This is a genomic window from Vibrio sp. J1-1 (assembly GCF_021728395.1).
Taxonomy (GTDB): domain Bacteria; phylum Pseudomonadota; class Gammaproteobacteria; order Enterobacterales; family Vibrionaceae; genus Vibrio.
In genome coordinates this window covers 288,358-346,028 of the sequence record NZ_JAKKCM010000002.1, presented here as the reverse complement: position 1 = coordinate 346,028, position 57,671 = coordinate 288,358, and the positions used below count along the sequence as shown (strand labels likewise).

The following is a 57,671-nucleotide window of genomic DNA, read 5'->3' as shown; positions in this document are numbered from 1 at the left end:
ACTCAATCGAGCTGAGAATTTACGCAGAAGACGCAGACAATGACTTTATGCCATCAACTGGACTCATTGATTATTTGCAAGAGCCCATGTCAGACAGCAACGTCCGCTTAGCATGTGTGCGCGTTGATAGTGGTGTTACACAAGGCGATACCATCAGCGAGTACTACGATCCGATGATCAGTAAACTGATCGTCTGGGGTCAAACGCGCGATATTGCACTAAAACAGCTTAAACAGGCTTTAACGCAGTATCACGTGCGTGGTGTCACAACTAACATTGGTTATTTACACAGCATTATTTCGCAGCCTGCCTTTGCTGATATTGAGCTTGATACTGGATTCCTGGTCAAACATCAGCAAGGCATTAACGAGCAGCAAAACGTGTCTGATTCGATCTGGCTAACGTTGGCCGCCATTGCGCGCTGGAACAATCTCACCTCGACGTCTGGTGATTCAGCATTACCATCGCCTACCAAGCAAGGTTTTAGGCTGTCGGTTGAGAACGTGTATCGATTTAACTTCACGGATGCAACGGCTAACCATCAAGTACGCTTACACCATTCTGCTAAGGAGTCCGGTTTCCAGCATCCTGATCAATTTACGATTCAATGTGGTGATCAAGTACATCAGGTCTGCCTGCTTAAAAAAGATGGACAGTTCATCGTTGATATTGATGAGGTGCGTTACATCTTTAATGCACTCAACGACGAGCAGAAAACGACGCTGTTTTATCTTGGTCAGCAACGTACATTTGCGCACCAACCAAGCTTTGAATCACCAAAAGGCAAAGAGGATGAGCTTAGCCCAACCGCGCCACTTAACGGCATAATCTCCGCTGTCATGGTTAATAAAGGCGACGAAGTGGCGGCTGGCGATCCATTGTTAGTTCTCGAAGCGATGAAGATGGAGTACACCATCACCGCTCCGGTAGCTGCCACCGTTGATGAAGTTTTTTATCAGCATGGAGACCAAGTACAGCATGGTTCGATACTGCTGCATTTAGCTTTGGCATCAGAGAATGTCTGTGTCGATAAGGAGCGCGAGTATGCTACCAGCGAAGGTTAATATCGTCGAAGTTGGCGCTCGCGACGGCCTGCAAAATGAAACGGCAGTGACGTTGGTGGATAAAATCCGCTTGATCAATCAATTGAGTACCAGTGGCTTAAAACACATCGAAGCAGGTTCTTTCGTCTCGCCGAAATGGGTACCACAAATGGCCGATTCTGAGCAGGTATTCGCGGGGATAACTCAGCAACCAGGCGTGATTTACAGTGCGCTCACACCAAACTTAGCAGGCTTAGAACGAGCACTGGAAAGTGGCGTAAAGCAAATTGCGGTATTTGGTTCTGCTTCTGAAGCGTTCAGCCAGAAGAACATCAACTGTAGCATTGCGGAAAGCCTCACGCGGTTTGAACCTGTGATCGCACTGGCAAAGCAACATAACATACCTGTGCGAGGGTATTTATCCTGCACCATGGTTTGCCCCTATGAGGGAGAAATCAAACCAGAGCAAACCACCGCGGTAGCGAATACGCTGTTTGATATGGGATGTTATGAAATTTCACTCGGTGATACAGTCGGTAAAGCAACCCCGAATCGCGTTATTGCAATGCTTGATTCGCTGTTAACGAAACTACCAAAAGATGCCCTAGCGGTTCATTTTCATGATACTTATGGCCAAGCGCTGGCAAATATTTACCAAGCCTTGCTGATGGGAATCAACACCGTAGATAGCGCAGTTGCAGGTCTGGGAGGCTGCCCTTACGCAAAAGGAGCGAGTGGCAATGTCGCAACAGAGGACGTGCTTTATCTGTGTGATCAACTTGGTATTGAAACGGGCGTCGATCTCAACGCTGTCAATCAAGCGGGTTGGCAAATTTGCCGCGCATTAGGCAAACCACCAGCCTCAAAAGTGGCACTTGCACTTGGCGATCCTAGAAGCCTTTAACCGAGATGCCTTAAAGTGACTATGCAGTAACTCAGAGTAATCTGGCGCTGGAAACCAGCCAACCTGAGTTACTGCATCATAGCCAGTCTAATCACAAATCTACCAATCACCCGACCCAACAACTCCAAAGCGGCTGGCATCAAATCCCCGGAGTATTAGTTGCTCCAGCATTTGGAGCAAGACCAACCTCTCTATCGTGATCTTAACGATCAGTACTTACGTGCTTTGATTGAGCAGTTTTAACACTGATAACAACAAAGATTGTTGAGCCAGCCCACCTCGCCATGCCGCATCATGAATATTTTTCATGTGCCACATTAAGTAAAAGCGTTTTAATTCATATCGCACCAAAGGTATAAAAAACACTCTATCTATAACTCATAATAATATTGAATTTGAATCTCTACTCGATTTTTTGTCACTAACAACAGAAATAACGTCAGAAAAATAAATTTAGAAAGTACAGAGATAGCTAGGAATAAGTTCAGGTTTACCTTAGGTATAGGATGTCAGCTCAAAATGAATAAAGAATTTACATTTACGATTAATAGCATTTGCTTTGATGAAAATTATCAGCCTTCTGATAACACACGTATCACGACAAACTTTGCCAACTTGGCAAGAGGTGAGAGTCGCCAAGAGAACTTACGCAACACCTTAAAGATGATTAACAATCGATTTAACGCCTTAGCGAGCTGGGATAATCCTGCTGGCGATCGTTATTCAGTCGAACTGGAAATTATTTCTGTTGATATAGATATAGAAGGCAGTGGTCAAACCTTCCCTTCAATTGAAATATTGAAAACGAATTTTGTTGATCATAAAACTAACGAACGCATTGAAGGCATTGTAGGCAATAACTTTTCTTCTTATGTGCGAGACTATGATTTTAGCGTATTACTTTTAGATCATAACAAGAACCAAACTCAGTTTAGCATTCCAGATAACTTTGGCGATTTACATGGCAAGATATTCAAGAGCTTCGTAGATTCAAATGTTTACAAGAATAACTTTAAAAAAACACCGGTAATCTGCCTGAGCGTTTCGGACAATAAGACCTATCACAGAACTGAAAACCACCACCCTGTGTTAGGTTTTGAGTACCAGCCAAACGAATCGTCTTTAACTGAGCAATACTTCAAAAAAATGGGATTGCAGGTTCGCTACTTCATGCCGCCAAACAGTGTCGCGCCTTTGGCCTTTTATTTCTTTGGTGATTTGCTTAACGATTACACCAATCTTGAGCTCATTAGTACGATTAGCACGATGGAAACCTTCCAGAAAATATATCGCCCTGAGATTTATAATGCTAACTCGACAGCGGGAAAACGCTATCAACCCAATTTAAAAAACCTCGATCATTCATTGACTCAGATTGTTTATGACCGAGAAGAGCGCAGTCAATTAGCGATTGAACAGGGCAAGTTTACTGAGGAAAACTTCATCAAGCCATATAAAACGATTCTTGAGAATTGGTCAGCTAATTACGCTTTATAATCAACCAAACATACGACAGCCTTTATTATGAAAAAATTATTACCTACTTCAACGTCAGGCAGTTTACCTAAACCTTCTTGGCTTGCTCAACCTGAAACACTTTGGTCACCTTGGAAATTGCAAGGTGAGGAACTCACTGCCGGCAAACAGGATGCGTTACGTATTTCATTGCAAGAACAACAGTTCACCGATATTGACATTGTTAGCGATGGTGAACAAACGCGTCAGCATTTTGTGACAACGTTTATTGAGCATCTAAGCGGCGTTGATTTTGAGAATCGCAAAACAGTGAAAATTCGTGATCGCTACGATGCAAGCGTTCCAACCGTAGTGGGGCCTGTTTCTCGCCAAAAGCCTGTTTTTGTCGAAGATGCTAAGTTCTTGCGTCAACAGACCGACAAACCTATCAAATGGGCACTTCCTGGTCCCATGACTATGATAGATACGTTGTACGATGATCATTATAAAAGTCGTGAAAAACTGGCTTGGGAATTTGCCAAAATACTCAACCAAGAAGCCAAAGAGCTAGAAGCTGCGGGTGTAGACATCATCCAATTTGATGAGCCGGCGTTTAATGTGTTCTTTGACGAGGTCAACGACTGGGGCATCGCAGCATTAGAAAGAGCCATTGAAGGCCTGAAATGTGAAACGGTTGTGCACATTTGCTACGGTTACGGCATCAAAGCCAATACCGACTGGAAAAAAACGTTGGGTTCTGAGTGGCGACAATACGAAGAAGTCTTTCCAAAGCTGCAAAAATCTAATATCGATATCATCTCATTAGAATGTCACAACTCTCGAGTTCCTATGGAGTTACTCGGACTTCTTCGCGGTAAAAAAGTGATGGTGGGGGCAATTGATGTCGCGACCGATACGATTGAGACACCAGAGGAAGTCGCCAATACGCTGCGCAAAGCACTTGAGTTTGTGGATGCCGATAAACTCTACCCTTGTACCAACTGTGGTATGGCGCCGTTGTCTCGACAAGTAGCAAGAGGCAAGCTAAATGCCTTAAGTGCCGGAGCAGACATTGTTCGAAGAGAGCTCTTGGCCTAACACACCTCAAGCTAAAGCGAGGGTTACCTTGTTCGAACTAAATGGATTCTGAACCCATAGTCAAACTGGTAACCCTTTACAAAGCGTGATTGTCCATCTTTTGCCTTTATACAGTAGGTATAGGCAAGCAGGTAGACATCTGAATAATCTATGATGGTGGCCTAAACGAACGGGCTCTTATCAGCGAAAAATCGTTTGATACTCTCCCGTGTTTTTATTGATCACATGCTGCTCTCTCACTTGCTCGGTGCCCTTTTCATTAATGTCATCGACCCAGTAGCCATCGTAACTATTAACACAAGTAATTGATTCACCACTGTTCCACGAGTCGTATACTGACACGTCATCAACTCTCATACCGTGACCTTTAAGGATATCAGCGTATTTTGCCCCAAAATCCAAACAGAACTGTATGCGTTTATCTACGACGGCTTGACGTTTAGCAGCTTGTTCTTGTTCTCTTTTCTCGCGCTCTAAGTTTTGGCGTCTTTGCTGTTCTAGTGCGACTTGCTTGGTCAGGATATCCAACGTTGCTGTCTTGTTGTTGCCACTAAACTTTCGGTGTAGATAAATCTCTGAACTCTCGTCATAGGCAATGGCGTAACCCGTATCCGTGACACCGGCGACACTACAAGTTAAAACACCACTCTGAAAGTCTTCAGCAACAACTGGCAATTGGTTTAAAACGAGCGATGACACTGACATTGATGGTTGGAACTCTTTATCTTGAGTGACGACTAGCCTACCGAGCTCTTCACACTTTTCTACGTGCATATCCGATAAAACTGGATTACTAGTAGATGTCGTAACACACCCTGCTAGGCTAATTAACACAGCCAAGGAGATAATTTTTTTCATATACAGTCTTTTACTCAGCGCTACTCGCACAAATATTGAAGCTCGAAGGTATTACATCAGTCTTTACTGAGGATGTATAGTTTGCTTTTCCGTTTCACACACGGTTTTTAATCAAGTCAGTCAAAGCAATCCACTCCCTGAGACAAAGAACTAACATGCACTTAGGTCAGTAACATAGCTATCTTTGCCGATGTAATTTTACCTTCTTTCATAATCGTCGGCCTCATCTTATCAACATAGTTGCTACTTAGGGAGTATTGAACGCTATTTTTTAGCTCTAACAACCCGTTAACTTACAAAAAAAGCAATATCCTACAAAATGACAAAAAGCCATGGTGGTTGACCATGGCTTTTCGCTAGATAGGAGTTAGGCTGCAGTATTATCCCCACACACCCTCTGTTGGCTCGACTACGCTTTCGCAATAATTGAGTGCTGGTGTTCTGTCTTCAGATAACAACAGCGGCCCATCAATATCTACCCATCGAGCTTGTTGAGCGAGAAGCAGCGCCGGAGCCATAGCAAGAGAAGTACCAATCATGCAGCCGACCATCACTTCGAAGCCCATATCCTGCGCATCTTTAAGCAGAGCTAGTGCTTCTGTCATGCCACCCGTTTTATCCAGTTTAATATTCACTGCCTGATAACGTCCTTTCAGAGCAGCTAACGAGGAACGATCAATACAAGATTCATCCGCCGTAATCGGCAATAGCGGAGTGATCGTTTCCAGTAAGTGCTCTTCTTCGAACGACAACGGCTGCTCAACCATTTCGACGCCGAGATCCGCTAATACAGGTAAATACTCGCACAGCTGTGCAAAACTCCAACCGGTGTTGGCATCAATCACCAAACGCGTATTGGGAGCCGCCTCTCGTACCGCACGAACACGTTCTAAGTCACCGTCACGACCGAGTTTTAGCTTCAGAATTGGGCGATGTTTTTGCGCCGCCGCGGCTTTCCCCATGTTCTCAGCACTATCGAGTGATAGAGTGAATACCGTTGTGACTGGTTGAGGTGCGTCACTAAAGCCTGCCATTTGCCAAGCTGGTTGCTGTTTTAGCTTGGCTTCCAATTCAAATAGAGCACAGTCAACTGCATTGCGCGGCGCGGCAGATGGCAACAACTCGCCAAGCTCTTCACGGCTGATACCTGATTCCACAGCTTGAATAACACACTCAACATCCGCCAATACATCGTAAGGGTAATCTGGCTCGAAGACGTTCATCCGTTCGCACTCTCCACGCCCTACCAATCCATCTTGTTCAATCTCAACCACGACCACTTCACCATGCAGCATGGGATCCATGCGTGAAATGACAAATGGCTCATGCAGTGGCCACCTTTCAACGCGCACGCTCATTTTACGCATAGCAAACCTCTTCGATGCCATCGACAATTTTCGCCACGCCAGTACGGACTGGGTCGACAACAGGTACACCAAACTGTTTCTCAATACGTGCGATTTCAGCTAATGCCTCTTCTTCGCTCAAATTCACCGTGTTCAGTGCGATACCGCCCAGACGAATATTCGGGTTTGTCACGCGTCCCATCGTAAGGTTAATGTCGATGACGGTTTGTAGATCAGGCACGCTGAACCCTTCCATTTCATCCATTTGCGTGCGTCCAGCTTCGTGACAAACGATGATCACATCGGCTTGAGCGCCATGCAGCAGACCCAGGCTTACACCCGCATAAGCTGGATGAAGAAGTGAGCCCTGCCCTTCGATAATGTCCCAATGTTCCGGTTCGTTATCTGGAGAGAGTGTTTCCACCATGCCAGAAATGAAATCAGAAACCACGGCATCCACAGGCACACCACTCCCTTCAATGAGAATACCGGTTTGGCCAGTGGCGCGGAACGTTGCCGGAATGCCACGTTTTGCCATCTCATGATGAATCGCCAGAGTAGTAAACATTTTACCCACACAACAGTCGGTACCAACGCTTAGAAGACGTTTACCACTACGAGGAAGCCCCGTACCACAAACCATCGGTCCTTGCGGCACTCGAACATCCAGCAGTTTTTGACCCGTGCGTTCAGCCGCTGCAACCAGTTCAGGGATGTCGTTTAGGCGCATGTGCAAACCACTTGCGACGTCCATTCCCGACTCCATCGCTTCAATTAAGATGTCAATCCAAGCCAGTGGCAACGTGCCACCTACGGGTGCAAGACCAAGAATAAAGGTTTTCGCGCCGCACGCAGCCGCTTCGCGCGGTGACATTTCTGCGATACCAAGATCTGCCTTCGCACCCGGAAGTCGGTATTGTGCCAAACATTTCTCTGGTCGCCAGTGAGCCACACCTTTGGCTACTTTCGCCATCAGAAGATCATTTGCATCGCCCAGAAACACCAAATAAGGCGTTTTCAATTCAATCTTGTTCATTGTGTTGATCCTTTTTTAAAGTCAAACGAGCCCACAAGAGTCTTTGCTCCTGTTGCCATCAGGTTGTGGTAGGGTTGATAAATCAGGTCGTAGCGACAGTCGCTGGTTGAGTGCCCGGCGTTCGCTGGATCTGATGACGATAGAGATAGCGTTCCGCCTGGCGCCAGGCCAGTACAAATAACGTTGCGATAACCAAATACATCGCCGCCGCCAAAAAGTACGTCGAAATATCGAAAGTCTGAGAAAATGCGCGTCGGGTTTGTCCCATCAAATCCATCACGGTAATCACACTTGCAACCGCGCCTCCTTTGAGCATTAAAATGCATTCGTTACCCAAAGCAGGAAAAGCAATGCGATACGCAAGTGGCATAACAATGCGTCGGTACAACAGGCTATTGTTCATCCCCATAGATTTGGCCGCTTCTATCTCACCTGCGTCTACAGACTGAATTGCACCGCGTAATATCTCGGTCTGATAGGCCAGCGAGTTAAGGGTAAACACCAACAGTGCGCAGTTAACTGGATCGCGGAAGAAACCCCACATCCCCATTTCCATTAACAAAGGACGAAACTGACCAGAGCCGTAATAAAGCAGAAACAGTTGAGCAATCAGTGGCGTTCCGCGAAAGAAAGAGATAAATAATTGTGCTGGCCAGCGATAAATACGCGCTGACTGAATACGCAACAGTGACAGAGGCAACGCCAACAGTGCCGCTATCGAAACCGAAATAAAGGTGATTTTAAGAGTCATCCATGCCCCATCGAGCAACATCGGAGCCACCTTAGCGATAAAATCTGTCATAGCTTTCTCCTTAGCGACTCACTCGAATGCCACGCTTTGAGTGTTGCTCCATTGCTGCCAATAATCTTTCGCAACATAAGCACACAGCCCAATAGGCAAGACAAACGGTCAGATAGAACAAAAATGGTTTTTTAGTTGCACCTACAGCGATATTTGCCGCACGCATCAAATCGTCTAGTGCAATGACTGACACTAAAGCGGTGTCTTTGAGTAAGTTAATCCAAAGATTACCTAGCCCAGGTAAAGCTAAGCGCAGCAACTGTGGGCGCTCAATTAGCCAGAAAATTTGTAATCTGGACAGCGCGAGCGCGTATCCGGCCTCACGCAGACCTTTATCCATCGCCTTCCATGCGCCACGTAAGACCTCGGCTGCGTAGCCGCTGAAGACTAGACCAAGGGCGATCACGCCTGCACCAAATGGATTAAGCTCAAAAAAGCCGTTACTCGGGTCAATCCATTTCAGCGTTTTGTTAATCAGCAGACCAACGCCATGATAGATGATAAACAGTGTGAGCAACTCAGGGAGCCCGCGCAGCACCGTGGTATAAATGTTGGCAAACCAACGGTGGCTTTTGCTCGTGCTTATCGATAGTGCCGCCACGCCTGTTCCCAGAAATAACCCAACAGGTAAGGCACACAGCGCTAACCCAAGGGTTACCGCCAAACCTTTAAGCAGCTCGTCTCCCCAGCCAGTGTCACCCAGACTCAGATACATCAGATAATCCATTGCGTCGCTCTCTTTATGATTGACTACTCAGTGGCGACATTAGCCGCCACAATTGATCTGACTTATTTCAGAGTCAGTAAGCTAATCGAGAAGAACTCGTCGTTAATTTTCTGGTAAGTACCATTTTTGATGATGTTCACTAACGCCTGATCTAAACGTTGACGAAGCTCCTGATCCTCTTTGCGAAACGCAATACCTACGCCATCACCAACGTATTGACGATCCGTGATCAGGTTGCCGACTTTCTCACAACACGCGCCATCTTCTGAGTTAAGCCAATCAGTCATTGGCATGATGTCACCTGCCTGAGCGTCAATACGGCCACTGACCAGGTCAAGGTTCACCGCATCCTGCGTAGGGTATAAGCGCACTTCAGAATCTGGGTATTTCGCTAACAGATACTCAGCCTGTGTCGTAGAGCCTTGTGCACCAATGATCATGCCTTTCATCGCCTCTGGAGATACATCTTTAATACCAGACTGTTTATCGACAACAAACGTCATCGCAGATGCCTGATACGGTGCGCTGAATGCCACTTGTTCTTTGCGCTCATCGGTAATGAACATGGAAGCCAGAATCATGTCGTATTTGCCCGCCAAAAGCGCCGGTATAATGCCGTCCCAATCCTGAGCGACAAACTCACATTCGACTTTCATCTCGGTACAGAGTGCTTTACCGATTTCGATATCGAATCCAGCTAGCTGGCCATCTGCGGTGTAGTAGTTAAACGGAGGATATGCGCCCTCTGTACCAATTTTGATTGTTTCTGCGTTAACGCCCGCTGAAGCAGCGACGGCCACGGAGGTAGCAAGCAAAGCACCTAAAAACTTCCCTTTTGACATCATGGATTCCCTTCTACTTTTGTTATCGTTTCATTCCAGATTCTCGCTTGCTAAGAAGACATTTCCCTTCTAATTCAGCAAACGGTCACAAAGACAGTATTGAGTATGTGAAAAAAGTGGTTAAAAGCCATAATGATGAATTAGTATGATATACATAGCCTGTGGCTATGGGGTATTCATTCAAGTAACCATTCAAGGAAAGAAACACATGCTCAACCCTAAAGACCGCCTTCTGCGCAATCTCGACTGGAATTTACTGTATACGTTTTTAACCATTGTTAACGAAGGTGGTATCAGTGCTGCTGCGCGCAAGCTGTCGCTCAGCCAACCCAGCGTAAGTAACGCATTAAAGCGACTCGAAGAGCATGTAGATAAGCGACTTATCCTACGAAAAAAAGGCGTATTTTCTCTTACTTTGCATGGGATGCGGGTTTACGAATATGCATCATCAGTGAGCCGTATCATCGGCAACATGGCGGATCAATTTGTTGACCAAGCCGATAATATTCAAGGCGAACTGACGATCGAGATTGCCAGTCACCTGCAATGCCCGGCATTCGATGCCACACTGATGAAATATCATACTCTGTATCCTAACGTCATCTTTAACGTCAACACCCATCCAAGCGCTGACATTGTTAGCCACGTCGCTGACGGTTTATTGCACATCGGATTAAGTAACAAGAAAATCGCCAAAACAGGTATTCGCTGTGATTTTCTCGGCTACGAACAGATGGGCTTTTATTGCGGACGCGCGCACCCTTGCTTTGGACACGAAGACTTAACCCTAGATGAAATTAAAGGCTTACCCTACATCTCTTTTGAAAGTGACCAGCCCGGAGAAGGACTAGACGCTATTGCTCACTTTCGTGAACAACAGCAGTTTTGGGGTAAGTTAGTTGCCGTTTCGTCCAATGTAGAGGAAGTTCGCCGCATGATCATGGCGGGTATTGGCTTCGGCGCACTCACAGTTGAAAGTGCCAAACCGTACGTTGCTCAAGGGCTACTGTGGCCTCTCCCTCCTTATGAATCACTACCCGTGACTGAGATGTATCTGGTAACACCAGAAACGGTCTCACTAAGCGATATTGAAGTGCAGTTTGTTAAACTACTCAAGCAACAAACTCAGGAGTTAGTGCGCGATACACTCAATGCGATTCAGAGTGCTCATCACCAACCTCAGGGAGATTAAGTCGTACTTCCACACAGGACAAAGATTCGAGAATTAGAGCTGCCCAGCCAACGCAAGTGTCATCTCTTTTGCAGAGATTTCTTGGCACCCTTGCGTATTTTGACCGCACCATAACGGAGTGAAGTCATCAATTCCCATGGTCTCAGCTTGTTTTCGTAGTACCGTCATTTCAATCGAAGCAAATGGGAACTCAGGCACAGACGCACTCATGTAACCCAGCTCTCTCATCGCGCGATTCACAATGCCACGCGCTGGTTTACCAGAAAAGATATTCGTTAATGCCGTATGTTGTGATTTCGCTTCTTTCAAAGCTTGTCTATGGAGTGCCGATGTTTGAGCTTCTTGACATAATAAATAAGCCGTTCCGACTTGCACTGCTGTTGCTCCTAGTTGCAAACAAGAACGTACTGAGCGGCTGTCAGCGATACCGCCCGCGGCTATCACGGGGATATTAACTCGATTTACAATTTGAGGAAGAAGCGCCACCAACCCCATTTGAGTCGAGATATCTTTGGACAAGAACATTCCTCGGTGACCACCAGCTTCTATTCCTTGCGCAATAATGCCATCCACTCCGTGAGACTCTAACCAAAGAGCTTCCTCCACAGTCGTCGCAGACGAAACGATCTTTGTCCCCCAGCGTTTGACTCGCTGCAACAAATCATTATCGGGTAGTCCAAAGTGAAAACTAATGAATTCTGGTGAAAATGGTTCAATTGCATCGGCTATTTCATGGCTGAATGGCACTCTGTTCGCCCCACCAGATGAAACGTCCATACCTAATACGAGTTCATCAAAGTACGGCTTCAACGTATTTTGCCAAATGGCTTGGCGCTGTTTATTGAAAGGAAAGGCCTCATGGCAGAAGAAGTTCAGGTTAAATGGCTTATTGGTTGCCGCTTTTATCAACTTAATTTCACCGACAATTTGCTCAGTACTCAACATGCCGCAAGGTAAGGATCCTAGCCCGCCAGCTTCACTCACAGCAATTGCCAGATTACTCCCTTGAACACCAGCCATGGGGGACTGAATAATGCAAAGTTCGGTACCTAATAATTCCTTGTAGCTTCTGTTCATTGTTTCCCTACTTCCCATCGTATAACACCGTTTCGTTTACTCTCCGCATGATAGACGTCCAAACTCACCAATTGCAATCTATTGCATAGCCAAGCAATCAACGAATTGTTACTCCATTCAATATTTGAGATGTTAAACACTATACGACGTTCCAAACCGTTGATTATGCGCGTTGGATTTAGTGAAAGGTCCTAACGACTGCCGTTGTCTTGTGCGATTTTAATTTCACCATCAATATGCACATCACGTTGAGGAAACGCGATTTCAATACCTTTCTGTTCAAAGGCCTCATAAATTTCAAAACGAATTGTACTTGAAACCGCTCTGATCCCTCTTTCAACCGTTGAGTGGATCCAAAAATACGACTCGAAGATCAATGCGTTGTCACCAAAGTCCTGAAAAAATATCTCAGGCGCTGGCGTACCAAGTACTTCCACTTGCTTAGACGTCACTTCTTTCATTAGCGACGCGACCAGTTTTACGTCGCTACCGTAAGCAACACCCACAACTACGGTGCCTCTTACCAACCGGTCGCAAAGCGTCCAGTTAATAACAACGTTTTCAATCAACTGACTGTTTGGTATTAACATGTGGACGCCATCAGTACGTCTGATCCGCGTTGAACGGGTATTAATTTGCTCGACCGTACCTTTTGCACCCTCTACTTCCAAAAAATCACCAATCCTGATGGGCTTTTCACCAATCAAAATCCAGCCGCTAATAAAGTTATTAATGATGTTTTGAGCACCAAAACCGAAGCCAATCGCGACAGCACCAGATAAGAATGCGAATGCGGTTATAGGCACATTAATCAACGAAAGTGTGGTGAGAAAAATAATCCCGAGAGCAATGACAAACAGTATCCGTTTTACAAGATGAATAATGTTGGGATCTTTACCTGCTGACGCCATTCGGGACGTGACCGCTTTAATTAATATTTTGGATAGCCACAAACTCACTAGTATCCAGGTAGGCACCATCAATATTGCCCACAAAGTGATGGGTTGCTCGTTAAAGGTAAATAATGTTGTTTCTAGATAGGAAATGAATTTGTCGAACATAAGCGCTCACTTTTATCTTATTGTTTTTGATGAATACAACACGTGTTAATTAAATTGTAATCCACTTAACGATGAGTGTGGTTTTTATGAATCTCCTCCTAATCGAACTATAACCTGTGAGTTCGAGAAGTACCGAAGTTTTCTAATGCTGACCTTATTTCTCACAAATATTGTTATGGCTATCAATAGTCGACTACTTTTACTGATGTAAAACTTATTTTGGACGTTATTTGTAGAGCTCGGTGAGACGACCTACAGAACTAAAAGTGACAGAGAAGTTCTTGGGTGTTAACCGATAAAGGAACGCATCATGAGTGAGAACGAGAAAAACAAACCGCAAGGGATATATAAGTATTATGAAAAGAACCCTGAATCTGCGGATGAGAAAGTCTTTGGACGAATCAGCCATCCTGACAGGCGAGGCTTTTTAAAAGGCGCAGGCTTAGCAACGATGGCGGCCGTGCTTGGAGGAGCGATTCCCTTCCATCGTAATATGCCCGCAGGGATTATCCCAGCGGCGTTTGCTGAAGGGCTCGATGACGTAATGATTGAAGGTAAAGATGGTTTGACTGTACTTAACGACAGACCAATGAATGCCGAAACGCCACCTCACCTTCTCAACGACGACATTACCCCTACTCGTCGGCATTTTATACGAAATAACGGTATTCCCCCATCAGAAGTCAATACTGACGCTTGGAGCTTAACCATAGATGGTTTGGTGGATAAACCCATGACGCTTACGATTGCCGATCTGAAGAAAAACTTCGATGTGATTGAGCAACAATTGGTGGTGGAATGTGGCGGTAATGGCCGGGCATTCTTTGATCCTAAAGCGTCAGGTAATCAATGGACTTATGGTGCGGTTGCCTGTTCAAGCTGGACGGGAGTGAGGCTAGCCGATGTTCTCAAAGCTGCCGGAGTCAAAGACGGTGCGGTTTATACGGCTCATTACGGTGCAGATAAACACCTTTCTGGTCAGGAAGGTAAATTGCCAATTTCTCGCGGCGTACCTATTGCAAAAGCCATGGGTGCTGAAAACCTTATCGCTTTCGAACAAAACGGTGAACCACTTCATCCAATGAATGGTGCGCCTCTACGTTTGGTTGTTCCGGGTTGGCCTGGTTCATGCTCGCAAAAGTGGCTGACACGAATTCAAATCCGCGATCAAGTGCATGACGGTCCGAAAATGACGGGAACATCCTATCGCGTACCGAACCGACCAGTGGCTCCCGGCGAAGAAGTCGCAAAAGAGGATTTTGAAATTATTGAACGGATGCCTGTTAAATCTCTCATCACTTCGCCACAAACCAACTCACAAGTTGATGGAAACGAAGTTGCGGTGCGGGGACATGCGTGGTCTGGCGATCGCAAAGTGACAAAAGTACAGCTTTCCATTGATTTTGGAGCAACGTGGATGGATGCCGATCTCGCCGACCCAGCAAACGAAGGTGCGTGGCAGACCTTTAACGCTAAAGTGAAATTTCCTCAACCTGGCTACTACGAAGTTTGGGCAAAAGCAACAGATGATCAAAACGTTAGCCAACCTTTTGCCATCGCTTGGAATCCAAAAGGATACCTAAACAACACCTTCCATCGCGTTGCTTTGGTCGTTAAGGGGTAGTCGCCGTGAAGAGTCATAGCACTAGAGAGCGGGTCTTCCCGCTCTCTCTATTACTAATAAGCCTTGTTAGTGGACTTGCCGCTGCAAACACTGAGTTAATTGCTGCTGGCGAAGAACAAGCAATGGTATGTAAAGCCTGTCACCAGTTCAAACCCAATGGCGTCACTGTGGTTGGTCCGCCTTTGTGGGGATTGGCGGAACGTTCTATTGCCAGTTTTGCGGGCTTCAACTACAGCGAGGGAATCAAAAAACATAAAGGCAATTGGGACGCTGAAAAACTTGATGCATTTTTAGCATCACCTAATGAGTTTGCACCGGGGACCAATATGGTGTTTCCGGGTGTTAAAGACCCAGGGGCTCGCGCCGCAATCATCGCATGGCTTGCCATTAAAAACCCTTCTCCTCCTGATTGGATCACCCCTTCGTCTGGCATGAAGGTCAAGTCGGCGGGAGATGGGATCTTAACACCGGGAGATAACATGGAACTGGTTGCGGCAATATGCTCTGCTTGTCATTCTTTACATATGGTCGCCCAGCAAGGTTTAAACAGAAAGCGTTGGGATAAAATGCTCGACTGGATGATAGAAGAGCAAGGTATGGAGGAACTAGATGACGATGTTCGGGAAGCCGTACTTGATTATTTATCAAAGTATTATGGTCAGTAGCGAAATGCCTGACTCTTGGACGTCAACAACTCGCTACTTTTTCTGCCACACCATCCAATACTCTTTACCTTTGAACACATCAACGCTGTCATTTACTGGGGCGGATTCTATTAGAGAAAACGACTTATCTAACCGTCTTTCCAACTCGCCGCTACGTAAACAAAATGGAGGAAAGCGCGAACGGTACTCATCATCTATGACAAAGTAACCAACCAGCAGACCATTGCTTGGTAATAACCGTTGAATCATGGAAAAGTAATCGTCCCACTTCTCTTTTGGTAACGCGGCTAAAAATGCGCGTTCATAAATCACGTCAAACGGCTCAGAGAATTCCGAGCTAAACACGTCCCCCAGCCTGACTTTATCTTTATGCCTGCCAAGCTTTGATTGAGCCATTTTCACGGCTTCTTCACTGTAGTCCATCGCGACAACATCATGTCCATGCTCAATAAAGTGCGCGACTTCGTAAGCTGCGCCACAGCCGGGAATAAAGACAGATTGAATATCATCGGAGGTACGGCTTAGATAACTTTTTAGTTCTTCGGGAGCTTGATTTCGATCCCACGGCATTGTGCCTTTGACAAACAAATCATCCCAGAACTCCACATCGATACTTGGTGAGCCTGTCGTTTTCATAGCACTTCCTTTAAAGCGGTATTGTTTAACTTAAAAAGGGATACGCGACTTATCTCGGTATCCCTTTTCTCCTAGCCTTACGCTTTTATATCTAACGTTGCTAATTGCGTAAATCGTTAATCAGAGGTTGCTCGGCGCTGTTCGGTACAAACTGAACTTTGCCCTTTAGCTTAGTAACAGACTGTAAGGTTGCTTGAATATCATCGGCAGAAACGTGATCTTCTTGGCAACAGAATGTAATGGTATCGCTGAAACCGTCACGCTCAATTTTTAACGATCCGGTAATTTCATGGCGACGACACACTTCCTGTATCTGGTGCGGATAGACGAATAAGCCTTTAACTTTGACTGCCGAATCGGCACGCCCCATCCAGCCTTTTATGCGCATATTAGTACGTGGAGAGTCTGAGTCTTTTTCAATATACGCAGATAAATCACCCGTCGCGTAGCGAATGAGAGGGAACTTTTCATCCAGAGACGTCACCACCACCTCACCGATTTCACCTGATTTAACAGGGATACCATCAGGATCAACGATTTCGACAATGATATCTTCCGCAATCACTAATCCTTGTTCGCCAGAAACCTGATAAGCAATTAACCCAAGTTCTGCGCTCGCATACGCTTGAGACACGGCAATGCCTTTATCTGCAAACGCTTTTTGCATGTCTGCAGTGACTGCCTCGCCAGAAACCAGAGCCTTAGTAATGCTAGGAAGCTGACCATATTGCTCTTGGTACTTCGCTAGCAACGTAAGTAAGTAAGATGGTGTGCCCGTGTAGCCACTCGGCTGAAGCTGTTTGATGGCTTCAAGTTGTGCTTCGGTGTTCCCTACCCCAGCCGGAAATACCGCGCAACCACAAGCTCTTGCTCCGCCATCCATGATAAAGCCACCTGGAGAGAAGTGATATGAGAGCGTGTTATGGACTAAGTCACCGCTGCGAAATCCTGCAGCGTGAAACGCTCGCCCCATACGCCAGAAGTCCAACTCATCCGTTTGCGCTTCATACAAAGGCCCTGGAGATTGAAACACACGTGCCATCTGACCAATGCCAACGCTGTTTAAACCACCAAACGGCGGCTTAAGTTGCTGCTGGCTTGGAAGATTAAACTTGCGTGTAATCGGAAACTGGGTAAGCCCTTCACGGCTGTTTGCCACAGATGAATCAATATCCGCGAGCATTTTGGCATAGTGCTCGCTGTGCGATTTTGCGTGTTCAATCAGGGTTGGTAAACGTTTAAACAGCGATTCTTCTCTTTCTGTTGGCGGCAGAGACTCTTTTGCATCGAATAGTTCGTTCATCACAACTCCTTACAACCAACGCTTACGACGTTTGTAAGACTTAAGGTTTTTAAAGCTCTTACGCTCTTCATCACCGCCACCGAGATAGAACTCTTTCACGTCTTCGTTATTAAGTAGTTCATGTTTACTACCATCGAGCACGATTTTGCCTGATTCCATGATGTAACCGTAATCGGCAGCATGAAGTGCAAAGTTCGCATTCTGCTCCACCAACAACATGGTGATTCCCTGATCTTTATTGATCTTCTCAATGATGCTGAACACTTCTTTCACCAACAGTGGCGACAGGCCCATAGAAGGTTCATCAAGTAAGATCATTTTCGGGCGAGCCATGAGTGCGCGACCAATTGCGAGCATTTGCTGCTCACCACCCGATAAATAGCCAGCGAGGCCCGTGCGTTCTTTCAGTCGAGGGAAGTAGTCGAACACCATTTCGATGTCTTTCTCAACCTCGTTGTCGTTGCGGGTAAAAGCGCCTAAGCGAAGGTTCTCAATCACCGTCATGTCTTCGACAATTCGACGTCCTTCCATGACCTGGAAAATGCCAGAACGGACAATTTCTTCCGGGCTCTTGTTGTCGATACGCTCGCCCATGAAGTTGATTTCCCCACGGGTTACTTCACCATCTTCGGTCTTCAACAATCCAGAAATCGCTTTTAGTGTGGTCGATTTCCCTGCGCCGTTTGCGCCTAATAGCGTCACGATCTGACCTTTTGGAACTTCAAGGCTCACACCTCTTAGAACCAAGATTACTTCGTCGTAGACCACTTCGATGTTGTTTACCGAGAGCAGGATTTCTGCTGGTTCGATATTCGTTGCTAATTCACTCATCAAGCCACTCCTTGTGCAGGTGAGAGTTGCCTCCCACCTATCCTATTCTTAGTAATCGTTATGCCTATTAAGTAGCAGATTAGTAACCTAACCAATCATCACGACGTGACAATGTAACCTGAGACACTTTCTTAATGTCTACCGAACCACCTTGGTTATTACCCATAAACACGTTTACAGTTGTGGTGCCACGGTGATCTTCTGGTTGCCAGTTAGCAGGAATACACACACCCTCTAGCCCTTTCGGTACCCAGTTTTTGTGAACGTACATGCCTTTCTTGATGTTATCACCAGTAATCCCGCCGTTGTCTTTCGCCCATTCCATCGCTTCTTTCATGTAGAACGCAGAACAAACACCACGGATATAGTGGTGAGTTCGGAACTCGCCCGGTTCAGACTCGGAAACCTTAGAAATTTCTTCAACCAGTTTCATTCCTTCGGTATCGTCACCCCAGAATGCGGTCATACCTGGAAAAACGTAGTCTTTCAGACCGTCACCCGCTGCTTCGATGACCGGCTTGTCACCCCCCCAGATGTTGGCCATATACTGGAAGTCAGTGCCGACCGTGTTACACGATTTCACCAGAGAAATAACCGAACCACCAAGGTTAGCGATATAGCCATAGTTGGTGCCAGATTCTTTAAGCGACAAACATTGTGCTTTGAAATCACCCGGCTTGAGTGACACAACCACTGGGTTTTGCACTTCAAAGCCCAGCTCTTTAGCGTACTCTGCACATGCTTCTTTCGGAGCATTCGGGAACGGGTGGTTATCACCGATGTGAGTAAATTTAGGTGCAGTGGTGTTGCCCTTCGACTCCCAGTCTTCTTTCGCCCATTTCACTAATGCACGACAGGCATCTGAGTAAGAAGCGCCATAGAAGAAGTTGTACGGAGCGGGCTTGGCTGTTTTCGGGTTTTTACCCGTTGGGTCCGTTAAGTGGCCCGAGTAAGAAGCCGAAAATACCGGTACTTTGTCTTTGGTGACAAAAGAGATCAGTGCTTCAGTATCGGCCGTGCCCCAACCTTGCATCGCCACCATGTTTTTACGGGCAACCCAACGTTTGTAGTTCGAAATCGCAACCGGTACTTTGTATGCCATATCAACCGTTTCAAATTCTAATTCGGTACCATTAATGCCGCCATTCTGGTTGATCCATTGCAATGCGTCTCGCACACCTGAACCATAAGGCTTGCTCACATAAGCAGTAGGGCCAGAGAAGTCCACCAGATGTCCGACAAATACGGAATCTTTTGCCCAAGATGCGGTAGTAAACAGTGCCGAAGATAGCACCAACGTTGTCGCTAAATGTCCTTTGTTCATAACTCGTTGTCCTTGTTATTGAGGTATATTCCACTTAAGTACACGTTAATAAGAGAACGGATAGTGTTTCCAATATGCTCGAATCTGTTGCCAGCGGTGTGACAATCCTTGCGGTTCGAAAATCAGGAACAGCATGATGACCAGACCAATTGCCATTTCTTTAAAGTAAGCCAGCCCATCTATAAAAGAGGTGTTATCGCTAAACGCAGCCAAACCCGTTACACCAAACTCTAAAACTTCAGGCAGCAATACTATAAATATCGTACCCATTAATGTGCCTTTTACAGACCCCAGACCACCGATGATGATCATCGCTAGGAACTGAATAGACATCATAATGGTGAAGCCTTCTGCGGATACAAAGCCTAAGTAATGTCCGTAAAGTGCACCGCCGATGCCTGCATAGAAAGCACACACACCGAAAGAGAGCAGACGATACTTGGTCAGGTTGATACCCATGATTTCTGCGGATAAGTAGTGATCTCGTACTGATACAAACGCACGCCCGTCACGCGAACGGATGAGGTTCGATGCCCACATATACATAAAGATCAGCGCAAACAGTGCAACATAGAAGAAGCTTTCATCGGTTGAGAACTCGAACCCAAACAGATTAATAGGGTTTGCGCTTGCACCGTATGAACCACCACTGAACCATTCCGCTCGAGCAAAGAAATCTTCTAGGATGAACTGCGCCGCTAAAGTGGCGATAGCAAGGTACAACCCTTTGATTCGTGCTGCTGGCAGACCAAAGATCATCCCGACAATCATGGTCAGGTAACCCGCTAACGGAATGGCAAGCACCACTGGAATGTTGTACTGGTTATTCAGCCATGCCGATGCAAATGCGCCAAAGCCAAAAAACGCACCGTGGCCTAACGAAATTTGCCCGGTAAAGCCAACCAGAATGTTCAAACCCAGTGCTGCGATACCCAGGTAGGCAATCTGAATAAATAGGTTTAGGAAGTAAATATCCAGCACCAACGGCGCTGCCAGCATGGCGATAACACCCGCTATCGCTAGTCTTCTAATGGTTTTGGTTTCAAAAATCGGCGTATCACTTTTGTATGTGGTTCGAAAATCCCCACATGGGCGCATGCTAAGTTGAGCCATGTTATTTCTCCTTAAATACGCTCAATATCTTTGGTACCAAACAGGCCGTATGGCTTGAAGGCAAGAATGATTAACAACACATAGAACGGCGCGATGTTGTAAAGGTTACCGACTTGCAGGTACTGGCTATCGAAAAACTCAGCCAAATTCTCCAGCACCCCAATGGTGATACCACCGACAATCGCCCCGACAACTGAGTCCAAACCACCCAAAATAACCGCTGGGAATACTTTAATCCCGATAATGGATAGCGCATCAGAGACACCATTTACAATCCCGATAACAATCCCTGCTGTCGCGGATACCATCGCCGAAATAGCCCAACTGATGGCGAACACTTTCTTAATGGAAATGCCAAGACTCTGGGCTACTTGCTGGTTAAACGCTGTCGCTCGCATCGCCAAACCCATTTTGCTGAATTTGAAGAACCAGTAAAACGCCCCCATGATGATCATCGAGAAGATCAAACTAAGAATGTAGGCAAACTCCACGTTGAGACCGCCAATGTTAACCACGTTGGTCTCAAACACTTGTGGGTAAGACACAGCCGATACGCCAAAGATCCATTTCATCAGTGCCTGGAAGAACATCGACAAACCGATCGTGACCATAATTACCGAGATGATAGGCTCACCAATTAAGGGTCTGAGCACAATGGTTTGGACAGCGATACCAAACACCATCATAAAGGCGAGTGTCAGTAAGAAACCGATGAAGAACGGCAATTGCAGATGAACCAGCGCTGCCCAGCACACCCATGCGCCGATCAGTAGAAACTCACCCTGTGCGAAATTCACCACCTGAGTAGATTTGTAAATCAATACAAAACACATGGCGACCACGCCATACAACATGCCGACGATCACGCCATTAATGACGAGTTGCAGTAATAAATCCGTATTCACTATGCGATCCTCCGTTGTTCGCTATCCACCAGTGTCAGCTCATGTTGAATAAGCGTTTCAATCACCAGCGACGTTTGAATGCGTGTCTTCGTCCCATCCTGATAAGTGATCACCGTATCGACATCGACATTCAGTGCAGCACTGTAAATAGTTTCGATGATGTCACCGTATTTCTCCGCAACCACACCACGACGAACTTTACGTGTACGGGTTAGCTCGCCGTCATCAGCATCCAGCTCTTTGTAGAGAAGAATGAATTTGCTGATTTTCTGCGCGTCCGGTAGCGATTCGTTCACTTTAAGTACTTCTTCGCGAATCGCTTTGTACACTTCAGGCTGCGCTGAAAGGTTGGTGTAGTTGGTGAACGCAATACCCTTTTGTTCCGCCCACTTGGCGACGATCGCATAACGAATACAGATGATTGCAGAGAGCCAAGGTCTGTCTTTGCCCACTACAACCGCTTCGGCGATAAATGGTGAGAACTTGAGTTTGTTTTCAATAAATTGTGGCGAGTAACGATCACCATGGCTGGTTTCCGACATATCTTTTAATCGATCAATCACCACTAAGTGACCGGTGTCTTTAAAGTAGCCCGCATCGCCAGTGTGCATCCAACCATCTTGCACATCTTCGTCATAAGCCGCTTGGTTATTGAGGTAGCCGGTAAACATGCCAGTACTTTTCGCAATAATCTCACCTACACCATTGCTGTCTGGATTGATGACTTTCACTTCCGCATTATCAAACGCGACGCCTACTGAGTCGTAGTCCACGTCATCTGCTTTGTGCACGGTGTAAGCCCCACACATTTCGGTCTGGCCATAAAGCTGTTTGAGTGGTACACCAATCGCTTGCAGGTAACGGAAAGTATCTGGCCCCATCGCGGCACCACCGGTTGCCGCAGACGTCAGATTCGAGAAACCTAAACGGTCGCGCAGTGCCCGCAGCAGAATCCATTCCGCCAACTTGGATCGTTTACCCTGATCCAAGGCCTGATTCGCCAACTTCATGCCGAGTTTGTACATTTTCTGCTTAAACGGTGTAGAGTCCATCATTCGAGCAGACACGTCTGCAACAATGTTTTCCCATACACGCGGAGCCAATAAAACGAAGTTTGGGCCAATCTCGCGTAAGTCCGCCATCATGGTTTCCTGCTCTTCAACAAAGTTGACGATTTGACGGGAAATCAACGCCTGACCAACCACATATACCTGCTCCATGATCCAAGGAAGAGGCAGTACCGAAACGTAGTTATCACCTGGAGAACGTGGGTCGGCACGCAGATATGCCGCACAGTGATCCAAAAACGTGCCGCTGTGAAGCTGCGCAAGTTTCGGTTTAGAAGTCGTACCCGAAGTAGTACAAAGAATCGAAAGATCGCTGCCTTTGGTTGCCGCAACCATATTCAGATATTTATCTGGATTGGCTTTGTCGATCAACTGACCTTTTTTGTATGCTTTTTCGACATCGATAAGTCTTGGATCATCGTACTTACGCATTCCGCGCGGATCACAATAAATGATGAATTCAACGCTTGGGATCTCATCGCCGAGTTCAAGCAGCTTGTCACATTGCTCTTCATCTTCTGCAATCACTACTTTCGCTTTGGCGTAGTTGATTAAATACGCCACTTCCTCATGCATCGAGTCTTGATAGATGCCCAGCGAGTAACCTTTGATCGCATGAGCGGCGAGTTCGCCCCAGACCCACTCAGGTCGGTTGTCGCCTAATAAGCCAACGACATCTTGCTCACCAACACCTAAATCTTGCAGTGCAAGCGCCATCCACTTGACTCGGTCTTCATAGTCCTGCCAAGTAAACTCTCGCCAAATGCCAAATTCCTTCTCGCGCATCGCGACCTGCTCTGGCCAGTGCTTGGCGTTGTGCTGCAACACTTTTGGAAAGGTATCTAAGCTGGTTATATCTGCCCAATCATTATGTTGCTGTGCCATTATGCACTCTCCTCTAATGTCGGTAGCTCTTCACCTAAATAAGCTTGTTTCACGTGTGGGTTCGCCATGACTTCTTCTGGCTCACCCATCGCAATATGTTTACCAAAGTCCAAAACTAAAACTCGGTTGGAGATGTCCATGACCACGCCCATATCGTGTTCGATCATAATGATGGTAATGTCTAACTCTTCGTTGAGATCCATGATGTAACGTGCCATGTCTTCCTTTTCTTCAAGGTTCATACCAGCCATCGGTTCATCAAGCAGGAGGAGTTTTGGTTTTAAAGCAATTGCGCGCGCAAGCTCTACACGCTTACGTAACCCATAAGAAAGCGTGCCGGCGGTGGCTTTACGGATGTGTTGGATTTCTAAGAAGTCGATGACGTCTTCGACGTACTTGCGGTGTGCCATCTCTTCTTTTTGTGCGTTAGAAAACCAGTACAGCGGGCCTGTCACGAAATTGTTTTTCAACAGGTGGTGGCGGCCAACCATGATGTTGTCGAGTACGGACATATGTGAAAAGAGTGCTAAGTTCTGGAAGGTTCTTCCCAAACCTAACTCAGCTCGTTGACTCGGTGTACGCTTAGTAACGTCATTCCCTGCAAACACCACGGATCCTTTATTCGGCGTGTATCGGCCGGAAATGCAATTGAGCATTGATGTTTTTCCGGCACCATTGGGACCAATGATTGAAAAGATTTCCTTTTCGTTCACATGGAAGCTCACATCGGTTAAAGCTTTAACCCCACCAAAGGCCAATGAAATATCGTTTACCTGCAAAAGAGGTGTTTCCGATACCATAGTTGATCTCCCTTTCTTTTTGAGTGCGTTCCGTGAAGCACTATTTCCATATCCAGCCTGACGTTGATACTGGCAACTGCTTATACACCTATGCATCAACTCATTTATTCAGTTTACGTAAACGTCAAGTTAAAATCAGGATAGTGCCTAGAAGTTGAAGTTGCAATCCAGTTCATCGATTAAGATTTGAACCAACGCAAACTTTAGGTAAATAAATTGTTAACAAAAGATTACTTACGAAATTACATATTCGGGTAATTAGGACCACCGCCCCCTTCAGGAGGTGTCCAGGTAATGTTTTGACTTGGGTCCTTTATGTCGCACGTTTTACAGTGGATACAGTTCGCCGCATTAATTTGTAATTCAGCTTGCTCTTCACCTTGTACGAGCTCATACACGCCAGCAGGACAATAGCGTTGCGCAGGTTCGGCATAAAGCGCTAGGTTCTGTTCAATTGGAATGCGTTGACTGGCAAGTCGGAGGTGGCATGGCTGATCTTCTTCGTGGAAGATATTGGATAAATAGACTGAAGAGAGGCGATCAAAACTCAATACGCCATCAGGTTTTGGATACTCTATCTCATGGCTCTTTTCTGCCAATAGTAACGACTCATGATCAGGGTTATCACAGCGTACATTCCACTTCGCTTTGCCTTTTAACACATTGTGTTCCAACATCGCTAATCCGCCCCCTAACCAAGCGCCAAAGCGATGGATACCGCTTGAAAAGTTGCGCGCCTGATACAGTTCTTTATACAGCCAAGATTGTTTGAAGTGTTTGTGGTAATCAGCAGTAACCGACTGATTTGATATCGCTTCGAATACCGCTTCGGCAGCAAGCATACCCGATTTCATTGCAGTATGAGTGCCTTTGATTTTGGCACCGTTGAGCGTTCCTGCATCGCAGCCAATCAGTAATCCACCTGCAAATTGTTGAGTAGGAAGAGAGTGGAACCCACCTTTAGCGATCGCTCTCGCACCATAGCTGATACGCTTACCTTTTTTAAGGTACTGCTCAATCATCGGGTGATGTTTGAACCGTTGGAATTCGTCGAACGGGCTGAGATGAGGGTTGGTGTAGTTGAGGTCAACGATCAGGCCAACGGCGACTTGGTTACCTTCCAGATGATAGAGGTAGCTTCCCCCTGTAGCCTCACTCGCCAGTGGCCAACCTAAGCCATGAACAACTAAACCTTGCTGGTGCTGTTCGGCTGGAATTTCCCATAGCTCTTTAAAGCCTATCGCATAGTGTTGAGGCGTTTTACCATCAGCTAGATTAAATTTATTAATCAGTTGCTTACCAATATGTCCTCGGGCACCTTCGGCAAACAGAGTAAATTTAGCGCGAAGCTCGATACCCGGCTCAAAATTGGCTTTCTGCTCGCCATTTTTATCCAACCCCATATCACCAGTGAGCACGCCACAAACACGGTTATTCTCGTCGAAGATAGCCTGACTAGCACTGAAACCTGGGTAGATTTCAACCCCTAGGTTTTCCGCTTCATTCGCCATCCAACGGCATAAGTTGCCCAAGCTTATTATGTAGTTACCTTCGTTATGTAACGTATTGGGCACCGCCCATGTTGGCAGCTCATGACCATTGAGTTCGTTACTCAGATAGTAGGTTTTATCTTGGTTTACTTTGGTATTAAGTGGGGCACCTTTTGCTTCCCAATCTGGAAACAGCTCCTCCAGACTGCGCGTTTCAAACACCGCACCAGAGAGAATATGCGCCCCGACTTCCGAACCTTTCTCTACAACACAAACTGAGATTTCTTGGTCTTTTTCCATTGCCAACTGTTTAATGCGACAGGCAGCAGACAAGCCTGCAGGTCCCGCACCAACAATCAGAACATCAAACTCCATGCAGTCTCTTTCCATGGTTGTATTCCCTTCTTCTTTTTTGCATGTTGCCAACTTGTTAAACAACAATATATTTAAAGTTGACGCAAACGTAAAGGTAAATTAACATCAATTTAAAGACGCCTTCACTGTAAAAAGGAATCTAACGTGAAAATACTAGTGCCAATTAAAAGGGTCATCGATCCTTATGTTAAGGTCCGTGTTAAATCGGACAACAGCGATGTTGAAACCAATAACGTCAAGATGACTATCAACCCTTTCTGTGAAATCGCCGTTGAAGAAGCAGTACGACTTAAAGAGCAAGGGATTGCAGACGAAGTCATCGTTGTGAGTGCTGGTGGCACACAATGTCAGGAACAATTGCGTACTGCCCTAGCGCTAGGCGCAGATCGAGCCATTCATATTGAAACCGCAGACAAGATTGAGCCGCTAATCGTATCGAAACTGCTAAAAGCGATCGTAGAGCAAGAACAAGCTCAGCTGGTGATCACGGGCAAACAGTCCATCGATACCGACAACAACCAAGTTGCACAAATGTTGGCAGCTCTACTTGATTGGCCTCAGGCGACCTTCGCTTCGGAAGTGAAGATTGAAGATCAAAAGGTTCAGGTGGTGAGAGAAGTTGATGGTGGTTTGATGACGGTTGCAATGAGCTTGCCAGCGGTGATCAGCACTGATTTGCGCTTAAATGAGCCACGCTTTGCATCATTGCCAAACATCATGAAAGCCAAACGCAAACCTCTAGACACAATCACACCAGAAAGCTTGGGCGTTGAGATTGTATTTAGCCAGACCATCACCGAAGTCACACCACCAGCGCAACGAAAAGCAGGCATCAAAGTAGAGTCCGTCTCGGAACTTATCGATAAGTTACGTAACGAAGCGAAGGTGATTTCATGAAGAATCTAATTATTGCAGAACATGACAACCAACAACTGCATGCAGATACGCTGAAAGTTGTGAATGCTGCGGGTCAGTTGAGTCAAGACAACACGCTACTCGTGGTTGGTTATCAGTGTGAAGACGTCGCCCAACAGGCAAGCCGAGTTGATGGTATTGCTAAGGTGATTTGCATTGACGACGAATCGCTGGTGCACCAGTTCGCTGAAAATGTCGCGCCAGTAGTGACAAATCTTGCCAAAGATTTCGACGCTATCTGGGCAAGTTCATCATCAAAAGGTAAAGATCTTGCACCACGCATCGCAGCTAAATGCGGCGTCGGGCAAATCTCTGACATCGTTCAAGTGGTTGATGATAAAACATTTATCCGCCCAATCTATGCTGGTAACGCCTTCGCTAAAGTGACTTCAAACGACCCGTTGCGAGTGGTAACCGTCCGTGCTTCTGCCTTTGATTCAGTGGCGTGTAATAACCAAGTTGACATTGAACATCAGCAAACCTCGGTTCAAACTCCAATCGTTGAGTTGATTGCTATCGACAAGACCGTTTCAGAGCGACCTGAACTCACTGCCGCAGAAATCGTGATCTCTGGTGGTCGTGGCGTGGGTAGCAAAGAGAACTTTGAATTGATTGAAAAAGTCGCTGATAAGCTCGGTGCAGCAATTGGTGCTTCTCGCGCTGCGGTCGATGCAGGATTTGTTGCTAACGACTTGCAAGTGGGTCAAACCGGTAAAATCGTGGCACCTAAACTTTATATTGCAGTTGGGATCTCCGGTGCAATCCAGCACCTTGCAGGCATGAAAGAGTCAAAAGTGATTGTCGCCATCAACAAAGATCCAGACTCCCCGATCTTTGAAGTTGCTGACTATGGATTAGTCGGCGATCTGTTTGAGATACTACCTCAGCTTGTAGAACAATTGTAAATGACCAAAATAAGGGCGAGCATGATGGTGCTTGCCCTTTTTGATCCGTTTAACTTAAAACCAAGCACTTCAACATCGCCGCCAAATGTGATGATTTTAGTTTGGGTACCGACTGTAGCCATTGACGTATTTCACGCCTCGCGTTCATTATCACTGGCCTGAATTAGTTTCATCAACACAAAGAATCGTCAGTATATTTTGGCCTGTTCTATTCTGTATGACATTAAAGAAAGCTAACTAGATGACCAAAGTAGACGGTGGGCAAGGAGACGCTCACTCAGTGAAGTCCTCTTTTGCCCTAAGAGTTTAATCATAAGCCGGTGGTGTCTAAGCCTTGTTGGCACTGGATAAATGGACCAAATCTAGCCTCATTTGATAGATTCTCAACCTTGAAGCTAGGTGTCATTTCAGATTGCAATTGATACGTCCACAGATAATCAAACCCGACCTGCTTGACTTCATTTCTATCCAGCAAAATCACTACTTGACTGATTTTAGCTAGACGTATCGCCATATAACATAAACCGCATGGCTCTCCAGAAGCGAATAAGGTTGAGCCTGTAAGAGTGGTACGTCCTAACTTTTCACAAGCAGCCCTAATCGCTTGAATTTCAGCATGAGCAGTACAATCATTTAACTCATTAACTTGATTTACCCCTTCACCTATACAGTCACCATGTTGGTTAACAATGACAGATGAAAAAGGTAGGCCACCCTTGTCTACTTGTTGCTGAGCTAGTGCTATTGTTTGTTTAGAAAAATACGTAATTTGCTTTGTGTCTAACATGTTTTAAGCCTCAACTTTTCGGCCAATACAGAAGCGGTTTCATCGGCTTTAGACTCAGCCATTTGCAATGATTTTTCATGTCTATGATCGGCAAACTCTTGATACTCTGACGCTATCTCGTAAATATCTGTCACACCTAAGTACTTACTCAAAGTACGTAAATGCGGCACCAGATGACTGGATGCTTCGTTTATTCCGCCTTTTTCAAAACCAAACTCACCACTTGAAGTAATAATCACTAATGTCTTGTCGGACAGTATAGGAGCCAAAGGCTTATCACCACGCGCTAAATCAAAATCAAAGGTTTTGTTTATACGTATGACTTGATCAAACCAAGCCTTTAACTGTGCTGGCATTCCGTAATTATACATTGGTGACGAAATGACGATGATATTAGCTTTTTCCACCTCAGCAATAAGTTCATCTGACTGCGTCAAAATCTGCTGTTGATGAGAGGTTCTTTTCGATTCTGGGGTAAATACCGCGCCTATCCAATCTTGATTAATAAACTGAGGCGCAGTTACACCTACATCACGATAAATATACTCATCTATAGTAGATTCTTCTCTAAACTGTGAAATAAACTTTTTTGCTAGTTTTTTAGAAATGGAGTCGTGTTCGGGGTTTGCATTCGCAACCGCTCTAACGCTCGAATCTACATGTAAAATAACACTCATTTTGGGCACCTCGGCTTGTTTAATCTGACTGCTATTTTTCTAATTCATGGGACGAATCACAAACGAGTAAAAAACATTTACAGATGAGTAAAATTCATCTAATTTTTGCTTTCATTGTTTAAAGAGAAGAAATCATGCAAGTTTCTTTGCCCGCGCTCAAAGCGTTCGAATCAGCTGCCAGGCTGGGCAGTTTTAAGGCTGCCGCCGCTGAATTATCCATTTCGCCAACTGCTGTTTCTCACCACATTAATAAACTTGAGCAGCGACTTAGCGTTACCTTATTCGTGCGTACAACAAGAAAAGTGACACTTACTGAACTTGGTAAAGAACTAGCAGCCGCTACCAGCCAAGGCTTTCAAACTATCGAAACAGCGATCGAAAAAGTTGCAGCGAAAGATAAACAAATTAATGTCGCAACCACGTCGTCATTTGCCGCTTTGGTTCTAATTCCCGCTCTTCAAGAATTTTATACGCTATATCCTGCGAGCAACGTGAATATCACAAGCGGTGAGAGCATTGAAGCAAACAACTTCACCTTACCTATTCGACTCGGTGAAATTGACAAACAATCAAACACTGATGTAATCAAACTCGAACAATTTAATCTATTTTGTACAGCTCACACTGCGGCACAATTTAGCCAGACAGAGCAAATTACTATTTACACCACCGATTGGAAAAATAGCACCTTGCCAAGTGTGCCACTGCAAGCATGGCTAGAACTCAACGGCCTACAGAACAAGCAAATTAATGTTAGACAATTCGATCAAGAGTTATTTGGTATTCAACAAGCTTTACTAGAAAACGCCTATGTATTCTGTTCAAGAACACTCACGCAAGGCTATGTAAAAGCAGGCGTGTTAACCGAAATGAACACCCAAGCCATCAATTCTCAGCTCTGTTACTACATAGCGAATAAAGAAAAACACCTTTCTCGACATAATTTTATGTTCATAGAATGGTTAGAAAAGTTACTTAAGGAGTGGTAAGACCCAGCAATCGAGACAAAGCCTACTCAACTGGGATCAACTTCACTATTGAATGGAACTTTTGTTTTAGCAGCTACTAGAGTAAATAGTGCGGAGGCAGTTCGCTTTTAACTGCCTGTCGGGTTAAGTCTGAACCGTTAAAGAAAGGTTTCAGATAAGATACTTAAATATTCAAGATTTGGTATAGGACTAGTCTGCCAGGGAGGGGGTTGTATATATTATTCGCATTAAAAAAGAATCAACATTGCGATTCTTTTTATAATGAGAACAAGGGAACTAACATCGTTAAATAGGTTATTGTTTTTCAGCACTGAATAATGACAAATCAAGCTCAAGACGCTCGCCTAACCAGTAAGCGTGCAGTGTATGATCTTCCAAATCATTTCCCGTATCAGCATGTATCAGAACCGATAAGCCATTCCTTTTTTGCTCTAACCAAGGCACCAGATCATCAAACTCATTAGAGGTGAATTTAATCTGGCAACTCCATTTAGGATGCGGGCCAACCAACTTCTCATGAACCCTACCAATATGTACATTAAAACGACGGCCAGCTTCTTCGCATAGCGCGGCAGCAAACGTGATAGTTTGTTGGTCAAAATAGACATGGGCGTGATACGCAAAGTGCGAATTTATCGGAAACTGAGTTTCGTTCATAGTGAGGCTTTGAAGTCCTTGTTTATTAATGATTTATATAGTTACGGCTAATAACCAAAAAGTGATAGCATTTTAATGCTTCTATACTCACTTTGCTTGTTCAAATTTAACACTTAGTGGCATTGCCCATCAATAAGATAACCAAGCGATTCTATTTTGCAGGTTATCGTTATACTGGTGATACCAGATCAGCTTTTCTCCTGAACCAACGTTGACCAAATACATTGATTATCAGCCCAATAGCAATTACCACTACACCTGCTATTTGGTAGAAGCTCAGGCTCTCGTCTAGTAATACCCAAGCACTGAGCAAACCAAATACCGGAACTAGTAATGACAGAGGAGCAACCAAAGCGGTTGGATAACGACTCAGCAGGTAACTCCAACCTCCATAGCCAACAATGGTCGCCAAAAGTGACAAGTAAACAATCGAAAACATATTGTGCCATTGCATATTTAACACAGAGCTCTTGATAACCTCTGGTCCCTCTATCGAAAAAGAGGCGATGGCAAAGGCGAGTGTTGGAACTAGCGCGCTCCATACGATCAGTGACATAGTCGGCACGCTGTAATTTTTCATGATCACTTTATTAGTAATATTGCCAAGCGCCCAACAAGTTGCAGCACCTAAAATTAATATCAAGGTGACACCGGTAAGCGACGCGGCTCCATCATGTTGTACCGCCGCAAGTAAGTAAACACCACAACCTGAGGTTGCAACCGCGATAACATTGTGGCGCTGCACCGTCTCTCTTAGTAGCAGTATTCCAAATCCTAACGTTATAAACGCCTGAGCTTGTAAGAGTAATGATGCTAGTCCAGCCGCTAAGCCAACATTCAGCGCCCAGAAAAGTAACGCAAACTGACCAAAACTGATGGTTAAACCGTAGGCAACAAGCCATTTTAAAGGCAGTTTGGGGCGAGGAATGAATAACAACGCAGGAAACGCGACCAGAGCAAAACGTAGTCCTGCCAGCAACAGAGGTGGCATTCCTAGCAAGCCAACTTTAATGACCACAAAATTGATACCCCACACCAGCACGATGGTGAGAGCTAATAACCGATCACGTAATGACATTATGCTTCCTTTCAGGCGTCCACCGTGTCACGTAATACGGATAGTTGGCAAAAGCGACTTACCGATTAGCTCTCGGGGATTGAGTTGGATATATAATCGAACTTCCAGACTGCCTGAAACATTGGATTAACACAAGAGTTGCATATGCTTTACTTCATCCAAAATGAAAAAGAGCCCGCGATAGGCTCTTTTAACGATACGCTAAACACAATCATACACAGAGCATTTATGACATAGCATGAGAGTGGTTGTCTTTGTATATTTTGATCCACTGGTAAATGATCACCAATAGGATACAAAGCGCGAGTGCGATACGTGTGGCTCCCAGAATACCCTGCCATCCCCAGGCTTGATAAAACGGCTCTAAGAAAAATACGCCTAAGCTCGCACCGGAGTAATAAAACAGACTGTATAGCGCTTGGGCACTGCCTTTAGATTTAGTGGCTTTTCGACCAATCAAGGTACTGGCTTGCGCATGACAGAAAAAGAATCCAACCGATACCATCACCATCCCGATCACCATGGTATAGATGTTAGACCAACTCATTAAAAAGTTGGCCATCAACATGATGATTGCGCCAAACGCCACACCAGTAATCTGACTGTGTTTTTTTGCAAACTGCCCGGCAAGCGAAGAGCTGGTTGTACCGCCAAGTAACGTTAAAAACATCAAACTACGAATGTCGCTAGGCAGGTTATATGGGTAATCGCTCAACACCATCATCAAGTAGTTAGAAAGATTAACAAACGTACCGAATGCCAAACCGATTAATAGGTACAACACCACCAGCTGAGGGTTTTTAAGGTGATAGCCATACGCTTTGAGACATTTACCCACTCGAAGAGGAGCTGGTTTAAAGTGACGCTGCTTAGGCAATAAACAGTAAATGATGACATACAGAACCACACTGATACCGGCAATCATATAGCCAGCGTATGCCCAGTTACCAAGAAGTTCCGCGCTGAGTCCACCCATTAAGCGACTGCAGATCCCGCCAAGTGTGTTAGAGGCTACGTAAAAACCGACTGCGCCTGCTAGCCAACTTTTTCTCAGTTCCTCTCCCATAAGCGGTACTGCCAATGCCGGACATACCGCCAAAAACATACCCTGAAGAAAACGTAAGCTTAAGAAAACGTCATAGTTTTTTACCATAGGCAGAGCAAGCGAGACCAAAAGCCCAATCGCGGTCCCCACTAATAACACTTTGCACCGCCCGATAGCGTCAGACAAACTGGCGAAAATCAATAAGCCCAATCCCATACCAAATAAAGGTGCTGACATTGCCAAGTTTGCAGCCAAAGAGCTTACCTGAAATTCTTTCTGAAGAACGGGTAGCAGGGGCTGCAACCAATAGATATTGGCAAAAGTGACGATGGAGAAGAGACAGACACAAATGACGACTCTGCTGTAATGGGCTGATTTTTTCACTGCAAACTACTTTTTCTTATTAATTAATGAAACTGGTTACAGCGCTAGGGTATCGACCAATTGACAATAAAAAAAATATTTTGTATTTATCAGATCCATAAATAATATTTATATGCTTAGATGAATCGACGCCGTCGCCGTGCGATCTAGGTAAGGATGAGTGGATATGGAATTACGACAGTTAAAGCATTTTGTTGCCGCCGCAGAGCACAGCTCTATTTCCGCCGCAGCCAGGTTGATGAACTTAGCGCAACCAGCAATTAGCAGTAGTATCAAGAAACTGGAGCAGGAACTGAAAACCCCACTGTTTAATCGCAGAGATCGCGGTATTTCTTTGACCGTCGCTGGCAATGAGTTTCTTTCACACGCTAAACAAATCTTAAAACAGGCTGATGATGCCAAGTTGGCGATGCAGGCAATGGAAGGATTAGATCAGGGTTTGGTTGACGTCGCCGTACCCAGCATGCTCGGCTCTTACTACTTTCCGCCTCTTGTGATGGCATTCAGGCATCAATATCCGAATATTGATATGAATATCCTCGATACAGGCACGCGTAATATTCGACGAATGTTACTTGAAGGAGAAGTGGAGCTTGGTGTCGTTGCGAGCAAAGACCTCACACCGGAATTAGAAAGCGGCCCTCTTATTCGCGAAGAAATGGTCGTTTGTATGGCCGTCGATCACCCTTTAGCAGAGAAAGAGGTGATTGAGTATTCTGATTTTCTTGCACACGATTTAGTCCTGTTTCAAAAAGGCTACTATCACCACACCTTAATTGACCTAGTTTCTCAGCAAGTTAACATGAAACCGAAAGTCGCGTTTAGCAGTAACTTACTGCCTTTAATCAAAGCAGTGATTCGCCAAGGTTACGCCATTTCACCGATGTGGAAAGTCGCAATAAGAGATGACGATGAGATAGTTACTCGTCCATTCGCTGAAACGTTCGAAATCGATCTGAGCCTCGCTTGGCGTAAAGATAGCTACCTTTCGCGTGCCAATCAGACATTTCGCGATTTTCTTTTATCTGAAGTCAATAAGGATTAACGACGCTCTAAAGCGACGACTTACAAGTGCAAACTGCCCTTTTTTAGCCTGTGCTATTCTTGAGTAAGGTATCGCTGATATAAGTAAGCTAGTGATCATGAGCAGTCCGTCTGACTTACCATTACATACTCGCTTCTCCCGAAATACGTTGGGAAAAGATCTGTTTGTTGGTGATATTCATGGTAATTTCGAACTGTTTATTCATGCGTTAAAGGTGCTCCACTTCGACAAATATCGAGATCGCGTATTCTCGGTTGGTGATTTAACCGATCGAGGTAATGACTCATTACGATGTTTAAACCTCGCGAGAGAAAAATGGTTCTTTCCCGTCCTGGGAAATCACGACAGCTTTATTTTGGAAAGATTCGATCAAGACCCTTACAGAAAGTCCATGTGGATGATGAATGGTGGCGAATGGTGGTTATCCTTAACGCAAGCCGAAAAAGAAACTGCCAGAGAAACCGTTGCTTCGTTCTATAGTCTGACGCTCAGTTTGGAAGTCAACCAGTGGCTTATTGGGGTACTGCATGCCGAGTATCCGTTTACTCTATGGCCACCCGACGAAAAGTCCGTAGATAAAGAATCTATTAAGACCATGCTTTGGGGTCGGGATGATATTTTAAGAAGTACAGGTAAGCATATTGATAATGTTGATTTTGTTGTGTCCGGCCATACCCCGTTAAACAGCCCCAAAATTAAGAAAAATAAGTTATTTATTGATACTGGCGCAGGTTACAGTGCGAACAACTTTATCCCAGACCCACGTATTACTTTGTGCGAGTTCCATCCAGGATCCATCGAAATGCACTCAATCAATATGCATGATAATAAGCGACTTGAGTTCGAGGTTATTTAGACAACACCGACAGTGCACATAATTCACAGAGTCAGAAATATTTGTATGTGGTTTACCGAGCCAGCCATTTATTAAACCTAACATTACCTAACGTTGTTTCTTTTTTGACTATGCTTTAAATATCAACGCACTACTTAAAGTCAGAGGTCAGGATGAAAAAGCAACTACAAGTTGTGGTAACTGGTGGTCCTGGTGGTGGGAAAACCACTGCATTGGATTTATTTCGCAGAGAGCTTAGAGAGCAGATCGTGGTTGTTCCTGAAGCGGCCACTTTGCTTTTCTCTGGCGGCGTCGCGCGCTCTGAAAATGAACAAAGTATTAAGATGGTGCAAAAGACTATTTTCCAACTGCAAAAAAACCTCGAAGAAATCCATAAGGTACAGCATCCGGATAAATTATTAGTCTGTGACCGTGGCACACTTGATGGCCTCGCATACTGGCCTAACTCGGAGAGTGATTTCTTTAAGCAAATAAACTCTACATTCGAGAAAGAACTTGAGCGATATGATGCCGTGATCTTTTTTGAGTCTGCTGCGGTATCTGGCCAAGACATCAGCAGTAACAACCCAACCAGATATGAGTCTCTGGATCAAGCAGCTAAACTGGACAAAAAGCTACAACGAATATGGTCTAAACACCCTCATTTCTACTTTGTGGGCAGTTCCGAGTCCTTTGTCAGAAAGATCATGTTTGGGGTTATGACATTAGAAAATGTGATCAACCGCTACCCGACTCACGCTTTGCAAAGTCAGAAATAGAGCGAGCGGCTAAAACTATAATGCAGAGATAAAACTATATTTCAGAGATCACAGTTGTTGTGAAATGATGAATAACGATGTCTTCGTTCCAGTAAGTGTCTGGCCACCCTCCTTTACGCTTTAATTCAAGAAGGAACTGCTCCGGACTTGATACGACTTCCCACACAGAAGGCAGAAACACCGCTCGGTGCCAATCATCCTCCAATAACAATCCATCAATACTGGGACGTAAGGTTGCTAACAAAGTCGCTTCACCGTGATTTTTTAAGGGAACCAGTTCTGATAACACGGAAATATCGACACTCAACCCAGCACGATCACTCAATGTAACGGGCGGAAACCGTGAATCCTTAAAACCACTGGAGTATGCATTTTTGCAGACGTTGAGCCACAGTGGCTCATTCGCTTGTAAAGACCCAATACAGCCGCGCAATTTTCCGTGATACTGTAACGTAACAAAACAAGCAGCAGGCTTGAGTAACTCTTTAAGATCTGGTTCTGGCGGAAGGTACAACCCATTCCCTCTGAGCGCTTCATCAAGAACCTGCCAAACCATTTGTAAAAGGCGCGTTTTAGCCGCCTGACTTAATTCAATACAAGATGAAGCTAGCATAACCAACAACTCCTTCGGACGGTTCTGGGGCGCGATTTTCATGATGAGCCATCACATCTCCTGAGTTGGTATAATTGATACACTTGATCTCCCAGTGCTGTTCCTTGGCGAAGTCTAGCAAGCCATTGATCGCATTGCAGCCACAGGCTCTTTTCGGATGAATATTACTGCCGAACGACAAAACACGCTGAATAGTATCGGTATCAATCTCATTGGCTTCAGTGTAAGGATGGTAATGGCTAAGATCACTGCTTACCACAATCAGAGTGTTCGGCGTTTTTGTGACTGCTTCTAATATGCGCTTAACGTATCCTTGCAAGTCGCGTCCCACGACTATCGGTAAAAGCGTAAAATCATCAAGACAATATTGCAGGAAAGGAAGTTGCACCTCTAAAGAGTGCTCCCAATGGTGAGCTTGATCTGACGTGGTGACTAGATCTTGCGACAGCAAATCCTCAAGCCCCTCACGATCTATCATTACTTCTCCCGTCGGGGTAAGAAACACATCACTGTCCGGAACTGCACACCCCTCTAATGCGACATGATGGCTTGGCCCGAGCAACACAACACGAGAATAATTATCCGTGCTATTACATAGGAGACGATAAGCCTTAGCAGCCACTTCACCGGAATAAAAGTAGCCTGCATGGGGTACGATCAGTGCCTTTGGAATATCATTAAACAGTGCTTGCTCGGAGAAATAACCGGCTAGCTGGCTTGTGAGTTCATGTGCTGTTGCGGGATAAAATCTTCCGGCCACCGCGGCTTCCCGATATTTCATTACATTCCTACTCGTATGGCATCAACTATACTTTTAGTGTAGGTCATTAGAGAGTGAATTCACTATGCAAACCTCTCCTCCCAATTTTTTCCCAACTCGCTACTGGCATAAGCTAGAAGACGGTCGCGTATGTTGTGATGTGTGTCCACGCAAATGCACATTGCGAGAAGGAAAGCGCGGCGCCTGTTTCGTACGTATGCATAGGCAGGGAGAAATCGTCCTGACCAGTTACGGACGTTCATCGGGATTCTGCATCGATCCCATAGAGAAAAAACCGCTCAACCACTTCTATCCTGGTTCAAGTGTTCTGAGTTTCGGTACTGCCGGATGTAACCTTAGTTGCCAATTCTGTCAGAATTGGGATATCAGTAAGTCGCGCGAATTTGACACCTTATGCGATGCTGCAATGCCGGAAGAGTTGGCACAAACAGCCTTAAAATACGGTTGTAAAAGCTTAGCGTTTACTTACAACGATCCGGTTGTATTTATGGAGTACGCCATCGATGCGGCTATCGCAGCTCATGATCTTGGTTTGAAAAGTGTTGCTGTGAGCGCTGGTTACATATGTGAAGAGCCAAGAGAAGAGTTCTACCGTCATATGGATGCCGCGAATATCGACTTGAAAGGCTTCACTGAGCATTTCTATCACAAGATATGTCACGGTCACCTGCAACCTGTTCTCGATACATTGCTGTATCTGAAAAATGAAACCGACGTGTGGTTCGAAATCACCACTCTTCTCATTCCTGGTGAAAATGACAGTGACGCTGAGCTCAACGCCATGTGCCAATGGATCTTTGAACATCTGGGACCAGATATTCCACTGCATTTCAGTGCCTTCCACCCAGATTTCAAAATGCTAGACAAAGGCAGAACCCCGCTGAGCACCTTATTGCGAGCCCGGGATATAGCCCTTTCGCACGGTTTACACTTTGTTTATTGTGGCAACGTTCACAATCCAAATTCCGACGCTACCTATTGTCCAGCCTGTGGTAAACCGATCATTGAGAGAGATTGGTATCAACTCGGTGAATACCATTTAGACGACACTGGCCATTGTAATCACTGTGGCCACAAAGTGCCTGGACGGTTTGCAGGAGCAAGAGAAAACTTTGGTCCTAGACGTATCCCTGTCGCTATACATCGGCGGTGATTTACGAATCTAAAAATTGCAACATTACCACTTAAAAACAATACCTGAGCCCAGCCAGTTAAAGCCGATCCCACTATCAGAGCAAAAAGGCAAAGCGAGATAGCTGTTACAAACGATATGGGATTACGTTAGCAGTCTTTCGTCCCGCAATGATTCTCGATGAAGGCTAGCTCCTCTTGGTATCCAGAACTCAAAAGCGGAAAGCGTTTATAGGTTTTTGGATCCAAACTATTGAGTTCGATATGAAAACCCGGAGCCTGACGGTCGCGTTTCCATTGATTGCGAAACAGCAACTTAAAAAATTTGACGATATATGTGGCCATGGTTTGCTTGTCGACGAGTTCAAATTCTTCAGTCATCACCTCAAAAATATCACTTGGTGACATACCGGATTCTAACGTCAAAAAGACCATACGATCGAGCACATCATAAGGCATCAAATCCTCTTCATCACTTTGTTCTTCGGGGCGCAGCTCGGCCGTTGGACGTTGATTGTTGATGTAAGACAGCGCCTCTAACTTCATGATGTGATTACCAGTGCAATAAAATCCTTTTTGCTCTAGCCATACCAGTAGCTTGAGAATTCGGCTTTTAGTGACACCAGAGATAGGCGCTAGTACACCGGAAGAGTCACCATCCATTGTGCAGTAGCCTACCGCCCCTTCCGACATATTACTCGTCGTCAGCAGCAGTTTATTTTCAAGATTCGCAATGAACCAGATACTTGGTGAGCGCACTCGTGCCTGAATGTTTTGTAGCGCGATATCATGATCATCCCAATTGAGATCTAGGTTGGTTGCTTTTGATATCATCGACTCGTAATTCTTCACCACCTCGGCAACACTCAGGTTAAGAAATTTCGCCCCAAATGACTCCGCCACTTTTTGCGCCGCGGTATGAGTAACGGAACCACTGTTCGCACTGGCCTGATACGCGGTGGTTAACATGTTCACCATTATTGCCGACGCCGTATCCCTGACTAATTTCTCAAGCTTGTCTGTGGCCCCCACCTGTTTGAATTTACATATTTTATCTTCGGTCAAAAATTGACGCAGATGAACAGGCAATAAACACTCGTCACCTTTCTCTGTTTTGGTAACCAGCTCCCACAATTCCAGGATAACGGCTGTATAAACAGCACTTGCAACTAATGCAGAATCCGCGCCTCCGCTAAGAGAGAGGGCGTAGCCGCCAGTATGTGTTTTTCTAAGCCAATCACGTAAACCTATCGCAATCGCACGCAGTGCTTCTTCATGTTCTAGGTGTTCACTGTCTTCCCAAGGCTGATTTAGCGGCGGTACATGCAACTTGGGAGAGTTAGGAGATTGACCAAGTATGACTTTGATGACCGCCTCTGTATCAAAGTCATGCGTTTCATAATAACGCTGACTGTTATTAATTTGACCAATCTGACTGCGGGCTAAATCGACATCTGCTGTAACGACCTCCACATCGCTCATATGAAACCGTTCGCCTTTAGCAACCAAGCTGCCATCAACCGCAATCATCACACCTGCATCATAAATAGCCCGCCCAGATTCACAACCAGATAGGTTGGAATACACATAACATGCTGAATATACGCGGCTCGACTCTTCCACCAGTCGCTTACGAGTCAGTGATTTGCCAATCGCAAAGTGACTCGCGCTTGGGTTCGCAATGACTTCTACACCTTGATTGAAGAAACGTTCCGAAGTTCGGTCGGCAACCCAGGCATCCTCGCAGATTTCAAAGCCTACTTTGACACCGTTAACGCTGTAAACCAGATTACCAACACGCACAGGTGGTGTCCCCTCTTTGAGTATCACCGTCGCGTGTTTACCTCGAGTCCATGGCGTAAACCAACGTTGCTCATAATGAAGACCATTCGCGGCTAAATTACGCTTTAGAGAGATGCCTTGAATGCCCTCACGCGTAAGCAGCGCAACCCCATTGTAAACACGATTGTTGATCATCACGGGCAAGCCAACCGACACCGCCATACTAGCTGGAATCGATGGTAGTAGGTCGAAAACACTTTTAAGCGCCCGCTCAGAGACATGAGGACTATGGAAAAAATCTTCACAACCATAACCAGAAATGCACAACTCTGGCGTAATAAGAAGCTCCGCACCGGCTTCATGCGCTCTATTGATTGCTTTCTGAATGTTATGCAGGTTTCCACTCCAGTCCATTGGAGTCTGGTTTAAAGAGCATGAGCTAATACGCAGTTTCTTCACAATACTTCCTTCCCTAGACTTCTGGGCTTAAGTCAATATTCAGTAAGTATTAGTGATTAAAGTAAAAATGATCAAACGTAGCCTTAGTTTACTGAAGCTGAAAAACAAACCGTTTTTATTTTTTGCTGAGCGTTACTTGTGTTTGAGATAACATCGATAAATTACTTAATCTTGCGACATTTTCCGCAAGGTTTTCCAAGTTGATATCAGCTTCCTCTAACGCTTCTGGTAGGCTCATCGCACGTGAAACGCATACAAACACCGCATCAATGCCACACTCGTAAACTGCTTGATAGTTTTCCCCAGTGCACCCTGCAAGCGCAATGACTGGAAGATCAAATTGCTTCGCTACTTTCGCGACGCCCATCGGAGTTTTACCATGTATAGTTTGTTGGTCGATTCTCCCTTCACCAGTGAAAACGATATCAGCATCCGAGACATGTTCTGATAGCTTGACTGTATCTAAAACTATCTCTATACCCGGTTTCATACTTGAGGATAGAAAGCCCATTAATGCTGCCCCCATTCCGCCAGCAGCACCAGCACCTTTTTCCGTCAAAACATGTCTTCCCATGACCTGTTCCGTTAGCTCTCCAAATTTTTTCAAAGCGCCATCTAATAGTTCTATATCTTCTTTAGTAGCACCTTTTTGTGGCCCGAATACTTTAGACGCCCCCTCTTCTCCGCACAAAGGGTTGTCCACGTCGCATGCCACCAAAAAGTCACACTCTGCTAAGCGTGCATCAAGAGTAGAGTGATCGATGGATACTAACTCAACCAATCCAGCGCCATCAGGTGTAATTTCCTCACCGGCTTGATTTAAAAACCTCACACCCAGTGCGGCGAGCATACCAATGCCCCCATCATTCGTTGCACTGCCACCTAATCCAATGATAAAACGCTGAATACCTTTATCTAGTGCATCAAGAATCAGTTGACCTGTGCCAAAGCTACTAGTCCTTTTAGGATCTCGTAGTTCTTGTGGAACAAGATGCAAACCGCTTGCTTCAGCCATTTCGATCACAGCGGTTTCACGATCTCCAAGGATACCGTAATGAGCGTTTATTTCAGTACCTAGCGGTCCTTTCACTGAGACAACAACTAGTTCACCTTGAGTTGCATCAATTAACGCTTGAACAGTCCCTTCTCCACCATCGGCTACTGGTATAGTGACGAATTCGGCATCTTTCCAGACGCGCTTTAACCCTCTTTTAATCGCATCGCTGACTTGCTTAGCGGTCAAGCTCTCTTTAAATGAATCTGGGGCAATCACCACTTTCATTTTATTCTCCTGAAACAATAGTCTTTTAAACTATACAAAGGTAATAAAGAAACCCATATTGAAATTTCCAATATGGGTTTCTGGATTTATTGCTTATTTTTTATGTTATGCAATCGACTCTAGTGAGTTTGTTTTACTACTTTTGATTTTTACCGCAATAATAACGGCTGCAAGTACAGCGATTGGTACTAGTGGGTCGATGAAGGTACCACCTTTACCAAACACTAAGTTTAGTACCATGATGATTGACGCACCGATCGCCCATGCAATCGTTGACGATACAGTCCAAATCTTCAATTGATCTGTAAGCTCAGTAATACCTAGCGTACGGTTGATGATGTGGAAGTAAGAGTCATTTAGGTGAGAGAAGCCAACAGGGCCTACCGCACAAGCTAGTGCAACAAATACTGGATCTAGACCTAACGTCTCTACTAGAGGTAAAGTCATTGTAGCCGCAACCATCATAGACGCTGTTGCTGAACCTTGAATCAGGCGAAGCATTGATGCGATTGCCAATGGTACTAGTAGTGGTGGAATACCGCTATTAGCAATAGCTTCGGCAACCTGAGGACCAGCACCTGATGCTTTTAGTACTGCACCCATTGCGCCGCCACAACCTGTTACTACAAGGATTAAGCCTGTTGTAGATAACGCATCATCCATTGAACCAACCATATCTTTACGCTCAATCTTACGAGTCAGGCCATAAAGCGCCATCAGCACACCTAGACCAACCGCAACCACAGGGTTACCCAGTAAAGAAAGAACCGTGTGTAGAGCTGAATCACCTTTGCCAACTAACGTGTTGATTAGGATAAGTGCGATAGGGATCAGAATAGGACCGAAAGATAAGAAGTTACCTGGTAGTTCTTTGTCGTCTGTCGCTTTTACTTTCTCTAGGTTTGCCCAATCTGCCTGGTTCGTGATCCAAGTTTCACCGTTTGGTACGCGGTAGTATTCATTACCTACACGGCGGATGTAGATCATCGATAGCAGCATCATAGGGATTGATACCATCAGACCCCAAAGCATGTACTCCCCAAGATCTACGCCAAGAATACCAGCAACAGCCACTGGGCCAGGTGTTGGTGGTACAAGTGCGTGCGTGATCAGTAGACCTAGAGCAAGAGTGACACCTAAACCAACGGCTGATTTACCTGTGTCACGTGAAATTGCGCGAACGAGAGAGTGTAAAATGATGTACGCAGAATCACAAAATACAGGGATTGCCACGAGTACGCCGGTAAAACCAAGCGCAAGATCCTCACGACCTTTACCACAGATCTTCACGAAGGTTTTCGCCATGCGAACCGCAGCGCCAGAGCGCTCAAAACACGCCCCCATGATCACGCCAAATGCGATGATTAGGCCGATACCACCTAGAACGCCGCCGAAGCCAGCTTTGATCGCGTTAATTAGGTCAGTTGGGGCCATTCCAGCAAACAATCCCATGATGATGCTGGCAATAACCATTGCAAGTGCTACTGGGATACGCGTTTTTACGATCATCCCCATCATGGCAATGATGCCAATCACAATTCCTATCAATGCTCCGTCCATTTTTGTTTCCTTTGTCTCGTATTCTGTAGGGGTTGTGCTCGTGGGCTCTTAAGTGATACTCACAGCACATATTGTTATTTGTACTATTTAAACTTGTTGATTAAATTGACTTTATGTTTCCATCTGGCTTTGTTGAGCAAAGCGCTTTTTAATCATCTTCAGTTATAGGTAAGGCTTGACCCAGTCGAGCCCTTCCTCTGTGGTGTTTCTTGGATTGTATTCACAACCAATCCACCCTTGGTAACCTGAGTCATCCAATACATTGAACAGGTGTGGGTAATTCAACTCTCCTTCCGAAGGTTCGTGCCTTTCCGGTACAGAAGCGATTTGAATATGCCCCGTATAGGTCGCAACCTCACGAATAAGGGTGCTCAAATCACCGTCCATAATTTGCGCGTGGTAAAGATCCAGTTGCAGCTTCACATTTGGCCGATTGATCTGCTTAATTAACTCCACAGCGTCACGCTGATGAGCGATGAAGTAGTTGGGAACATCGCGGCTATTTAATGGCTCGAGCATAAGTTCAATGCCGTGCTCAACAAACTTGTCTGCTGCGTAGCGAATATTGGCGATGAACGTTTCTACGTGCTGCTCACGAGTAAATCGCTCATCTACAATGCCTGACATCGCATGCACCTTTTTACAATTCAGCTTGTTCGCATACATCAGCGCTGTTTCTACGCTGGCTTTAAAGTCATCTTCACGACCAGGGATAGCAGCAAAGCCTTTTTCTCCAGCGTCCCAGTTACCTGGAGGCATATTGAAGAGTGCTTGTTCGAGTCCAAATTGCTGCATTTTATCTGCCAATTCCTGCGGTTCATATGCGTATGGAAAAAGGTATTCCACTGCTTTAAAACCCGCGCGATGTGCTTTCTCAAATCGCTCCATAAACGGAACTTCTGTAAATAACAAAGTGAGATTTGCTGCAAATTTAGCCATTATTTACCTCTCCCTTTTAGGTCTTGGACCTCTGCATCCGTTAGGTAACGAACCTTTTTGTCTTTAAGAATGAATGCCAATTTCGCTGTTTCTTCGAGCTCTTCTGCATTATCCACCGCATCTTCAAAATCAGTACCGGTCACGACCGGGCCATGATTCGCCAGTAAGAATGCTCGGTAATCGCTTGCTCGTTGTGACAGTTCCTCTGCAATTTTGGGGTCGCCAGGACGCAGGTAAGGGATAACGGGTAGCTCTCCGATACGCATAACATAATATGGAGTAAACGCTTTTATCGCGTTGTCACGATCCACCCCTTCCAGACAAGATAGCGCGGTTAAGTAAGTTGAGTGCAGGTGCACAATCGCGTTGCACTCAGAGTTGTTGCGGTAAATTGCCAGATGGAAAGCCACTTCTTTTGAAGGCTTCTTACCTGAGATGTGATTACCATCGATATCCACTACTGATAACTCTTCTGCCACAAGGCGACCAAACGAAGAGCCTGTCGGTGTTGCTAGGAAGTGACCATTTGGTAATTTTATCGAAAGGTTGCCCGCACCACCGGTGGCATAGCCGCGCTCAAACATAGAACGCGCTAGTGTGACCATTTGTTCCCGAAGCTGTTGCTCCGTCTTCGAATTGTTGCTCATTCGTACCTCACTCATGCAAAGAAGGACTGTGCTTTAGCGAAAAAGTTTTCGTCGCCAAAGTTGCCAGATTTAAGTGCCAGTGAAAGCTCACCTTCTACCGACTTAACCCAAGGTACGCCGGGAGCGATTTGAGGGCCAATATGGAAGCCTTTCACTTTCAGACTTTGAGTTACGACACCAGAGGTTTCCCCTCCCGCAACAATAAAGTTCTTCACACCATTTGCTTGAAGCTTAATGGCTAACTTACTGAAGAACTGTTCCACAGCATGGCTTGAAGCTTGAGCGCCGTATTTCGATTGAATCTCTTTTAGCGTGCTCGTATCTGCCGTTGCGTAGACTAAAGGAGCAAGCTCGCTTTCGATGTTTGTCATTACCCAATCAAATACGACATCCGAGTAGTCCTCATTTGTCAGGCACGTCTCAACATCAATAGCAAAGTGGGGGGCTTGCTGCTTGTAAACCGAAACTTGTTGATTGGTCATCACTGAGCATGAACCAGAAAATACGACCGTTGGCGCTTTCACTGGTTTACCTGCTTGTTGGGCGCCGCTCTGATCTTCGAGCTGTTCAGCCCAGTTTTTAGCAAGCCCCGCAGCCAGACCTGAACCACCGGTAACGAGTTTTAGCAATTTAGCGGCTTGCCCAAGCGTAACCAGATGTTGGGCGTTGAACGCATCAACTACAGCATAACGATGACCTTGCTCTTTGAGTTCAGTAAAACGCTGAGTGACGGCTTGCGCACCTTGTTCAATCGTTTGGAAGTTAACCAAGCCGGTTGTACCTTTTGATTGAGCATTCATCATGCGGATCAGGCTTGAATCCGTCATCGGTGTCACTGGGTGATTGCGCATTCCTGAGTCACTTAGCAGCTCCTCGAACACAAACAGATGACCGTTGTAAACCGTACGACCATTGACCGGAAGAGCAGGACAAACGATCGTGAAGTCTTCACCAAGTTCAGCAAGTAAAGCATCAGTAACAGGGCCAATATTGCCTTCCGATGTACTGTCAAACGTTGAACAGTACTTGAAGTAGAACTGCTGACAGCCTTGTTCTTGCAGCCACTGAAGTGCAGCGACGGAGTCTTTGATTGCTTCATCCACCGGGCATGAGCGAGATTTCAGACTGATCACAACCGCATCTGCGTTTACGTCAATCTCTGTCGTTGGGATTCCGTTTAATTGCACAGTTCGCATGCCGTTTTCAACCAGAAAACCTGCAATATCGGTTGCGCCTGTAAAGTCATCCGCGATAACGCCTAATAACATATTTACTTCTCCACTTTAGAGGGCTTACTTTTCTGCGCCAGGCAACGTGATGCCATCAAAGATTTTAATCACCGCGCTGTCATCTTCTTGACCAAAGCCTTTGTTGCTGGCACTCACAAACATGTTCAATGCCGCGCTTGAAAGTGGTAACGGGAACTTAAGGTCTTTCGCTGTATCTGACACAAGGTTGAGATCTTTCACAAAGATGTCGACCATAGATTTTGGTGTGTAATCACCATCAACCACATGCTTCATACGGTTCTCAAACATCCAAGAATTACCCGCAGCGTTTGTGACTACGTCATACATAAGGTCAAGAGGGATATTCGCACGAGCCGCGAGTGCCATTGCTTCTGCGCCCGCAGCAATGTGAACGCCTGCTAAAAGCTGATGAATGATCTTCACTGTCGCACCCAGACCAATTGCTTCACCAATGTTGTACACTTTGGCTGCGGTTGCTGTGAGCACTGGCTCAAGCGTATCAAACGTACTTTGAGCACCAGATGCCATGATGGTCATTTCACCCGCTTCAGCTTTCACAGCACCACCAGATACAGGTGCGTCCAGCATGACTAGGTTGTGCTCAGCAAGTTTTGCTTCTATTTGCTTAGCATCTTCTGCAGAAATGGTTGCTGACACCATGACTGGCGTGTTTGGTTTTAATGCAGCTGCAAGACCTGTCTTAAACAAAACTGTATTTACTTGTTGTGCATTTACGACAAGGACCAGAACAGAATCCAGCTTATCGGCAAACTCCACCGCATTGGTTGAAACAGCTTTTGCGCCAAACTCTGCTAACTCTTCAAGAGCTTGGGGATTCAAATCAAAACCATAAACATCAAGACCTGCACGCACACAAGATTTTGCTGCGCCCATACCCATTGATCCTAAACCGATCACACCGACAGATTGAACTTCACTCATAGTAACAATGCCTTCTTGGTAAATATTGAACTGAATTTTGTTAATTCTTGTTTATTGGTTGTGATTATATGTGAAGGTTAACATCCGGACTCCGCTTTAAGTCACACTTTTAACAATTATTAACATCAAACTGATATTTTACTCGTTATAAGTGTAGTAACACCGTTGTTTTGAGTGAGTTCACATCCTTAACACTGTGAACGCAACATATGTTCACAGATATTCACAAACCAGAGAAAGATTGTTAGGATACTGAAAAACAAGAACATGAAGTGAAATAATGATTCCAGCAGAACGTCAAAGAACCATTTTGTCCCTTTTGTCACACCAAGAAGTCCTCAGCATCTCTGATTTAACAGAGCATCTTGGTGTATCACATATGACGATTCGTCGTGATATTGTGAAGCTAGAGTCTTCGGGGAAAGTAGTCTCTGTATCCGGTGGGGTGCAGCTTGCTCAGGTACTGCATAGTGAACTGTCACACGATGCGAAAGTGGAACAACAGGCTGATGAAAAAACTCACATTGCTCATATTGCCGCAACGTTAATCGATAAAGAAGCCACTGTGTATTTGGATGCTGGTACAACGGCGTTAAGCATTGCCCACCAAATTGTCGACCGAGATGATCTGTTGGTCATCACCAATGACTTTTCGATAGCGGCTTACCTAATGACTCATAGTCAATGTGAGTTATACCATACAGGTGGCAAGGTTGACCGTGAAAACCAATCGAGTATTGGTGGAAAGGTTGCAGAGTTCCTCGCGGGGATGAACATTGATATCGCCTTTATCTCTTCTTCTTCTTGGAGTTTAAAAGGACTATCTACACCCAATGAGGGAAAAGTATGGGTCAAAAAAGCCATTGTCAAAGCCGCTCAAACAAACTATCTGATCTCGGATTCTACTAAATATGGTCGTGTCGGTAGTTTCCATGCATTAGATATTGAGGAGTTTGATGGCATCATCACCGATCAAAACCTATCACAAGTCGTTAAAGTAGAGCTCATGGATAAAGGTTTGACCGTTCTTGATAAGCTACCCTCTATAGGTTGATAAAAGAGAATCAATATACAACTTGAGATCAAATATTTTATATCATTCACCAGTTTGGTTCGGATAATCCCCCTTTACTGGCAAATCATATGCTCTAAATCAGCAATCTATCTAAGAACAGAACGATTTTCCAAGCTGGCATACTTCTGGCTTATTCACTTTGCTTTTAATGGTTTTCGGTTGTTACATACACTACTCTATTGACAAGGGCTTACGAAGATAAGTCAAAAACCATGGGTATCAAACATATTCAATGGAGTGACTTATGAACCACAAATCGAACGTTCTATACTTAAAGAATACTGAACCATTTTCTTCTGACTCTATGCCGAAAACAATGGCGATACGTGCGAGCTTGCTCCACTTTCTCGAAGATCCCGCCAAGGTCATCAATCTCAAATACGCTTTTCAATATTTTGAAGACGGCCTACTAGTCATCGAAGATGGTCTCATCAAAGACATGAAAGCGTTCAGCGATTCAGATGTAACCCAATATGACGACATCGTGGATTATCGCGGCAAGCTTATCATTCCCGGCTTTATTGATACGCACATTCACTACCCTCAGACAGAGATGATTGCATCGTATGGTAAACAGCTTCTTGAGTGGCTAGAGAATTACACTTTCCCAACTGAGAAACAGTTTGAAGACAAAGTACATGCTAAGGTGATATCCCGATTCTTTATCAATGAGCTGCTAAAAAACGGCACCACCAGCGCTTTAGTGTTTGGCACGGTGCATCCACAATCCATCGATGCTCTGTTTGAAGAAGCGCTTGAGAAGAACATGCGTATTATTGCGGGTAAAGTCATGATGGATCGCAATGCGCCAGACTATTTACTCGACACGCCAGAGTCCAGTTACAAGGACAGCAAAGCACTGATTCAAAAATGGCACAACCACAAACGGCTTCAATACGCCATTACCCCAAGGTTTGCTCCTACGTCATCGCGTGAGCAATTGAGGGCTGCTGGCAAACTCAAAGCAGAGTTTCCCGATGTGTACGTTCAAACACACCTCTCTGAAAGCAAGAATGAAGTTGAATGGGTTAAGTCTCTTTTCCCCGAACACGAGGACTACTTTTCTGTCTACCAGCACTATGGATTGACTGGCGATCGTTCTGTCTTTGCCCATGCGATTCATCTCACTGATAGAGAGTGGGATGCTTTTGAGCACACCGATTCTGTCATCGCGTTCTGCCCTACCTCAAATCTGTTTCTTGGCAGCGGGCTGTTCGATTTAGATAAAGCGGAACAGAAGAATATACGCGTGGGATTAGGTACTGACGTGGGGGCGGGTACCACTTTTAGTCAGTTCCAGACGTTAAATGAAGCCTATAAAGTCATGCAGTTACAAGATGAAAAACTGTCAGTATTTAAAGGATTATATCTTGCGACGCTAGGTGGAGCACGTTCACTCAGTATTGATGACAAAGTCGGTAACTTTGAAATAGGCAAAGAAGCCGATTTTGTAGTCTTAAACTGGGCTTCAACTGACTTGCAAACACTGCGACAGCTGCATGCTAAAAGTCTAGAAGATAAGCTGTTCGCTCTGATGATTTTAGGTGATGAGCGAAACGTGGACGCAACCTACGTCGATGGTAAGTTGGCCTATTCTTCAACCGATCACTTAGTAACTTCCCTAACTTAAAGCGAAATCCCCCAAACATCTGATGGGGGATTTTCTCACTCGGCTTCCTTGATGCGGATAGAAGTTTGCGGTTGTCTATTTACGTTCAGTGTAAATATATCTGGGCGGGAGTAATGCCCTGCAACATCGAAAGAGCGTCTAGCAGCAGCGACTTTATCAGTATCAACGTCGCAATAGAGAATGCCTTCCTCTGCATGCAGTGGAGCAACTAAGGTTTCACCGCCGGGAGCGATGATGGTGGAGTCTCCGCCATTAACCCACTCATCTGTATCAGGATAGAGGGTTTCTTTTTCAGGGAAGTCATCTGGCAAATCACTGGCTCTCAAAAGGTTACCACTGCCGACAACATAGCACCTGCCCTCTCGAGCAATATGGCGTAGGCTTTCAGTCCAGTCCGAACCACTGTCATAAGTAGGCGCAATGTAGATTTCGACGCCTTGTGCGTAAAGAGCATAACGTGCCAACGGCATGTAATTCTCCCAGCAAAGTAATGCACCAATCCTTCCAACAGGCGTGTCTATTACTCTCAATCCGGTAGCATCACCAAATCCCCACACCATTCTCTCGGGATTGGTAGGCATCAGTTTCCGATGCACATTGATTAAATTACCCTCATGACAAATCGTGATGTACGTATTGTATAGCGTTGTTCGGCTGATACTGGAGTCTCGCTCATTAATGCCACATACGACCGTGACGTGATGACGTTTTGCCGCTTCGTAAATCGGATCCAAGTCCGTTGAACTTAAATCAACAGCGTTACTCATTAAACGTTGATAAAGGCTGTCCGTTGTCCCCCAGTCTTTTCCAGGGCGCAGACGCCACAGCCAGACAGGATAGCCAGGAATAAAGGCTTCAGTAAATACAACAAGTTCTGCGCCATTATTAGCAGCAGATTGAATACTTTCAACCACCAGCGCAATGCTCTGCTGCTTATCTAAAAATCCAGATGCACGTTGAACCACAGCTAACTTTTTCATGACAGCACCTCCCTCAGGAAATCTATTCTTGCTCAATTAGCGAGCGAAACTCTTCTATGTGTAATAATCAGTGTAGATGTGCAAAAATTAAAACGTTATCCCCAAAAAATGCCCATTAACTGTGTAAAAATGCACACAAGGACGGTTTGTATGAACTGGGATGATCTAAAGATATTTTTGGCCGTCGCTCGCCGTGGTTCTGTCAGTGGCGCTGGCGCTGAGCTTGGAGTACAACACTCCACCGTTTCAAGACGCCTTCGAGCAATGGAAGACAAGCTTGGCGTGCGCTTGGTAGAGCGTATTCAAGGAGGATACGGACTGACACTCGCGGGTGAAAAACTCAGAGCAACAGCCGAGCGTGTAGAGCGAGAAGTACTCAACGCTGAGGATATGTTGTTAGGCCAGGATAAACTTCTAAAAGGCACTCTGCGAGTCACGGTCGTTCACCACATCGCGTACGCTTTTTTCCTCCCTATCTTCGCTCGCTTTCATCAAACGTACCCGGACATCGATCTGGAAATACAATCTTCGAACACTTACTTGAGTATGCAGCATCGAGAGACTGACGTTGCACTGCGAGTCACTAATAATCCTGCTGAAGTGCTAATTGGGAAGAAGTTAATCACTTTCGCATCAGCGATATACGGCAGTAAACCCTATTTAGAGCATTTAAAGAAAACGGGCGATAAGCCGAATTGGATTGGAACTGAGTGTTGTGACTTTCACCGAGCCTGGACTAAAGAGGTTTGCCCAGAAGGAAAACACAACTTCACCATTGACGATACAGGATTAGCACATATGGCCATAAAACAAGGAGTTGGACTCTCTTTCCTGCCTTGCTTTATCGGGGATTTTGATAATGATTTGGCCCGCTACGAAGAAAAGTTCTCTGCTTTCTATGGTCTGGATTTGTGGATGTTGCTCCACGAAGACCTAAGACATACTGAGCGCGTACGAGCGTTTCGAAATTTCGTCATTGAGGAAGTTGAAAAGCAACGCGACACACTGGAAGGTCGTTTGAGACCAATTTAATCCCGCACTATTTCATAATGGCGTAACGCTATCGTTGTCATAAGCTAAAAAGACCTTTCTGGAACCAGACTGAAGATCAGCCTCTACCGCTTTCCAATAAGATTCGACTTCTTTCTCATCAATCGGAGTTAAAAATCCAACCGAGGCACCACTTTCTATACAATCAGTTAGAAGCTCATGCAATTGAGCAACCACACCAGAGATTGAACTGACTTCTTTTATTTCCAATTAACTTTCCTTGTTTAGACGAGCATGCTCAGTTCACTCAATAAACCGAGCTGCCAACTTGTACTAACGGTCTTTAATTCTGTCCTGATACTTTAACGCGCATACCTTGCAAATACATGCCTTCCTTCGCTTTTCTTCCGGAACTTGGGAAAGAAGCCCTTCGGGAAACTTAATCGCTGGGTCATTACACCAACACGATTTAGTGATATCTTTATCACCTAAATTGATACATGAATTCGGCAGCCCACACAAAGGACAAGCAAGCGGTTCTGGCGTGACAGATTTGATTTTCAAACAATGCCCTTTTATTTTATGCCTTACTCGCTGCAAACCAGCTATTGGGTACTTTGACCGCGGTAACCTGACTAGTACAACAGAGAACATCGCCAGAATAGAGTTCGCAGTTTACTGTCATCTTATTTCCTTTGATGTCTTCTACGATAGCCACCAACTCGACATCTTTATCAATGGGTACTGGCTTGAGGTAGTTAACTTCTAACTTTCCTGTCGCGTACCATACCGCTTCACCTGAACCAATTTCTCGTCCCTCTAACTGATAGCCTTTGGCAATTGCTGTGCAAATACAATGACAATCAATAACAGTGGAAATGATCCCACCATTGAGGAACTGTGTCGGTCCTGCACAGTGATGAGAAGACGGAAAAAATGTACAAGCGGATTTATTTTCCCCAACCCAATGGCTCTTAATTTGCAAGCCAGATGGATTAGATGGGCCACAACCAAAACAGTGGTTATTTGGTATCTGATCTTGAAACGCTTTTCCTTGCTGCATGCTTCCTCCTGAAACCTATTATTATCAATTTTCGAGTTGCTGACTAATTTTGCACTAAGCATGGCACTTTCATTTATATTGAACAAGCGTAGAGCCAAGAATTCAAAGACTTATCAAAAAAAGCCGCGCATTAGCTTTGCAGTATCTAAGGGAATAGCTATCGTCTGCCGATACTCTTTAATAAGTGGCCTCCCTAAAGAGCATCAGCCGTTTTTACGGTCAAGGTTTCATTAAATTGATTGTCTAGCAGCTTATATACAATCTTGCCCTCACCACTTATCCAACTCAAGACAGCCTCGTCGGGAATCAATAACGGCATGCGGTGATGAAATTCACTGCATTGTTCATTTGGCTCAGCTGTTAATGTGACAAGGTCTTTCCCATCATTCAAAGCGATGCCTGCCATATACAAAACATCACTCTCGCCAAGACTGAACAGATACTTAACCTTTTTTCCGCTTTCTTCTCGCCATTCATACCAACCCGAGCACGGGACGATGACTCGGTTGAACTCGAATGCGTGAGCAAATGTTGCCTTAACCGCGACTGTTTCAGCTTTGGCGTTAATAATGAGGTGACTCGCCCAGTCGGGTTGTATTCCCCAAGGTAAGTCGAGCTGTTTTAGTTCGCCGTGTAAAGATCCCACGGTAGATACAATCTGAGTCGGCTTGAGATCTTTATTGGTCTCCGCTTTAAAACGGATTCCGAGTTGCTCGGAAACAATTCGACAAAGCGGTTCATTAATGACATTTAACCTGCCACACATATCACACTCCTAACAAACACCTATGTGACACAAATTATAGTTACTTTCTGACTCAGCATTTTTCCATACATGAGCATCACCGAAACTCCGGCGTTAAACCTAAAATACAGATATTAAACATGAGACCTATCAGTCAGCTATATCCTACAAATTTGGATTTGAGCCCAAATATTCCCTCGAATTAAAGCCACAGAATTTCAAAAATTGAATAGCCTGATTAAATTAGCGCTTTACGACACAGATTCCCAAATCACTCACTACGACACCACCCGACTCTTTTTAGTGTTCCTACATTGAGACTGTTAACGTTTTAATGACATAAACGAACAAACATCAGGCTACGCTTCACGGCTATACTTAACGCGTAACATAAATAAAGATGCCTTCTAACACTCCATCTCCACTATTGAAAACACTCTGGTTCCGCCGTCTGATTCAAGTACTCTTCGCCGGCGCTGTATTACTCCTTATAGCGATTATTTACTTCGGAGTGCAGTTCAACAACCTGGTCGCGAGCAAGTTTGAAGGCCAAATGTGGCAACTACCTAATGTTGTCTATGCGCGTCACTTGGTGTTAAGCCCTGCTATGCAGGTTACCCAGAAAGAAGTGCTCAGTGAGTTGGAGCAGCTCAACTACCGTAAAGTCGCACAGCCAACAAAGAGTGGTGAATATAGTGTCTCTGGTCAGACAATAAGGCTGATTCGTCGACCATTTATTTTTCCTGAAGGTGAGCAACCAGCGCAGCAGGCAAGCATTCGATTTAATGGTAAACGCATAGTTAAGATCACTGATGAAACATCAGGGTATGATCTTGGCGTGTTGCAGATTGAGCCGCAAATTTTAGGTATGCTTGATGGCGATGATACTGAAAAGCGCTTATATGTACCTAAAGATGACATGCCTGATACATTAGTCGCTGCGTTACTTGCTACAGAGGATCGTGATTTTTATCAGCATGATGGTGTATCCCCAGTCGCTATTGCCCGCGCTTTCGCAGCAAACGTCACTGCGGGTCGTAATGTTCAAGGTGGAAGTACCTTAACCCAACAGCTAGCGAAGAACTTATTTTTAACTCGCGAACGCAGTTTTGTTCGCAAGCTTAAAGAGGCTTACTTAGCGGTGATCATGGATTATCGCTACAGCAAAGATCAGTTACTCGATGCTTACCTAAACCAAGTCTATTTAGGTCAAAACGGTCAAAATGCCATTCACGGCTTTGCTTTAGCATCACGACATTATTTTGGTCGACCATTGTCGGAGCTGAGTCTTGACCAGCAAGCTTTACTTGTCGGCTTAGTAAAAGGCCCTTCTTACTACAACCCTTGGCGTTACGCTGAACGAGCAAAAGCTCGCCGTGACTTAGTGCTAAAAATGATGGTCGACACCGGAGATCTGGAAGCGAGTGATTACGAACGCGCGATTCAGAAACCATTGTCACTGGTTGTCCAGGGTAAAGGAAGTACCACTGAGCCTCCTTACTTTGACTACATAAAGCTATCACTGAAAGAGAATGACATCGACTACAACAGTGGTCGCGGTTTGCGCCTTTTCACGACCTTCGAGCCTAAAGTGCAACGTCAGGCAGAAGCTGCGATCTACAACGTTATGCCAAAGTTAGAAAAGAAAGCAGGTCAATCTTTAGAAACCGCAATGATCGTTGCCGATAAACGAAGCGGTGCCGTTCGGGCTATGATTGGTAGCCGCCAGCCTAATTTCCATGGATTTAATCGAGCGATAAATGCCGAGCGTCAGATCGGATCGCTGATAAAACCAGCTGTTTATGTCACGGCATTAGCACAGCCAGAACACTACGCTTTGGGAACGAATCTAGCGGATAAACCCATCACCATACAAACACAAAATAATGAGAAGTGGTCACCACGAAACTACGATCGCCAGTATCGTGGTCAGGTCAGTCTCTACCAAGCTCTTGCTCACTCTTACAATGTGCCAACCGTAAACCTCGGTATGACTATTGGGTTAGACAAGGTAACGAACACCTTAGTGTCATTGGGTGTCAAGGAGACTCAAGTCCCTCAAGTACCATCGATGTTACTGGGGTCATTAGCCCTTTCACCTCTGAATGTCACTCAGATGTATCAGGCGTTGGGGAATCAAGGTAAAAAAAATAATTTGTACGCACTCAATGCGGTGCTCGATGAACATGGACAAGAACTTTATCGTCATAACGCTCAGCAAGAAAAAGTGTTAGAACCTGAGGCTGCTTGGCTGATTGAATATGCAATGGAGCAAGTCGTCGAACAAGGGACCGCTCGTTACTTAAATCAGATAGTGCCTGACAGTGCCCATCTTGCGGGTAAAACTGGCACTTCTAATCAAGGTCGCGATAGCTGGTATGTCGGGCTTGATAACCGAGATGTCGTCACTATTTGGGTAGGGCGTGACGATAATAATTCGGTCGCCCTAACAGGCTCGAGTGGCCCGTTACGTATCTATGGTGATTACCTTAAAAAAGCTGGCTACCAATCCATAGAACAAACCAAGCCAGAGCAGATTGGGCTGGCCAAATACAGCCCAGACACCCAAGGTGGATTGAGAGAAAGCTGTTTTGGCGAAGTCAGTTTACCGGTTTGGGATAACACCGGAAAAGCGGGCTCAAATTGTTTGCAGCCTTTGGAAGATGGTCTAAAGGAAATTGGTCGCGGATTAGCAGAAGCACCGAAGCAGATCGGTGGGTTCTTCAAAAGCTTGTTTGATTAGACAGGGGAGAGTAATCGCTTTCCGCTCCCCCAAAAAATTAGCTCTACTATTTAGGCAAACTCCGGTTAAACTGATTTAATATAACTAGGAAAAACTGGAGTAAACCATGTTGATTACCTTTCGCTGTAAAAGCCATGCCAATATCACCATGTTCGGCGATATTGGCCTTAATATGATAAAAATGATGGGCCACAGCGGCACAGTCCCTGGAGCCATCCTTGCTCAAGATCTACCCGAAGCACTAGCGAAGTTAACCGCTTCGTTAACCAAAGCAGCAGAAGAAGAGAAAAAAGCAGCCCAAGAAGCAGACGATGATGACGAACAATCTGAATCAGTCGTGTCGATAGGTCATAGAGCGATGCCGCTTGTTGAATTACTCAAATCTGCCATTGATGATCAATGTGACGTGATGTGGGACAGTCAGTAAATACGTCCTAGGATTTTGTCAAAAATCACTAAAGAAGCATTAAGAACTGTGATCTTAATCTTCTCTTAAATGCTTTT

General features: G+C 45.2%; 54 protein-coding genes and 1 pseudogene (1 of these 55 running past the window's edge). 19 read left to right on the top strand and 36 right to left on the bottom strand.

The window, feature by feature from the left end:
* From L3V31_RS04250 to L3V31_RS04235, 4 genes are all read left to right on the top strand, one after another.
* Positions 1-1,064, top strand: the 3' portion of a protein-coding gene (locus tag L3V31_RS04250) for an acetyl/propionyl/methylcrotonyl-CoA carboxylase subunit alpha (protein WP_237314879.1). 997 nt of this gene lie to the left of the window's left edge; only the last 1,064 of its 2,061 coding nucleotides appear in the window; its start codon lies off the left edge, out of view; the stop codon is at positions 1,062-1,064.
* Positions 1,045-1,947, top strand: coding sequence for a hydroxymethylglutaryl-CoA lyase (locus L3V31_RS04245; protein ID WP_237314878.1), 903 nt, complete (start codon positions 1,045-1,047; stop codon positions 1,945-1,947). The genes L3V31_RS04250 and L3V31_RS04245 overlap by 20 nt, the downstream gene beginning before the upstream one ends.
* Positions 1,948-2,466: 519 nt before the next feature.
* Complete coding sequence (locus L3V31_RS04240; RefSeq protein WP_237314877.1) at positions 2,467-3,444, top strand: DUF1852 domain-containing protein; 978 nt, start codon at positions 2,467-2,469, stop codon at positions 3,442-3,444.
* A gap of 27 nt (positions 3,445-3,471) precedes the next feature.
* Positions 3,472-4,500, top strand: a complete 1,029-nt coding sequence (locus L3V31_RS04235; RefSeq protein WP_237314876.1) for a methionine synthase — start codon at positions 3,472-3,474, stop codon at positions 4,498-4,500.
* Between the two features lie 180 nt (positions 4,501-4,680).
* On the opposite strand, the gene L3V31_RS04230 is transcribed toward L3V31_RS04235, so the two are convergent.
* The 6 genes from L3V31_RS04230 to L3V31_RS04205 form a co-directional block, all read right to left on the bottom strand.
* Positions 4,681-5,358 (bottom strand): hypothetical protein, encoded by a 678-nt coding sequence (locus L3V31_RS04230; protein ID WP_237314875.1) that lies wholly within the window; start codon positions 5,356-5,358, stop codon positions 4,681-4,683.
* A 380-nt stretch (positions 5,359-5,738) separates the two neighbouring features.
* Complete coding sequence (gene dgcA, locus L3V31_RS04225; protein ID WP_237314874.1) at positions 5,739-6,725, bottom strand: N-acetyl-D-Glu racemase DgcA; 987 nt, start codon at positions 6,723-6,725, stop codon at positions 5,739-5,741.
* Entirely contained in the window at positions 6,718-7,740 is a 1,023-nt protein-coding gene (gene dgcN / locus L3V31_RS04220; protein ID WP_237314873.1) for an N-acetyltransferase DgcN, read from the bottom strand. The genes dgcA and dgcN overlap by 8 nt, the downstream gene beginning before the upstream one ends.
* 82 nt (positions 7,741-7,822) lie before the next feature.
* Positions 7,823-8,542 carry an ABC transporter permease subunit gene (locus tag L3V31_RS04215; protein ID WP_237314872.1) on the bottom strand — a complete coding sequence of 240 codons (720 nt, stop codon included), beginning with the start codon at positions 8,540-8,542 and terminating at the stop codon, positions 7,823-7,825.
* Positions 8,543-8,552: 10 nt separating this feature from the next.
* Complete coding sequence (locus L3V31_RS04210) at positions 8,553-9,269, bottom strand: ABC transporter permease subunit (protein WP_237314871.1); 717 nt, start codon at positions 9,267-9,269, stop codon at positions 8,553-8,555.
* Positions 9,270-9,331: 62 nt separating this feature from the next.
* Positions 9,332-10,111 (bottom strand): ABC transporter substrate-binding protein, encoded by a 780-nt coding sequence (locus tag L3V31_RS04205; RefSeq protein WP_237314870.1) that lies wholly within the window; start codon positions 10,109-10,111, stop codon positions 9,332-9,334.
* 145 nt (positions 10,112-10,256) lie between these two features.
* Between L3V31_RS04205 and L3V31_RS04200 the strand changes: the two genes are divergently transcribed.
* Positions 10,257-11,303, top strand: a complete 1,047-nt coding sequence (locus L3V31_RS04200) for a LysR family transcriptional regulator (protein WP_237314869.1) — start codon at positions 10,257-10,259, stop codon at positions 11,301-11,303.
* A 33-nt stretch (positions 11,304-11,336) separates the two neighbouring features.
* Here the strand turns inward: L3V31_RS04200 and L3V31_RS04195 are convergent, their stop codons facing one another.
* Both L3V31_RS04195 and L3V31_RS04190 read right to left on the bottom strand, forming a co-directional pair.
* Positions 11,337-12,380, bottom strand: coding sequence for a nitronate monooxygenase (locus tag L3V31_RS04195; protein WP_237314868.1), 1,044 nt, complete (start codon positions 12,378-12,380; stop codon positions 11,337-11,339).
* Positions 12,381-12,571: 191 nt separating this feature from the next.
* On the bottom strand, positions 12,572-13,441 hold the full coding sequence (locus L3V31_RS04190; protein WP_237314867.1) for a mechanosensitive ion channel domain-containing protein: 870 nt from the start codon (positions 13,439-13,441) through the stop codon (positions 12,572-12,574).
* 310 nt (positions 13,442-13,751) lie between these two features.
* On the opposite strand from L3V31_RS04190, the gene L3V31_RS04185 reads away from it, so the two are divergent.
* Together L3V31_RS04185 and L3V31_RS04180 are read left to right on the top strand one after the other, a co-directional pair.
* Positions 13,752-15,065 carry a molybdopterin-dependent oxidoreductase gene (locus L3V31_RS04185; RefSeq protein WP_237314866.1) on the top strand — a complete coding sequence of 438 codons (1,314 nt, stop codon included), beginning with the start codon at positions 13,752-13,754 and terminating at the stop codon, positions 15,063-15,065.
* A gap of 5 nt (positions 15,066-15,070) precedes the next feature.
* Positions 15,071-15,730 (top strand): c-type cytochrome, encoded by a 660-nt coding sequence (locus tag L3V31_RS04180; protein ID WP_237314865.1) that lies wholly within the window; start codon positions 15,071-15,073, stop codon positions 15,728-15,730.
* A gap of 33 nt (positions 15,731-15,763) precedes the next feature.
* Here the strand turns inward: L3V31_RS04180 and L3V31_RS04175 are convergent, their stop codons facing one another.
* The 9 genes from L3V31_RS04175 to L3V31_RS04135 all read right to left on the bottom strand — a co-directional run bounded on the left by L3V31_RS04175 (position 15,764) and on the right by L3V31_RS04135 (position 26,474).
* Positions 15,764-16,366 carry a methyltransferase domain-containing protein gene (locus L3V31_RS04175; RefSeq protein ID WP_237314864.1) on the bottom strand — a complete coding sequence of 201 codons (603 nt, stop codon included), beginning with the start codon at positions 16,364-16,366 and terminating at the stop codon, positions 15,764-15,766.
* Between the two features lie 100 nt (positions 16,367-16,466).
* Entirely contained in the window at positions 16,467-17,669 is a 1,203-nt protein-coding gene (locus tag L3V31_RS04170) for an AMP-binding protein (RefSeq protein ID WP_237314863.1), read from the bottom strand.
* A 9-nt stretch (positions 17,670-17,678) separates the two neighbouring features.
* Entirely contained in the window at positions 17,679-18,500 is an 822-nt protein-coding gene (locus L3V31_RS04165) for an ABC transporter ATP-binding protein (RefSeq protein ID WP_237314862.1), read from the bottom strand.
* A 79-nt stretch (positions 18,501-18,579) separates the two neighbouring features.
* On the bottom strand, positions 18,580-19,824 hold the full coding sequence (locus L3V31_RS04160; RefSeq protein WP_237314861.1) for an ABC transporter substrate-binding protein: 1,245 nt from the start codon (positions 19,822-19,824) through the stop codon (positions 18,580-18,582).
* Between the two features lie 45 nt (positions 19,825-19,869).
* Positions 19,870-20,937, bottom strand: a complete 1,068-nt coding sequence (locus tag L3V31_RS04155) for a branched-chain amino acid ABC transporter permease (protein WP_014233946.1) — start codon at positions 20,935-20,937, stop codon at positions 19,870-19,872.
* A gap of 11 nt (positions 20,938-20,948) precedes the next feature.
* Positions 20,949-21,842, bottom strand: coding sequence for a branched-chain amino acid ABC transporter permease (locus L3V31_RS04150; protein WP_025636792.1), 894 nt, complete (start codon positions 21,840-21,842; stop codon positions 20,949-20,951).
* Positions 21,842-23,794 (bottom strand): long-chain fatty acid--CoA ligase, encoded by a 1,953-nt coding sequence (locus tag L3V31_RS04145; protein WP_237314860.1) that lies wholly within the window; start codon positions 23,792-23,794, stop codon positions 21,842-21,844. The genes L3V31_RS04150 and L3V31_RS04145 overlap by 1 nt, the downstream gene beginning before the upstream one ends.
* Positions 23,794-24,594, bottom strand: coding sequence for an ABC transporter ATP-binding protein (locus tag L3V31_RS04140; RefSeq protein ID WP_020333761.1), 801 nt, complete (start codon positions 24,592-24,594; stop codon positions 23,794-23,796). The genes L3V31_RS04145 and L3V31_RS04140 overlap by 1 nt, the downstream gene beginning before the upstream one ends.
* A 242-nt stretch (positions 24,595-24,836) precedes the next feature.
* Positions 24,837-26,474, bottom strand: coding sequence for an electron transfer flavoprotein-ubiquinone oxidoreductase (locus L3V31_RS04135; RefSeq protein ID WP_237314859.1), 1,638 nt, complete (start codon positions 26,472-26,474; stop codon positions 24,837-24,839).
* A 129-nt stretch (positions 26,475-26,603) separates the two neighbouring features.
* Here L3V31_RS04135 and L3V31_RS04130 point away from each other — a divergent pair, with 129 nt between their 5' ends.
* On the top strand, positions 26,604-27,356 hold the full coding sequence (locus tag L3V31_RS04130) for an electron transfer flavoprotein subunit beta/FixA family protein (protein ID WP_237314858.1): 753 nt from the start codon (positions 26,604-26,606) through the stop codon (positions 27,354-27,356).
* Complete coding sequence (locus L3V31_RS04125) at positions 27,353-28,279, top strand: FAD-binding protein (RefSeq protein ID WP_237314857.1); 927 nt, start codon at positions 27,353-27,355, stop codon at positions 28,277-28,279. Before L3V31_RS04130 ends, L3V31_RS04125 begins: the two co-directional genes overlap by 4 nt.
* 310 nt (positions 28,280-28,589) lie before the next feature.
* Here L3V31_RS04125 and L3V31_RS04120 read toward each other — a convergent pair whose 3' ends face one another.
* On the bottom strand, positions 28,590-29,066 hold the full coding sequence (locus L3V31_RS04120) for a nucleoside deaminase (RefSeq protein WP_237314856.1): 477 nt from the start codon (positions 29,064-29,066) through the stop codon (positions 28,590-28,592).
* Positions 29,060-29,743, bottom strand: coding sequence for an NAD(P)H-dependent oxidoreductase (locus tag L3V31_RS04115; protein ID WP_237314855.1), 684 nt, complete (start codon positions 29,741-29,743; stop codon positions 29,060-29,062). The genes L3V31_RS04120 and L3V31_RS04115 overlap by 7 nt, the downstream gene beginning before the upstream one ends.
* 134 nt (positions 29,744-29,877) lie before the next feature.
* Here L3V31_RS04115 and L3V31_RS04110 point away from each other — a divergent pair, with 134 nt between their 5' ends.
* A complete protein-coding gene (locus L3V31_RS04110) occupies positions 29,878-30,732 on the top strand; it encodes a LysR family transcriptional regulator (RefSeq protein WP_237314854.1) in 855 nt (284 codons plus the stop codon).
* A 294-nt stretch (positions 30,733-31,026) separates the two neighbouring features.
* Here the strand turns inward: L3V31_RS04110 and L3V31_RS04105 are convergent, their stop codons facing one another.
* The 3 genes from L3V31_RS04105 to L3V31_RS04095 all read right to left on the bottom strand — a co-directional run bounded on the left by L3V31_RS04105 (position 31,027) and on the right by L3V31_RS04095 (position 33,896).
* On the bottom strand, positions 31,027-31,389 hold the full coding sequence (locus L3V31_RS04105; RefSeq protein ID WP_237314853.1) for a DOPA 4,5-dioxygenase family protein: 363 nt from the start codon (positions 31,387-31,389) through the stop codon (positions 31,027-31,029).
* Positions 31,390-31,558: 169 nt separating this feature from the next.
* Positions 31,559-32,467, bottom strand: a complete 909-nt coding sequence (locus tag L3V31_RS04100) for an EamA family transporter (protein WP_237314852.1) — start codon at positions 32,465-32,467, stop codon at positions 31,559-31,561.
* A gap of 226 nt (positions 32,468-32,693) precedes the next feature.
* Positions 32,694-33,896, bottom strand: a complete 1,203-nt coding sequence (locus L3V31_RS04095) for an MFS transporter (protein WP_237314851.1) — start codon at positions 33,894-33,896, stop codon at positions 32,694-32,696.
* Between the two features lie 166 nt (positions 33,897-34,062).
* Here L3V31_RS04095 and L3V31_RS04090 point away from each other — a divergent pair, with 166 nt between their 5' ends.
* The 3 genes from L3V31_RS04090 to L3V31_RS04080 all read left to right on the top strand — a co-directional run bounded on the left by L3V31_RS04090 (position 34,063) and on the right by L3V31_RS04080 (position 36,555).
* On the top strand, positions 34,063-34,941 hold the full coding sequence (locus tag L3V31_RS04090) for a LysR family transcriptional regulator (protein WP_237314850.1): 879 nt from the start codon (positions 34,063-34,065) through the stop codon (positions 34,939-34,941).
* A 97-nt stretch (positions 34,942-35,038) separates the two neighbouring features.
* A complete protein-coding gene (locus tag L3V31_RS04085) occupies positions 35,039-35,797 on the top strand; it encodes a metallophosphoesterase (RefSeq protein ID WP_237314849.1) in 759 nt (252 codons plus the stop codon).
* Between the two features lie 152 nt (positions 35,798-35,949).
* Positions 35,950-36,555, top strand: coding sequence for an AAA family ATPase (locus L3V31_RS04080; RefSeq protein WP_237314848.1), 606 nt, complete (start codon positions 35,950-35,952; stop codon positions 36,553-36,555).
* A gap of 34 nt (positions 36,556-36,589) precedes the next feature.
* Here the strand turns inward: L3V31_RS04080 and amrA are convergent, their stop codons facing one another.
* Together amrA and amrB are read right to left on the bottom strand one after the other, a co-directional pair.
* Complete coding sequence (gene amrA / locus L3V31_RS04075; protein WP_237314847.1) at positions 36,590-37,168, bottom strand: AmmeMemoRadiSam system protein A; 579 nt, start codon at positions 37,166-37,168, stop codon at positions 36,590-36,592.
* Positions 37,146-37,949, bottom strand: a complete 804-nt coding sequence (gene amrB, locus L3V31_RS04070; RefSeq protein ID WP_237314846.1) for an AmmeMemoRadiSam system protein B — start codon at positions 37,947-37,949, stop codon at positions 37,146-37,148. The genes amrA and amrB overlap by 23 nt, the downstream gene beginning before the upstream one ends.
* Positions 37,950-38,013: 64 nt before the next feature.
* Here amrB and amrS point away from each other — a divergent pair, with 64 nt between their 5' ends.
* Positions 38,014-39,102, top strand: a complete 1,089-nt coding sequence (gene amrS, locus L3V31_RS04065) for an AmmeMemoRadiSam system radical SAM enzyme (protein ID WP_237314845.1) — start codon at positions 38,014-38,016, stop codon at positions 39,100-39,102.
* 128 nt (positions 39,103-39,230) lie between these two features.
* Here the strand turns inward: amrS and nadE are convergent, their stop codons facing one another.
* The 7 genes from nadE to ltnD form a co-directional block, all read right to left on the bottom strand.
* Positions 39,231-41,321 carry an NAD(+) synthase gene (nadE, locus tag L3V31_RS04060; protein WP_237314844.1) on the bottom strand — a complete coding sequence of 697 codons (2,091 nt, stop codon included), beginning with the start codon at positions 41,319-41,321 and terminating at the stop codon, positions 39,231-39,233.
* A gap of 115 nt (positions 41,322-41,436) precedes the next feature.
* Entirely contained in the window at positions 41,437-42,603 is a 1,167-nt protein-coding gene (locus L3V31_RS04055) for a glycerate kinase (protein ID WP_237314843.1), read from the bottom strand.
* A 105-nt stretch (positions 42,604-42,708) separates the two neighbouring features.
* Positions 42,709-44,163 (bottom strand): TRAP transporter large permease subunit, encoded by a 1,455-nt coding sequence (locus L3V31_RS04050; RefSeq protein WP_237314842.1) that lies wholly within the window; start codon positions 44,161-44,163, stop codon positions 42,709-42,711.
* A gap of 162 nt (positions 44,164-44,325) precedes the next feature.
* Positions 44,326-45,102 (bottom strand): 2-oxo-tetronate isomerase, encoded by a 777-nt coding sequence (gene otnI / locus L3V31_RS04045; protein ID WP_237314841.1) that lies wholly within the window; start codon positions 45,100-45,102, stop codon positions 44,326-44,328.
* On the bottom strand, positions 45,102-45,749 hold the full coding sequence (locus L3V31_RS04040) for an aldolase (protein WP_237314840.1): 648 nt from the start codon (positions 45,747-45,749) through the stop codon (positions 45,102-45,104). Before L3V31_RS04040 ends, otnI begins: the two co-directional genes overlap by 1 nt.
* A gap of 11 nt (positions 45,750-45,760) precedes the next feature.
* Positions 45,761-47,017: a 3-oxo-tetronate kinase gene (gene otnK / locus L3V31_RS04035; protein ID WP_237314839.1), complete on the bottom strand. Its 1,257-nt coding sequence runs from the start codon at positions 47,015-47,017 to the stop codon at positions 45,761-45,763.
* Positions 47,018-47,041: 24 nt separating this feature from the next.
* Complete coding sequence (gene ltnD / locus L3V31_RS04030) at positions 47,042-47,941, bottom strand: L-threonate dehydrogenase (RefSeq protein ID WP_237314838.1); 900 nt, start codon at positions 47,939-47,941, stop codon at positions 47,042-47,044.
* A gap of 280 nt (positions 47,942-48,221) precedes the next feature.
* Between ltnD and L3V31_RS04025 the strand changes: the two genes are divergently transcribed.
* Positions 48,222-48,995 (top strand): DeoR/GlpR family DNA-binding transcription regulator, encoded by a 774-nt coding sequence (locus tag L3V31_RS04025; RefSeq protein ID WP_237314837.1) that lies wholly within the window; start codon positions 48,222-48,224, stop codon positions 48,993-48,995.
* 265 nt (positions 48,996-49,260) lie between these two features.
* Positions 49,261-50,646, top strand: coding sequence for a guanine deaminase (gene guaD / locus L3V31_RS04020; RefSeq protein ID WP_237314836.1), 1,386 nt, complete (start codon positions 49,261-49,263; stop codon positions 50,644-50,646).
* A 35-nt stretch (positions 50,647-50,681) separates the two neighbouring features.
* On the opposite strand, the gene L3V31_RS04015 is transcribed toward guaD, so the two are convergent.
* Positions 50,682-51,662: a carbon-nitrogen hydrolase family protein gene (locus L3V31_RS04015; RefSeq protein WP_237314835.1), complete on the bottom strand. Its 981-nt coding sequence runs from the start codon at positions 51,660-51,662 to the stop codon at positions 50,682-50,684.
* A gap of 114 nt (positions 51,663-51,776) precedes the next feature.
* On the opposite strand from L3V31_RS04015, the gene L3V31_RS04010 reads away from it, so the two are divergent.
* Positions 51,777-52,658, top strand: coding sequence for a LysR family transcriptional regulator (locus tag L3V31_RS04010; RefSeq protein ID WP_237314834.1), 882 nt, complete (start codon positions 51,777-51,779; stop codon positions 52,656-52,658).
* A gap of 24 nt (positions 52,659-52,682) precedes the next feature.
* On the opposite strand, the pseudogene L3V31_RS04005 reads toward L3V31_RS04010, so the two are convergent.
* From L3V31_RS04005 to L3V31_RS03990, 4 genes and pseudogenes are all read right to left on the bottom strand, one after another.
* Positions 52,683-52,886: pseudogene (locus tag L3V31_RS04005) on the bottom strand (GNAT family N-acetyltransferase); the annotation flags it as partial.
* 63 nt (positions 52,887-52,949) lie between these two features.
* Positions 52,950-53,270, bottom strand: coding sequence for a cysteine-rich CWC family protein (locus L3V31_RS04000; protein ID WP_237314833.1), 321 nt, complete (start codon positions 53,268-53,270; stop codon positions 52,950-52,952).
* Positions 53,197-53,679, bottom strand: coding sequence for a PaaI family thioesterase (locus L3V31_RS03995; protein ID WP_237314832.1), 483 nt, complete (start codon positions 53,677-53,679; stop codon positions 53,197-53,199). The genes L3V31_RS04000 and L3V31_RS03995 overlap by 74 nt, the downstream gene beginning before the upstream one ends.
* A gap of 193 nt (positions 53,680-53,872) precedes the next feature.
* Positions 53,873-54,445, bottom strand: coding sequence for an SOS response-associated peptidase family protein (locus L3V31_RS03990; RefSeq protein ID WP_237314831.1), 573 nt, complete (start codon positions 54,443-54,445; stop codon positions 53,873-53,875).
* A gap of 379 nt (positions 54,446-54,824) precedes the next feature.
* Here L3V31_RS03990 and mrcB point away from each other — a divergent pair, with 379 nt between their 5' ends.
* Together mrcB and L3V31_RS03980 are read left to right on the top strand one after the other, a co-directional pair.
* Positions 54,825-57,167 (top strand): penicillin-binding protein 1B, encoded by a 2,343-nt coding sequence (gene mrcB, locus L3V31_RS03985; RefSeq protein ID WP_237314830.1) that lies wholly within the window; start codon positions 54,825-54,827, stop codon positions 57,165-57,167.
* A gap of 106 nt (positions 57,168-57,273) precedes the next feature.
* Positions 57,274-57,594 carry a DUF1840 domain-containing protein gene (locus L3V31_RS03980; RefSeq protein ID WP_237314829.1) on the top strand — a complete coding sequence of 107 codons (321 nt, stop codon included), beginning with the start codon at positions 57,274-57,276 and terminating at the stop codon, positions 57,592-57,594.
* The last annotated feature ends 77 nt before the right edge of the window (positions 57,595-57,671 follow it).

What these genes read in the sequence shown, in the direction of transcription:
- L3V31_RS04190 (WP_237314867.1), bottom strand. Translation starts at nt 13,441, where the DNA reads ATGTTCGACAAATTCATTTCCTATCTAGAAACAACATTATTTACCTTT.
- L3V31_RS04165 (WP_237314862.1), bottom strand. Translation starts at nt 18,500, where the DNA reads ATGAGTGAATTAGCAACGAATATCGAACCAGCAGAAATCCTGCTCTCG.
- amrB (WP_237314846.1), bottom strand. Translation starts at nt 37,949, where the DNA reads ATGAAATATCGGGAAGCCGCGGTGGCCGGAAGATTTTATCCCGCAACA.
- L3V31_RS04010 (WP_237314834.1), top strand. Translation starts at nt 51,777, where the DNA reads ATGAACTGGGATGATCTAAAGATATTTTTGGCCGTCGCTCGCCGTGGT.
- L3V31_RS04210 (WP_237314871.1), bottom strand. Translation starts at nt 9,269, where the DNA reads ATGGATTATCTGATGTATCTGAGTCTGGGTGACACTGGCTGGGGAGAC.
- L3V31_RS04055 (WP_237314843.1), bottom strand. Translation starts at nt 42,603, where the DNA reads ATGAAAGTGGTGATTGCCCCAGATTCATTTAAAGAGAGCTTGACCGCT.
- L3V31_RS04245 (WP_237314878.1), top strand. Translation starts at nt 1,045, where the DNA reads ATGCTACCAGCGAAGGTTAATATCGTCGAAGTTGGCGCTCGCGACGGC.
- L3V31_RS04120 (WP_237314856.1), bottom strand. Translation starts at nt 29,066, where the DNA reads ATGTTAGACACAAAGCAAATTACGTATTTTTCTAAACAAACAATAGCA.
- L3V31_RS03995 (WP_237314832.1), bottom strand. Translation starts at nt 53,679, where the DNA reads ATGCAGCAAGGAAAAGCGTTTCAAGATCAGATACCAAATAACCACTGT.
- ltnD (WP_237314838.1), bottom strand. Translation starts at nt 47,941, where the DNA reads ATGAGTGAAGTTCAATCTGTCGGTGTGATCGGTTTAGGATCAATGGGT.
- L3V31_RS04170 (WP_237314863.1), bottom strand. Translation starts at nt 17,669, where the DNA reads ATGAACGAACTATTCGATGCAAAAGAGTCTCTGCCGCCAACAGAAAGA.
- L3V31_RS04090 (WP_237314850.1), top strand. Translation starts at nt 34,063, where the DNA reads ATGGAATTACGACAGTTAAAGCATTTTGTTGCCGCCGCAGAGCACAGC.
- L3V31_RS04205 (WP_237314870.1), bottom strand. Translation starts at nt 10,111, where the DNA reads ATGTCAAAAGGGAAGTTTTTAGGTGCTTTGCTTGCTACCTCCGTGGCC.
- L3V31_RS04215 (WP_237314872.1), bottom strand. Translation starts at nt 8,542, where the DNA reads ATGACAGATTTTATCGCTAAGGTGGCTCCGATGTTGCTCGATGGGGCA.
- L3V31_RS04240 (WP_237314877.1), top strand. Translation starts at nt 2,467, where the DNA reads ATGAATAAAGAATTTACATTTACGATTAATAGCATTTGCTTTGATGAA.
- L3V31_RS04080 (WP_237314848.1), top strand. Translation starts at nt 35,950, where the DNA reads ATGAAAAAGCAACTACAAGTTGTGGTAACTGGTGGTCCTGGTGGTGGG.
- L3V31_RS03980 (WP_237314829.1), top strand. Translation starts at nt 57,274, where the DNA reads ATGTTGATTACCTTTCGCTGTAAAAGCCATGCCAATATCACCATGTTC.
- L3V31_RS04195 (WP_237314868.1), bottom strand. Translation starts at nt 12,380, where the DNA reads ATGAACAGAAGCTACAAGGAATTATTAGGTACCGAACTTTGCATTATT.
- L3V31_RS04140 (WP_020333761.1), bottom strand. Translation starts at nt 24,594, where the DNA reads ATGGTATCGGAAACACCTCTTTTGCAGGTAAACGATATTTCATTGGCC.
- amrA (WP_237314847.1), bottom strand. Translation starts at nt 37,168, where the DNA reads ATGCTAGCTTCATCTTGTATTGAATTAAGTCAGGCGGCTAAAACGCGC.
- dgcA (WP_237314874.1), bottom strand. Translation starts at nt 6,725, where the DNA reads ATGCGTAAAATGAGCGTGCGCGTTGAAAGGTGGCCACTGCATGAGCCA.
- L3V31_RS04115 (WP_237314855.1), bottom strand. Translation starts at nt 29,743, where the DNA reads ATGAGTGTTATTTTACATGTAGATTCGAGCGTTAGAGCGGTTGCGAAT.
- L3V31_RS04040 (WP_237314840.1), bottom strand. Translation starts at nt 45,749, where the DNA reads ATGAGCAACAATTCGAAGACGGAGCAACAGCTTCGGGAACAAATGGTC.
- guaD (WP_237314836.1), top strand. Translation starts at nt 49,261, where the DNA reads ATGAACCACAAATCGAACGTTCTATACTTAAAGAATACTGAACCATTT.
- L3V31_RS04185 (WP_237314866.1), top strand. Translation starts at nt 13,752, where the DNA reads ATGAGTGAGAACGAGAAAAACAAACCGCAAGGGATATATAAGTATTAT.
- L3V31_RS04000 (WP_237314833.1), bottom strand. Translation starts at nt 53,270, where the DNA reads ATGTTCTCTGTTGTACTAGTCAGGTTACCGCGGTCAAAGTACCCAATA.
- otnI (WP_237314841.1), bottom strand. Translation starts at nt 45,102, where the DNA reads ATGGCTAAATTTGCAGCAAATCTCACTTTGTTATTTACAGAAGTTCCG.
- L3V31_RS04125 (WP_237314857.1), top strand. Translation starts at nt 27,353, where the DNA reads ATGAAGAATCTAATTATTGCAGAACATGACAACCAACAACTGCATGCA.
- L3V31_RS04110 (WP_237314854.1), top strand. Translation starts at nt 29,878, where the DNA reads ATGCAAGTTTCTTTGCCCGCGCTCAAAGCGTTCGAATCAGCTGCCAGG.
- dgcN (WP_237314873.1), bottom strand. Translation starts at nt 7,740, where the DNA reads ATGAACAAGATTGAATTGAAAACGCCTTATTTGGTGTTTCTGGGCGAT.
- L3V31_RS04050 (WP_237314842.1), bottom strand. Translation starts at nt 44,163, where the DNA reads ATGGACGGAGCATTGATAGGAATTGTGATTGGCATCATTGCCATGATG.
- L3V31_RS03990 (WP_237314831.1), bottom strand. Translation starts at nt 54,445, where the DNA reads ATGTGTGGCAGGTTAAATGTCATTAATGAACCGCTTTGTCGAATTGTT.
- amrS (WP_237314845.1), top strand. Translation starts at nt 38,014, where the DNA reads ATGCAAACCTCTCCTCCCAATTTTTTCCCAACTCGCTACTGGCATAAG.
- L3V31_RS04100 (WP_237314852.1), bottom strand. Translation starts at nt 32,467, where the DNA reads ATGTCATTACGTGATCGGTTATTAGCTCTCACCATCGTGCTGGTGTGG.
- mrcB (WP_237314830.1), top strand. Translation starts at nt 54,825, where the DNA reads ATGCCTTCTAACACTCCATCTCCACTATTGAAAACACTCTGGTTCCGC.
- L3V31_RS04155 (WP_014233946.1), bottom strand. Translation starts at nt 20,937, where the DNA reads ATGGCTCAACTTAGCATGCGCCCATGTGGGGATTTTCGAACCACATAC.
- L3V31_RS04200 (WP_237314869.1), top strand. Translation starts at nt 10,257, where the DNA reads ATGATATACATAGCCTGTGGCTATGGGGTATTCATTCAAGTAACCATT.
- otnK (WP_237314839.1), bottom strand. Translation starts at nt 47,017, where the DNA reads ATGTTATTAGGCGTTATCGCGGATGACTTTACAGGCGCAACCGATATT.
- L3V31_RS04230 (WP_237314875.1), bottom strand. Translation starts at nt 5,358, where the DNA reads ATGAAAAAAATTATCTCCTTGGCTGTGTTAATTAGCCTAGCAGGGTGT.
- L3V31_RS04025 (WP_237314837.1), top strand. Translation starts at nt 48,222, where the DNA reads ATGATTCCAGCAGAACGTCAAAGAACCATTTTGTCCCTTTTGTCACAC.
- L3V31_RS04160 (WP_237314861.1), bottom strand. Translation starts at nt 19,824, where the DNA reads ATGAACAAAGGACATTTAGCGACAACGTTGGTGCTATCTTCGGCACTG.
- L3V31_RS04135 (WP_237314859.1), bottom strand. Translation starts at nt 26,474, where the DNA reads ATGGAAAGAGACTGCATGGAGTTTGATGTTCTGATTGTTGGTGCGGGA.
- L3V31_RS04085 (WP_237314849.1), top strand. Translation starts at nt 35,039, where the DNA reads ATGAGCAGTCCGTCTGACTTACCATTACATACTCGCTTCTCCCGAAAT.
- L3V31_RS04175 (WP_237314864.1), bottom strand. Translation starts at nt 16,366, where the DNA reads ATGAAAACGACAGGCTCACCAAGTATCGATGTGGAGTTCTGGGATGAT.
- L3V31_RS04235 (WP_237314876.1), top strand. Translation starts at nt 3,472, where the DNA reads ATGAAAAAATTATTACCTACTTCAACGTCAGGCAGTTTACCTAAACCT.
- L3V31_RS04145 (WP_237314860.1), bottom strand. Translation starts at nt 23,794, where the DNA reads ATGGCACAGCAACATAATGATTGGGCAGATATAACCAGCTTAGATACC.
- L3V31_RS04105 (WP_237314853.1), bottom strand. Translation starts at nt 31,389, where the DNA reads ATGAACGAAACTCAGTTTCCGATAAATTCGCACTTTGCGTATCACGCC.